Origin of the sequence: Acetobacter estunensis (assembly GCF_011516945.1) — a bacterium.
GTDB lineage: Bacteria > Pseudomonadota > Alphaproteobacteria > Acetobacterales > Acetobacteraceae > Acetobacter > Acetobacter estunensis.
Map to the genome: position 1 here is coordinate 1 of NZ_WOTH01000006.1, position 57530 is coordinate 57530.

At 61.4% G+C, this 57530-nt stretch carries 50 protein-coding genes, 2 tRNA genes and 1 riboswitch (1 of these 53 running past the window's edge); of the genes, 29 read left to right on the forward strand and 23 right to left on the reverse strand.

Translation table 11 applies throughout. The annotated features are described in order from the left end of the window. Positions 1–185 precede the first annotated feature (185 nt). Complete coding sequence (locus tag GOB87_RS17105; protein ID WP_408737106.1) at positions 186–602, forward strand: tyrosine-type recombinase/integrase; 417 nt, start codon at positions 186–188, stop codon at positions 600–602. On the opposite strand, the gene GOB87_RS04460 is transcribed toward GOB87_RS17105, so the two are convergent. After that, positions 553–627, reverse strand: a tRNA-Val gene (locus tag GOB87_RS04460). The two genes, GOB87_RS17105 and GOB87_RS04460, sit on opposite strands and share 50 nt — an antisense overlap. Before the next feature lie 80 nt (positions 628–707). On the opposite strand from GOB87_RS04460, the gene GOB87_RS04465 reads away from it, so the two are divergent. After that, the gene (locus GOB87_RS04465; protein WP_166313353.1) at positions 708–1622 is read left to right on the forward strand and encodes an N-formylglutamate amidohydrolase; all 915 of its coding nucleotides are present in this window, start codon (positions 708–710) and stop codon (positions 1620–1622) included. Here the strand turns inward: GOB87_RS04465 and GOB87_RS04470 are convergent, their stop codons facing one another. From GOB87_RS04470 to thiO, 5 genes are all read right to left on the reverse strand, one after another. Further along, a complete protein-coding gene (locus GOB87_RS04470) occupies positions 1623–2138 on the reverse strand; it encodes a hypothetical protein (protein WP_166313354.1) in 516 nt (171 codons plus the stop codon). Between the two features lie 115 nt (positions 2139–2253). After that, on the reverse strand, positions 2254–2871 hold the full coding sequence (locus tag GOB87_RS04475; protein ID WP_166313355.1) for a thiamine phosphate synthase: 618 nt from the start codon (positions 2869–2871) through the stop codon (positions 2254–2256). After that, entirely contained in the window at positions 2868–3638 is a 771-nt protein-coding gene (locus tag GOB87_RS04480; RefSeq protein WP_166313356.1) for a thiazole synthase, read from the reverse strand. The genes GOB87_RS04475 and GOB87_RS04480 overlap by 4 nt, the downstream gene beginning before the upstream one ends. Positions 3639–3645: 7 nt before the next feature. Beyond that, a complete protein-coding gene (thiS, locus tag GOB87_RS04485; protein ID WP_166313357.1) occupies positions 3646–3843 on the reverse strand; it encodes a sulfur carrier protein ThiS in 198 nt (65 codons plus the stop codon). 84 nt (positions 3844–3927) lie between these two features. Beyond that, positions 3928–4890 (reverse strand): glycine oxidase ThiO, encoded by a 963-nt coding sequence (gene thiO, locus GOB87_RS04490; RefSeq protein WP_166313358.1) that lies wholly within the window; start codon positions 4888–4890, stop codon positions 3928–3930. Between the two features lie 160 nt (positions 4891–5050). On the opposite strand from thiO, the gene GOB87_RS04495 reads away from it, so the two are divergent. Further along, entirely contained in the window at positions 5051–6190 is a 1140-nt protein-coding gene (locus tag GOB87_RS04495; protein ID WP_166313359.1) for a glycosyltransferase family 32 protein, read from the forward strand. Positions 6191–6205: 15 nt separating this feature from the next. Here GOB87_RS04495 and GOB87_RS04500 read toward each other — a convergent pair whose 3' ends face one another. The 3 genes from GOB87_RS04500 to GOB87_RS04510 all read right to left on the reverse strand — a co-directional run bounded on the left by GOB87_RS04500 (position 6206) and on the right by GOB87_RS04510 (position 11430). Beyond that, on the reverse strand, positions 6206–6955 hold the full coding sequence (locus GOB87_RS04500; protein WP_166313360.1) for an RluA family pseudouridine synthase: 750 nt from the start codon (positions 6953–6955) through the stop codon (positions 6206–6208). Between the two features lie 6 nt (positions 6956–6961). After that, a complete protein-coding gene (locus GOB87_RS04505; RefSeq protein WP_166313361.1) occupies positions 6962–9808 on the reverse strand; it encodes a DNA translocase FtsK in 2847 nt (948 codons plus the stop codon). Positions 9809–9990: 182 nt separating this feature from the next. Then, positions 9991–11430 carry a protein adenylyltransferase SelO gene (locus tag GOB87_RS04510; protein WP_166313362.1) on the reverse strand — a complete coding sequence of 480 codons (1440 nt, stop codon included), beginning with the start codon at positions 11428–11430 and terminating at the stop codon, positions 9991–9993. A gap of 99 nt (positions 11431–11529) precedes the next feature. Here GOB87_RS04510 and GOB87_RS04515 point away from each other — a divergent pair, with 99 nt between their 5' ends. From GOB87_RS04515 to GOB87_RS04570, 12 genes are all read left to right on the forward strand, one after another. Continuing rightward, positions 11530–11709, forward strand: coding sequence for a DUF3311 domain-containing protein (locus tag GOB87_RS04515; RefSeq protein ID WP_166313363.1), 180 nt, complete (start codon positions 11530–11532; stop codon positions 11707–11709). Further along, on the forward strand, positions 11706–13196 hold the full coding sequence (locus GOB87_RS04520) for a sodium:solute symporter family protein (protein WP_166313364.1): 1491 nt from the start codon (positions 11706–11708) through the stop codon (positions 13194–13196). The genes GOB87_RS04515 and GOB87_RS04520 overlap by 4 nt, the downstream gene beginning before the upstream one ends. 139 nt (positions 13197–13335) lie before the next feature. Further along, complete coding sequence (gene gltX, locus GOB87_RS04525; protein ID WP_166313365.1) at positions 13336–14739, forward strand: glutamate--tRNA ligase; 1404 nt, start codon at positions 13336–13338, stop codon at positions 14737–14739. Next, positions 14732–15700 (forward strand): aspartate carbamoyltransferase catalytic subunit, encoded by a 969-nt coding sequence (locus GOB87_RS04530; RefSeq protein ID WP_166313366.1) that lies wholly within the window; start codon positions 14732–14734, stop codon positions 15698–15700. Before gltX ends, GOB87_RS04530 begins: the two co-directional genes overlap by 8 nt. Further along, entirely contained in the window at positions 15697–16992 is a 1296-nt protein-coding gene (locus GOB87_RS04535) for a dihydroorotase (RefSeq protein ID WP_166313367.1), read from the forward strand. Before GOB87_RS04530 ends, GOB87_RS04535 begins: the two co-directional genes overlap by 4 nt. Then, on the forward strand, positions 16989–17627 hold the full coding sequence (plsY, locus tag GOB87_RS04540) for a glycerol-3-phosphate 1-O-acyltransferase PlsY (RefSeq protein ID WP_166313368.1): 639 nt from the start codon (positions 16989–16991) through the stop codon (positions 17625–17627). Before GOB87_RS04535 ends, plsY begins: the two co-directional genes overlap by 4 nt. A gap of 25 nt (positions 17628–17652) precedes the next feature. Then, positions 17653–18798 carry a DNA-processing protein DprA gene (gene dprA / locus GOB87_RS04545; protein WP_264805675.1) on the forward strand — a complete coding sequence of 382 codons (1146 nt, stop codon included), beginning with the start codon at positions 17653–17655 and terminating at the stop codon, positions 18796–18798. Positions 18799–18834: 36 nt separating this feature from the next. Then, entirely contained in the window at positions 18835–21555 is a 2721-nt protein-coding gene (gene topA / locus GOB87_RS04550) for a type I DNA topoisomerase (RefSeq protein WP_166313369.1), read from the forward strand. A 20-nt stretch (positions 21556–21575) separates the two neighbouring features. Continuing rightward, complete coding sequence (locus tag GOB87_RS04555; protein WP_166313370.1) at positions 21576–23255, forward strand: RNB domain-containing ribonuclease; 1680 nt, start codon at positions 21576–21578, stop codon at positions 23253–23255. A 228-nt stretch (positions 23256–23483) separates the two neighbouring features. Further along, complete coding sequence (locus GOB87_RS04560; RefSeq protein WP_242006156.1) at positions 23484–25187, forward strand: S41 family peptidase; 1704 nt, start codon at positions 23484–23486, stop codon at positions 25185–25187. Further along, positions 25184–25537 carry a DUF1491 family protein gene (locus GOB87_RS04565; protein WP_166313372.1) on the forward strand — a complete coding sequence of 118 codons (354 nt, stop codon included), beginning with the start codon at positions 25184–25186 and terminating at the stop codon, positions 25535–25537. Before GOB87_RS04560 ends, GOB87_RS04565 begins: the two co-directional genes overlap by 4 nt. A 254-nt stretch (positions 25538–25791) precedes the next feature. After that, complete coding sequence (locus GOB87_RS04570; protein WP_166313455.1) at positions 25792–26940, forward strand: OmpA family protein; 1149 nt, start codon at positions 25792–25794, stop codon at positions 26938–26940. A gap of 69 nt (positions 26941–27009) precedes the next feature. Here the strand turns inward: GOB87_RS04570 and cysK are convergent, their stop codons facing one another. Continuing rightward, the gene (gene cysK / locus GOB87_RS04575) at positions 27010–27999 is read right to left on the reverse strand and encodes a cysteine synthase A (RefSeq protein WP_166313373.1); all 990 of its coding nucleotides are present in this window, start codon (positions 27997–27999) and stop codon (positions 27010–27012) included. 189 nt (positions 28000–28188) lie between these two features. Between cysK and GOB87_RS04580 the strand changes: the two genes are divergently transcribed. Then, positions 28189–28638: an RrF2 family transcriptional regulator gene (locus GOB87_RS04580; RefSeq protein WP_166313374.1), complete on the forward strand. Its 450-nt coding sequence runs from the start codon at positions 28189–28191 to the stop codon at positions 28636–28638. 68 nt (positions 28639–28706) lie between these two features. Here GOB87_RS04580 and GOB87_RS04585 read toward each other — a convergent pair whose 3' ends face one another. Next, on the reverse strand, positions 28707–29255 hold the full coding sequence (locus GOB87_RS04585; protein WP_166313375.1) for an Ig-like domain-containing protein: 549 nt from the start codon (positions 29253–29255) through the stop codon (positions 28707–28709). 347 nt (positions 29256–29602) lie between these two features. On the opposite strand from GOB87_RS04585, the gene GOB87_RS04590 reads away from it, so the two are divergent. Beyond that, positions 29603–30133, forward strand: a complete 531-nt coding sequence (locus GOB87_RS04590; protein WP_166313376.1) for a hypothetical protein — start codon at positions 29603–29605, stop codon at positions 30131–30133. 78 nt (positions 30134–30211) lie between these two features. Then, positions 30212–32236 (forward strand): DNA topoisomerase IV subunit B, encoded by a 2025-nt coding sequence (gene parE, locus GOB87_RS04595; protein ID WP_166313377.1) that lies wholly within the window; start codon positions 30212–30214, stop codon positions 32234–32236. A gap of 5 nt (positions 32237–32241) precedes the next feature. On the opposite strand, the gene GOB87_RS04600 is transcribed toward parE, so the two are convergent. The 6 genes from GOB87_RS04600 to GOB87_RS04625 all read right to left on the reverse strand — a co-directional run bounded on the left by GOB87_RS04600 (position 32242) and on the right by GOB87_RS04625 (position 39025). Then, positions 32242–33660, reverse strand: a complete 1419-nt coding sequence (locus GOB87_RS04600; protein WP_166313378.1) for a tetratricopeptide repeat protein — start codon at positions 33658–33660, stop codon at positions 32242–32244. Positions 33661–33706: 46 nt separating this feature from the next. Further along, positions 33707–34318: a GTP cyclohydrolase I FolE gene (folE, locus tag GOB87_RS04605; RefSeq protein ID WP_166313379.1), complete on the reverse strand. Its 612-nt coding sequence runs from the start codon at positions 34316–34318 to the stop codon at positions 33707–33709. Between the two features lie 41 nt (positions 34319–34359). After that, positions 34360–34836, reverse strand: coding sequence for a Co2+/Mg2+ efflux protein ApaG (gene apaG / locus GOB87_RS04610; RefSeq protein WP_166313380.1), 477 nt, complete (start codon positions 34834–34836; stop codon positions 34360–34362). Positions 34837–34869: 33 nt separating this feature from the next. Next, positions 34870–36111, reverse strand: a complete 1242-nt coding sequence (metZ, locus tag GOB87_RS04615) for an O-succinylhomoserine sulfhydrylase (protein WP_166313381.1) — start codon at positions 36109–36111, stop codon at positions 34870–34872. Positions 36112–36219: 108 nt separating this feature from the next. Beyond that, positions 36220–36300, reverse strand: a riboswitch (SAM riboswitch). Between the two features lie 77 nt (positions 36301–36377). Next, complete coding sequence (locus GOB87_RS17040; protein WP_166313382.1) at positions 36378–38237, reverse strand: AsmA family protein; 1860 nt, start codon at positions 38235–38237, stop codon at positions 36378–36380. A 65-nt stretch (positions 38238–38302) separates the two neighbouring features. After that, complete coding sequence (locus tag GOB87_RS04625; protein ID WP_242006157.1) at positions 38303–39025, reverse strand: TetR/AcrR family transcriptional regulator; 723 nt, start codon at positions 39023–39025, stop codon at positions 38303–38305. A 147-nt stretch (positions 39026–39172) separates the two neighbouring features. On the opposite strand from GOB87_RS04625, the gene GOB87_RS04630 reads away from it, so the two are divergent. The 5 genes from GOB87_RS04630 to GOB87_RS04650 all read left to right on the forward strand — a co-directional run bounded on the left by GOB87_RS04630 (position 39173) and on the right by GOB87_RS04650 (position 45716). Next, positions 39173–40342: an efflux RND transporter periplasmic adaptor subunit gene (locus GOB87_RS04630; protein ID WP_166313383.1), complete on the forward strand. Its 1170-nt coding sequence runs from the start codon at positions 39173–39175 to the stop codon at positions 40340–40342. Positions 40343–40347: 5 nt separating this feature from the next. Beyond that, positions 40348–43506, forward strand: coding sequence for an efflux RND transporter permease subunit (locus GOB87_RS04635; RefSeq protein WP_166313384.1), 3159 nt, complete (start codon positions 40348–40350; stop codon positions 43504–43506). Next, positions 43506–45017, forward strand: coding sequence for an efflux transporter outer membrane subunit (locus tag GOB87_RS04640; protein ID WP_242006158.1), 1512 nt, complete (start codon positions 43506–43508; stop codon positions 45015–45017). Before GOB87_RS04635 ends, GOB87_RS04640 begins: the two co-directional genes overlap by 1 nt. A 72-nt stretch (positions 45018–45089) precedes the next feature. After that, a tRNA-Gly gene (locus tag GOB87_RS04645) sits at positions 45090–45163 on the forward strand. A gap of 133 nt (positions 45164–45296) precedes the next feature. Then, entirely contained in the window at positions 45297–45716 is a 420-nt protein-coding gene (locus tag GOB87_RS04650; protein WP_166313385.1) for an alcohol dehydrogenase, read from the forward strand. A gap of 77 nt (positions 45717–45793) precedes the next feature. On the opposite strand, the gene GOB87_RS04655 is transcribed toward GOB87_RS04650, so the two are convergent. After that, entirely contained in the window at positions 45794–46009 is a 216-nt protein-coding gene (locus GOB87_RS04655; RefSeq protein ID WP_166313386.1) for a DUF1653 domain-containing protein, read from the reverse strand. Between the two features lie 160 nt (positions 46010–46169). Here GOB87_RS04655 and GOB87_RS04660 point away from each other — a divergent pair, with 160 nt between their 5' ends. After that, positions 46170–46730, forward strand: a complete 561-nt coding sequence (locus GOB87_RS04660) for a hypothetical protein (protein WP_373320692.1) — start codon at positions 46170–46172, stop codon at positions 46728–46730. 16 nt (positions 46731–46746) lie between these two features. On the opposite strand, the gene GOB87_RS04665 is transcribed toward GOB87_RS04660, so the two are convergent. From GOB87_RS04665 to GOB87_RS04680, 4 genes are read right to left on the reverse strand one after another with little or no spacing between them, the layout of a single operon-like run. Then, positions 46747–47703 carry an alpha/beta hydrolase gene (locus GOB87_RS04665; protein WP_166313388.1) on the reverse strand — a complete coding sequence of 319 codons (957 nt, stop codon included), beginning with the start codon at positions 47701–47703 and terminating at the stop codon, positions 46747–46749. Between the two features lie 32 nt (positions 47704–47735). Next, positions 47736–48998, reverse strand: coding sequence for a UDP-N-acetylglucosamine 1-carboxyvinyltransferase (murA, locus tag GOB87_RS04670; RefSeq protein WP_166313389.1), 1263 nt, complete (start codon positions 48996–48998; stop codon positions 47736–47738). A gap of 3 nt (positions 48999–49001) precedes the next feature. Further along, entirely contained in the window at positions 49002–49556 is a 555-nt protein-coding gene (dcd, locus tag GOB87_RS04675) for a dCTP deaminase (RefSeq protein WP_166313390.1), read from the reverse strand. Then, positions 49556–49768, reverse strand: a complete 213-nt coding sequence (locus GOB87_RS04680; protein WP_166313391.1) for a hypothetical protein — start codon at positions 49766–49768, stop codon at positions 49556–49558. The genes dcd and GOB87_RS04680 overlap by 1 nt, the downstream gene beginning before the upstream one ends. Positions 49769–49997: 229 nt before the next feature. Here GOB87_RS04680 and GOB87_RS04685 point away from each other — a divergent pair, with 229 nt between their 5' ends. The 3 genes from GOB87_RS04685 to GOB87_RS04695 all read left to right on the forward strand — a co-directional run bounded on the left by GOB87_RS04685 (position 49998) and on the right by GOB87_RS04695 (position 53513). Continuing rightward, positions 49998–50180, forward strand: a complete 183-nt coding sequence (locus GOB87_RS04685; protein ID WP_166313392.1) for an entericidin A/B family lipoprotein — start codon at positions 49998–50000, stop codon at positions 50178–50180. A 65-nt stretch (positions 50181–50245) separates the two neighbouring features. Then, positions 50246–50623 (forward strand): hypothetical protein, encoded by a 378-nt coding sequence (locus GOB87_RS04690; protein WP_166313393.1) that lies wholly within the window; start codon positions 50246–50248, stop codon positions 50621–50623. Between the two features lie 289 nt (positions 50624–50912). Next, positions 50913–53513: a cation:proton antiporter gene (locus GOB87_RS04695; protein ID WP_166313394.1), complete on the forward strand. Its 2601-nt coding sequence runs from the start codon at positions 50913–50915 to the stop codon at positions 53511–53513. A 329-nt stretch (positions 53514–53842) separates the two neighbouring features. On the opposite strand, the gene GOB87_RS04700 is transcribed toward GOB87_RS04695, so the two are convergent. Beyond that, positions 53843–55498 carry a purine-cytosine permease family protein gene (locus GOB87_RS04700; protein ID WP_242006160.1) on the reverse strand — a complete coding sequence of 552 codons (1656 nt, stop codon included), beginning with the start codon at positions 55496–55498 and terminating at the stop codon, positions 53843–53845. 195 nt (positions 55499–55693) lie between these two features. Between GOB87_RS04700 and GOB87_RS04705 the strand changes: the two genes are divergently transcribed. Beyond that, positions 55694–56614 carry a LysR family transcriptional regulator gene (locus GOB87_RS04705; protein ID WP_166313395.1) on the forward strand — a complete coding sequence of 307 codons (921 nt, stop codon included), beginning with the start codon at positions 55694–55696 and terminating at the stop codon, positions 56612–56614. Between the two features lie 132 nt (positions 56615–56746). Then, on the forward strand, positions 56747–57530 hold the 5' portion of the coding sequence (gene speB, locus GOB87_RS04710) for an agmatinase (protein WP_166313396.1). Its footprint extends 284 nt past the window's final position; only the first 784 of its 1068 coding nucleotides appear in the window; it begins with the start codon at positions 56747–56749; the stop codon falls past the right edge of the window.

Below are 57530 nucleotides of genomic sequence, written 5' to 3' on the forward strand. Positions count from 1 at the left end.
TACGCCCGATGAGGCGTATCATAACGTGCCGACGCCATCTGGTCCGGGGTTAACCCCGGACCAGATGGCCAACAGCAACGCCGTCAGAAGGGCGGCATAACAACAACCGGGTATAGCTTATCAAGCCCGCAAAACTGTCCGAACGGACGGGACCACCTCACTACAAGAGTAAGCCGATTCTCAAGATCAACGGAGCATGGCGTGCTGCTCGGGACGCAGCAGGCTTATCGTCAGAAATCGTGCCCTACACAATTCGTCATACCATGGCGACTGAACTGATTACGCGTGGCGTACCAGAGATAGAAGTTGCCTCGCTCATGGGGCATGCCATGCCAAATCTTCGCACCACAGGACGTTATGTACATGTGCGGCCAGACTTCCTCGCAAACGCCAGAAGGTCTATTGAAGAGGTCGCAAGCGCCATCGACCGGGTAGCAGCCCGATCGATGGTAAATTTCAATATGCGTGCTAACAGCGTGCTAGACTCAACTGCAAAGGATGGCACTCCGATGCATAAGTCTCGGAAAACCGTTGGTTTTCTGCCGGAACAGATGGTGGGCGCAACAGGGATTGAACCTGTGACCCCTACCATGTCAAGGTAGTGCTCTACCGCTGAGCTATGCGCCCATCTGCTCGGTGAGGTGGCTTCTACAGCGGCTTTTTGGAGAGTGCAAGCCCATTTGATGCAGGATGTGTATCCTGTATCCATGAGCGAGACGATTCTTTCTGCGCAGGGCGTAGAGCCGGCATTTTCCATCGATGTCCAAAGTGTGGAAAGGGGAGGACGACCGGCGGTTTTTGTCGTGTCTCCTCCTACAGACCGCGATCTGCCCCTCATTGTGTCCTCTCCTCATTCCGGGCGGGATTATGAGGCGGCTTTTCTTGAGCGGTGTCGTCTTCCTCTGAATGTTCTGCGGACGAGTGAAGATTTTCACGTCGATACCTTGGTGGCGTCAGCGCCATCTCATGGTGCGACGCTGCTGCACGCCAACTTTCCTCGTGTGGTCTGCGATGTGAACCGGGCATGTATGGACATCGACCCGCGTATGATTAGTGATGCGTCGAAATCGGGATGTGCGCCGACGTCTCGTGGGTTGGCGGGGCTGGGAAGTGTGCCCGGTGTCGTGTCGGGAGGGCAGTTGCTCTATGCGACGCGACTATCGATGAAAGAGGTCACCGAGCGCTTGCAGCGTTTCTGGCGACCCTATCATGAGACGCTTTCCGAACTTATTGAAAGCAAAAGGCAGCGTCACGGCTTTTGTGTCCTGCTGGATGTTCACTCCATGCCTCCCGGTGTGGAGGGATCACGTGCCGATTGTGTGATCGGGGACCGCTACGGAACGTCCTGCGACCGGGAAATGTCACGTGCCATTGCCGCAGTCTTGCGGGAGCAGAAGTTTCAGGTCGCGCGCAATCATCCGTTTGCCGGGGGATACATCACCACGCATTACGGTCGTCCGCGAGAAGGTGTGCAGGCCGTGCAGTTGGAAATCTGCCGTACGCTCTACATGCACCCACGCAATGGTGGCGGATTCGGGCTCAATACCCGCATCGTGGATAGTGTGGATCGGGTTATTGCCGCAACGGCGCAGGAAGTGCGCCGTCGCCTCAGCGATGTCTGATCAGAGGGTGTGGACCATGATGCGGAAAGCGGTCGCGAAATGCACGTCAGCCGCTTCCGTTGCGGCCTCATTGAGACGGATGTCCACGCTGGGTTGGGTCGTCAGATAAATCTGGCAGGTGCCATTCGTCACGTCGCTGAGATGCCCTGTCACGCATACAGCATGATGGGTGACGACGGCATGCTGGAGAACGGCGGTTCCTGTGCCCTCGGTCGCGATGACGACGGCAAATGGCGTGGCTTCGAGAACGGACAAACTGACGGAAGATGGCTGGAGGGACATCCCCGCAATCGAGAGGTCTCCGCCAAAAGCCTCCCTGATCTGTTCCGCTTCCTGACGGGACTGGGGCATATCGGGGTTGAAGGCAATAGCGACCTTAACCACACCGGAAGGTGGCGGCACGATGAAATGCAGCGTTTCTCCGAGGATGGTGAGATCGTGAGCGTTGAATGCACCTTCCGCGCGCGCTGCCCGTAGGTCTCCCGTCACGGCATAACCGACATATAAGGCAGCCAACAGCCGTGCTGCTCTCAAAATGACATGGACTGCCGACACCGAACCCCGATCCGATCACCTGCATTGGATGATCGGTGATAGCGATTGAAGAAGATTTAAATCCGGAACAAAAAATTCAGGAATGGGTTGCGGCAAGCCACTTCCGGACCTGCCCTTCGGGATCGGCGTGGCGGATAAAGTCCGAAATGGCGGAAACGGAATCGGCCCCAGCCGCGAGACACGCGGGAGCACGCTCCAGCGTAATGCCGCCAATGGCCACCAGCGGCATGTCGGGACCAATGCGTTCGCGCCATTCGGTCAGACGCTGCGTTCCCTGCGGACCGAACGCCATTTCCTTGGTCGTCGTGGGCCAGATCGGTCCAAGCGCTACGTACCACGGAGCGAAGGAAAGGGCGCGTTCCAGTTCAGGCACATCATGAGTGCTGATTCCTACGCCAATCCCGGCCGCGCGCAGAGCCTTCATGTCCGCCGTATCGAGATCTTCCTGACCGAGATGAACATGTGTTGCGCCACATTCGAGCGCTTCGCGCCAGAAATCATTGATGACAAGCGTGATGTCGTGCGCGTTCGCAGCTTTCAACCCTTCGCGGATTTCTTCCAGCAACTCGGGACCAGCTTTGTCCTTGATGCGAAGCTGGATGAAGCGTGCGCCCGCCTTTCCAAGACGGTCAATCCAGGATGCGCGATCGACAACCGGGTAGATGCGCTGCGGCAAATGGCGGGAAGAGGTCATGCCAGCATGGGCCTTCCAAGAAGAGGTGTTGAAGGAGCCGCCATGTCGCGCGCTTCCATCGGATCGGCTTCGAAGGCGGCTTTTCCGGCCTCCACAGCCAGACGGAAAGCCCGTGCCATGAGTGCCGGATCACCGGCTTTGGCAACGGCGGTGTTGATGAGCACCGCGTCATAGCCCAGTTCCATGGCCTGTGCGGCATGAGAGGGCACACCGATACCCGCATCGACCACCAGCGGAACATCGGGAAAATGAGCGCGCAAAGCCCGCAGCCCGAAGACGTTGTTCAGGCCGCGCCCCGAGCCGATGGGTGCGCCCCATGGCATCAGCACTTCGCATCCCGCCGCCAGAAGCCTTTCGGCCACGACGAGATCTTCCGTGGTGTAGGGAAAAACCTTGAATCCGTCTTCCGAGAGAATGCGAGCCGCTTCCACCAGTCCGAACACATCTGGCTGAAGCGTGTCGGAATCCCCGATCACTTCGAGTTTGATCCAGTCCGTCTCGAAGACTTCGCGCGCCATATGCGCCGTCGTTACGGCTTCCTTGACGGTATGGCAGCCAGCCGTGTTGGGCAAAACGGGCACGTTCAGTTCGCGGATGAGGGACCAGAATGCCTGCCCGGCTTTCTGTCCGGCCGATTCGCGGCGAAGCGAGACCGTGATGACGCCCGCCTGCGCCTCCCGCACGGCGGAGGCCAAAATCTCGGGAGAGGGATACTGGGCGGTGCCCAGCATCAGGGGAGAGGTGAGTGGGGTGCCATAAAAGAGCATCGAAGGATCAGCCTCCCTGCCTTGGCGCCACGATTTCGATCTTCATGCCGTCCGTCAGTGCCAGATTCTCCCGTCCGGAGGCAGGGACGAATGCGCCATCCACGGCCGTTGCAATCCGAGCATCGGCCAGACCGAGTTCACCGATCAGCGTCGCGAGCGTGCGGGCGGCTACGACCTTGGGTTCGTCATTAACCACAATGTTCATGCTGACCTCATCGCCCTTTGAAGGATTGGGTTCGTTCCCGCCACACTTGGGGTGTTCATGGTCGGGACGCAAGCTGGAGACATGTCACGCGAAGACGATGTGTTCCACCTGCTGGGCCAGCCAGGGCGAGAGCAGATAGCCGTGTCGATACATGCCGTTAACGAAGATGTGGCGTCCTTCCTGTGTCACCAGCGGCATGTTGTCAGGATAGGAGGGCCGCAGTCCGGTTCCCATGTCGAGGATTTCGGCTTCCGCAAAGCCCGGATGAAGAACCCACGCGGCGTTCAGAAGTTCACTCATGGAACGCAGGGTCATGGGACCGTCGTTCTCGCTCTCGATCATCGTGGCGCCCACCATGAAAAGATGGTTCCGGCGCGGGACGATGTAGATGGGAATGCGTGGATGCAGCAGGCGGACAGGACGATGCAGCGTTACATCAGGGCAGCGGAGCAGGATCATCTCTCCCCGCACGCCACGGAGATGGCTGAGATTTGCGCGGGCGTTGAGGCCGGTGCAGTCCACGTCCCAATCGAAACTCTCATCCGGCGGGGCGAGAGTGTCGGTCAGCAGCGTGCCGCCAAGGGCAACGAGACGGCGGGCGAGGGCTGGGAGAGCTTCGCGCGGGTCCAGATGGCCTTCCGTGGGAAAGAAGAGGGCTTTGGCGAACCGCCCTTGAAGATCGGGTTCAAGTCGGGCGATCTCGTCTGGACCGATGGTCTCGAAATGGCTGGTGCGTCGCCCGAAACGGGCAATCTCCGCCGTATCGCGGGGAGGGGCCAGAACAAGGCTGCCATTGGCCTGTACATCATGCACGTTGGCCTGCCACCAGCCGAGCGAATCGACGGAGCGTTCCGTGACTTCGGCGGGGGCGGATTCGGCTTCGCACCATGGGGTGAGCATGCCGCCCGCCATCCATGACGCTCCCGATCCCACTTTCGGTCCCGATTCGATAAGCGTGACCTTCGCACCCCGGAGTGCGAGAGTGACGGCCGACACCAGCCCGGCGACACCTGCGCCGCGCACCAGAACTTTCGGGGGGCTGGCCATCTCTTTCTCCCATCCTTCTTGAACGTGGCGCACGATGGCGGCAGGCGGACGTTTTGTTAAGAGTTACGTTCCACTGGCTCTCCTGTCAGATGGCAGGTTGTCATGACGGCAGGATTTGGTAGAGAAAACGTGAAAACATAGCGACTTCGGAGAGAATGGAATGTCCGACACGGTGCAGTCACCGCAACTGAGCCCCTCCGATCTCGCAAATAACGAGCGCGCCATAGCTTATTACAATGAGCACGGCTGCGGCACGGTGGAAGCGGCGTTTCATCTCGCCAATATCCTGCACACCGACCGCTGTGTGGCGGAAGCGGCGCGCGTGTACCACATCGGCTATGAACTTCATTCGAAGTCGCCCGATCAGCATCCCGGCGCTCATATTCTCCTGCATGTCAGTCTGCTCTGCCAGCTCAAGGCGGGCCTACCGCTGAGCGATGAGGATATGGAAGCGCTCAAAGGACTGTCCATTCCTCTCTACAACTACATCGCGGGCATTCGCACCGCATGGAACACGGGTGATCTCGTCAAGGCGACCCGCATGATGGGCAACTGCTACGACGAGTTCCATACGGGTGAGGAGTGCGACCGGCTCTATCTGGAGGTGGTGAACCGCCTCTATCAGGAGCAGATGCACAATGGCGTGGCGGATGCCCGCGTGCCGAGCACGCTGATCCCGCGCAAGATTTACATGTACTGGGATAACGAGACCCCAGAAGAGGTTGAGCGCAATTTCGAATATCACCGCTCTCTCAAGGGGCTGGAGGTCAAGACCTTCAATCAGGCCGAGGCTGCCCAGTGGCTTTACGAGGTGTATGGCGTCGAGGCACGGAACCTTTTCATGGGGATGCGCCATCCGGCGGAAGCAGCAGATTTCCTGCGCGTGCATGTGATCCAGGCGCTGGGCGGCTGGTGGCTGGACGCCGATATCCGCATTCGTTCGGAAGAGGTGTTCTTCGGGCGCCTCTCACAGCATCATTCGCATGTGTTCCTGCTCACGCATGATTGCGTGGTGCATAACGATTTCTTCGGCTCCGTGGCCAACAGCCCGATCCTTGGGGATGTGCTGCTGTCGCTGTATCGCAACTGCTACCTGTTCCCCAGCCTCTACATTCCCTACAAGACCGGCCCCGGTCCTTTTGAGCGTGGCCTGAATCGCACCTTCCATGCGGATTTCAACCGCACCCGCGCGCTTCCTTCCATGATTACCTACGACAACCATGTGTTCTCGGAAGTGATCGAAGAACTGCATGTGGAATACAAATTCCAGGGCAAGTCCTGGCACGGCGTCAGCAACTGATGCCCCAACAAGTCATCAGGACGAAACCGGAAGGTTTCCGTCCTGAGGCTGTAGTGTTTCCCTGAAACCGCAGCGTGTCAGCGCCGTCAGCATGTGAGCGGGTGGAGAAGCCGTCGCTGCGATCGGAGCCCCCAGAGGCAGTTCGAGCCGACGGCTGAAAAGATGCAGCATGCTGACGTTGGGCGTTCGGGTTCCATAGACCGGGTCGCCCAGAATCGGTGTGCCGAGCGCTGCGCAATGCACTCGGGCTTGATGGGTACGGCCGGTGTGCAGACTCAGTTCCAGCCATGAGATATGTCCATCCGTTCCCAGCCGCCGCCAGCTTGTGCGGGCGGCCTGCCCGGAAGGGTGTAATTCCATTTTCCAGCCCGCTGCCGGGGAACTGACCTTGCGCAGTGGCTGGTCGATCTCGCCGCTCTCATCCGGCACGCCTTCCACCACAGCCCAGTAGGTCTTGCGCGCCTGCCCGGAGGCAAAGCACGTTTGCATCGTGAGTAGTGCCTGTTTGCGCAGGGCAATGGCGAGGCAGCCTGCGGTGTCCGTGTCCAGTCGGTGCGCCAGCCAGGGCCCGTCCCGACGGCGACTCATGAGCGGAAACCAGTCCTCCACGCTTGGACCGCCTCGCGGCCCCGGATGCACGGGCAGTCCGGCGGGTTTGTCGATGACAAGCGCCTGCGGGCTTGAAAACAGGATGGGGAAGGGGAGGGAGGCACCGGGGGGCACAGCCCTCTCTTTCGGCTGAGCGCGGGGGAAGCGGGGTTTCATGCCCGCCTATTCCTCTCCCGCACCGCGTCCGATGAGGATCTTGCGGCGTCCCACATGGTCGGCAGCGCTGACGATGCCGCTTTTCTCCATCTGTTCGATCAGCTTGGCGGCGCGGTTGTACCCAATGGAGAGGTTGCGCTGCACGAAAGAGGTTGAGGCTTTGCCCTCTCGGATGACGATGGCCACGGCCTTGTCGTAGAGGCTCGAATCCCCGTCGCCGCTTCCCGTGTCGAAGGCGGCACCGGGACCTTCTTCCTCACGCTCGGAAATGACGTCTTCGTCATAGATCGGCTCACCCTGCTCGCGCAGGAATTCGGTGACGGCTTCCACTTCCGCGTCCGCCACGAAGGGACCGTGGACACGGGTGATGCGCCCACCGCCCTGCATGAACAGCATGTCGCCCTGACCCAGAAGCTGCTCCGCGCCCTGTTCGCCAAGGATGGTGCGGCTGTCGAACTTGCTGATGACCTGAAAGGAGATACGTGTCGGGAAGTTGGCCTTGATGGTGCCGGTGATGACATCCACCGATGGGCGCTGGGTGGCCATGATGACATGAATGCCTGCGGCACGGGCTTTCTGGGCCAGACGCTGGACAGCGGCGTCGATTTCCTTGCCCGCCGTCATCATCAGATCGGCCATCTCATCGATGATGACGACGATATAGGGCAGTGGCTCCAGCGTGAGAGACTGCTCCTCGAAGATCGGATTGCCCGTCTCGGGGTCGTAGCCGGTCTGGACGCGGCGGGTGATTTCTTCCCCCCGCTCGCGCACCTGTGCGGCGCGTTCGTTGTAGCCGCCAATGTTACGCACCTGAAGATGGGCCATCGCGCGGTAGCGACGGTCCATCTCGCGCACGACCCATTTGAGGGCGGTCACGGCCTTGTTGGGTTCCGTCACCACCGGCGTCAGCAGGTGCGGGATGCCGTCATAGATCGACAATTCCAGCACCTTCGGGTCGATCATGATCAGGCGGCATTCATCGGGTGAATGACGGAAGAGCAGCGAGAGGATCATGGCGTTGATGCCAACCGACTTACCCGAGCCGGTGGTGCCAGCCACGAGCAGATGCGGCATGCGGGCCAGGTCGCTGAACACGGCCTCGCCCGCGATGTCCTTGCCGAGAGCCAGTTCAAGCTTGCCGGTGGTGTTGATCCATTCCGGGCGATTGAACAGTTCCGAAAGATAGACTGTCTGGCGCGTGGCGTTCGGCACTTCGATACCGATCACGTTGCGACCGGGCACAGTTGCGATGCGGACACTGAGCACAGAGAGCGAGCGCGCGATGTCATCGGCAAGCCCGATCACCCGTGCGGAACGGATACCGGGCGCAGGTTCCAGTTCATACAGTGTCACGACAGGACCGGGATGGAGGTCCACGATGCGTCCCTGCACGCCGAAATCGGCCAGAACCGTTTCAAGAAGACGGGCATTGGCTTCCAGCAGTTCGCGCGTGGGCATCTGCTCGGCGCGTGAAGGTGGTGGTGCGCGCAGAAGGGAGATGGGGGGCAGAACCCACCCCTGCCCATTGCCGGAGGCATCCGCTCGGACGCTGGCACTTCCCTTGCCGGAAGCGGCGCTTTCGTCCTTACCGGGGAAAAGCCGCGAGAGAAAGGATTTGCGACCGGTGTCGGCCACAGGTTCGCGAGGCGCGTGGGGCGGTACGACGTCCTGTGGAGGGTGGGGTGCAGGATCGCTCTGCGGTGCAAGATGAACCTGCGCGGCTGGCTCTGGTTCGGGTGTCGATTCCACTCGCGATGGCGCCCCAGAGGAAGCCGGTGCCGTGTCCATCGCGGTCATGGCGCGCACGGGCTGATCCGGTGCTGGTCCCGGCAGGGAAATAACGGGCTTGTCTTCTTCTTCCTGCCCGGAGTGCGAGGGGCGACGGCCCATTGGTCGATTTGCCGGCAGCGACTGGGGGGAAGGAGCGGACAGGGCCACTTCCTGTCCCGTGGGCTGCGGATTGGGGTGCGTGGGCGACATGTTCGCAGGTGCGGCAGGGGCTTCATAGCGACGGGTGGCTATGGGGGGCTGCGCAGACGCCGGAGCTTTCGCCCTGCGTGGAATCCATGAGCGCCGGATTGCAGCGACCGGGCTGGAGAATGCGTTGTCCGAAGCGGATTCATAATTTTGCGGCGTGGTCGCAGTGCTGCCATCGGATGGCAGGCCGCGCCGCTGACGCGCGATGATGATGCGGGCGAGACGTCCGGGCTGACGTCCGACGATGAGCAGGCCGCGTCCGGTCGTGCGGCCGATCACATGCCATTCCCGGCGATCGAGACCGAAGGCGAGAGCGCCGAGAAGCAGGGCCAGAATCAGCCCCAGAACCCAGATAATGACACCACCTGCCGGCCCGATGGCTGACATGCCGGCCGCGACAGCTTCCCGCGCGATACTGGCGCCGATGCCGCCACCGATCCCGGCGTCGGATGGCCATGCGGGCGGATGGATGGCCGTGACAAGGATGGGGATGGCCGCCAGCAGAGCCGCCGCGACGAGCAGCAGGCAGATCAGTGCCACAGCGCGCAGAACGAACACGCTCAACCCGCGATGGCGGAAAATGCGCCATCCCCACGCTACCAGCGCTATGACCAGCAGACCCGTCGCGATGCCGATCCCCTGAATCAGCACATCCGCGACCCATGCGCCAGGCGCCCCCAGAAGGTTGGTGGCGGTCCGTGACGTGGATACGTCAGGCGATGGATCGAGAGGGTTGTAGCTCCCGAAGGCGAGAAGGAAGGTGAGCGCGAGGATCCACAGAAGGATGCCCCCAAGCTCATCTCCCCGTCGCCGCAGAGTGGAGCGGGTGTCGGGAGAGGACAGGGTGTCGGGAAGGAAGCGGCTGAGACGCGCCAAGTAACTGGTCCTGACGTTACGGTTTCGTGTTCGGGGAGTGCGGCGCGGGCCGCGATGCGCGACCATACCCCGAACCGCCCGCTCCTTGAAGGTCAGGAACGGCCCCGAAGCCTGTCAATAATGGCGGAAAGCAAAGATTTCCTGTCTGGATCCGAGGCGGCGGAGGCGAAGTGATGACGGCATCAGGGCGAAGATGGGGCAGGCGAGCGGTTTCCAAGAGCGACGGCCATCTCGTCGATCTGGGCGAGTTTCGCCTCCAATGCGCCCCAGTCGTCGTGTTCGGCCAGTTGCGTCCATAGGGTTTCTACCGTGTCGATCAGCATGGTGCAGGGCGTATTTCCGGCAAAATAGGGATGAGCCAGCGTGACGCCTGCGGCAGGGGTGCGCGTTTCGAGGAGCGTCCGAACGGGGGCGAAATCCGAACGCTGGTAAATGGGCGCGCGGGGGCTGGCCGCCGCCCGCTCCGCGCTTGAGCCGCCGCCGAACCAGTCGAACGGCAGCGCATCGAAGGGGATGCCGCTTTCCTCCATGAACAATGTGACGGCCTGCCGCAGAGCGCGATCGGAGTGCTCATCGCATGGAGCAACGCCCAGCCGACGTATCCATGCCGCATCGAGTTCCGCTTCGTAACGGGCTGGAAAACGTGAAAGAATCTCCGTCAGCCCGGTGTGGGGTGCGAATTCGAGCAGACATTCCGCAAGTCGGGCGAGATTCCATCCCAGCGCCGCTGGCTGGCGGCCATAGGCGTAAAGACCCTGATGATCGAAATAGGCGGCGGTGAAGCCCGGCTCGAAGCGCGGCAGAAAACGCCACGGACCGTAATCGAAACTTTCCCCCGTGATGGCGATGTTGTCCGTGTTCAGAACGCCGTGGACGAAGCCCGCGGCCATCCATTGCGCTCCGGTGCGCGCCACCCGTTCGCACACCGCCTCGAACAGTACGAGCGCCCCACTGTCGCCTTCCGGCACGGTCAGTTCAGGGTAATAGGTTTCCAGAACATAGGTGATGAGGCTGCCGATGGCCGCTGTTTCCGCATGGGCGGCGAGGCGCTGAAATGTGCCGATGCGGATGTGGGAATGCCCGAGTCGCACCAGTACGGCTGAGCGGGTGGGCGAGGGTTCATCGTGCCGGTCCAGTTTTTCGCCCGTCTCGATCAGGCTGAAGGCACGGGAAGTGTCCACGCCCAGAGCTTCCAGCATGGACGCCGCGAGGATTTCCCGAACGCCGCCCTTGAGGGTCAGCCGCCCGTCACCGCCGCGTGACCATGGTGTGCGACCGCTGCCTTTGGTGCCGAGGTCGAGCAGCCGTCCGTTCGTGTCACGCAGTTGTGCGAACAGGAAGCCGCGCCCGTCTCCGAGATCGGGGTTGTACTGGCGGAACTGGTGGCCGTGATAGCGCAGGGCCAGTGGATGAGGGAGCGAGCCGGGAAGGGGAGAGAACCGCCCGAAATGCTCGATCCATTCCTCATCCGTCAGCGTGTCCAATCCCACGGACGCGGCGGCGCGCTGGTTGCGATAACGCAGGATGTGCTGCGGGAACCGGGCGGGCTCCACGACGTCGTAGAACAGATCACCCAGACGGGTGTGATCGGTGGCGGGGCTGTACTGTGGCGAAAATGACATCAGACTCATTCCTCCCGCTCATGTGTTGTTGACTTCGTTGTGGTCATTTCACACTCTGGAGCTGTCCGCCAAACCAAAATAATAAAAACTGGGCGCTACATGAAAATCTTCAACGTGTTGCTGCTGGCGCCGTTCGTCGGCCTGCTATGGGTGCCGTTCTATAATTTCCGCACGCCTGTCCTGCTGGGCTTCCCGTTCTTCTACTGGTACCAGTTCGCCTGGGTTCCTGTGACGTCGGTGTTGATCTGGCTGGCTTGGAAGAAGGGGGCGCAGTCATGAACGGCGTTCCTTCGGCCGATACGGTTGCGCTGATTGTCTTCGTTCTCTTTTTCGGCGTGACGATTGTCGCGGGCACGACGGTCACGCACTGGAAAAAGTGGTTTTCCAGCAGCGCCAAAAAGAGTGCGGACGCGCATCACGGCACCGAGGACTGGGGCCTTGGTGGCCGTGGCTTCGGTGCGTGGGTGACGTGGTTCCTCGTGGGCGGCGACTTCTACACGGCCTATACCGTCATCGCCGTGCCAGCGCTGGTCTATGCCGTGGGGGCTTATGGCTTCTTTGCGCTGCCTTACACCATCATCGTTTATCCGTTCATCTTTTTGGTGATGCCCAAGCTGTGGAAAATCGCCAATGAGGGCGGTCATGCGACGGCGGCGGACATCATCCGCGCGCGGTTCAGCAGCCGCACGCTTGAACTGGCGGTGGCGTTTTCGGGGCTGATCGCGGTCATGCCCTATATCGCGCTTCAGCTGATCGGCATTCGCACGGTGGTGCAGGCGCTCGGCCTGCCCGGCGATGCTCCGCTCATCATCGCGTTCTTCTCGCTCGCGGCCTACACATGGCTCGGCGGTCTGCATGCCCCGGCGCTCACGGCCTTTATCAAGGACGTGATGATCTACATCGCTGTCATCGCCGCTGTAACACTGATCCCGATGCATCTTGGCGGTTATGGCCATATGTTCGAGGTCATGGACAGCTTCGTGCCTCTGCCCGACGCCACGCATGTGCTGCCGTCCGGTCAGATGGTGCCATATGCCACGCTGGCTCTGTCCTCGGCACTGGCGGCGTTTCTTTATCCGCACACGTTGACGGGCATTCTTGCCGCCAAGTCCGCCGATACGGTGAAACAGAACGCGGTCTTCCTGCCGATCTACACGATCGTGCTGGGTCTGATCGCCATGCTGGGCATGATGGCGCATGTGGCGGGGATCGACACCAAAGTCAGCTCGATGGTCGTGCCGTATCTCTTTCTCAAGCTGTTCCCAGACTGGTTCGCGGGTTTCGCGTTCGCGGCGATCGCCATCGGCGCGCTGGTGCCCGCAGCGGTCATGGCCATCGGTGCGGCCAATCTGCTCACGCACAACATTCTGCCCAAGCGGCTGGAATCGGTGCGGACATCTCAGATCGCGGCCTTCGGTGTGAAGCTGGGTGCGCTTTTGTGCGTGCTGTTTCTCAACGCGAAATTCGCCATTGATCTTCAGTTGCTTGGGGGTGTCATCATTCTCCAGACCTTCCCGGCGTTGATCCTTGGGTTGCTCAAGGTGCGTTTCTCATCAGCGGCCATGCTGGCGGGATGGGTGGTTGGCAATATCGTGGGGCTGAGCATGTGCTGGGCGGATGGCCTCAAGCCGGTGCATGCGCTGGGTATGGGTGAACATTCCATGCTGGTGTCCACGGGGTTGATCGCGTTGGCCGTGAATATTGCCGTAGTGTGCGCCTGTTCGGTGTTCGCCTTCGGTCGTTCCCGGACTGTTGCGGCAGAGTAAACCACTCTCATAGCGTCCGAGTGTGCTTGAGCGTCCGCCCTTAACTTTGGGGGCGGACGTTTTCGTGTGTCAGGACCGAAATCCTGCCTCATCTTCTTCCCCATGGCAGCCCTTCGGGCTCCGTGATATGGAGCCGTCCATGACCGTTCGTACGCGCTTTGCCCCTTCTCCGACCGGCTTGCTGCATATCGGCAACGCCCGGGCCGCCCTCTTCAATTTTCTCTATGCGCGCCATTGTGGCGGACAATTTGTCCTGCGCATCGAGGACACGGACAAGGAACGCTCCACGCAAAAAGCGGTGGACGTAATCTTTGACGGCCTGAAATGGATGGGCCTCACATGGGACGGAGAGCCCGTTTTCCAGTCCGCGCGGGAAGAGCGCCATCGTGAGGTCGCCCTTCAGCTTCTGGCCGAGGGCAAGGCTTACAAGTGCTTCTGCACTCCTGAAGAGCTGAAAGAGATGCGCGAGGCGGCGCAGGCTGAAGGCCGCCCGCCGCGCTATAACGGCATGTGGCGTGATCGCGACCCGTCCGAAGCGCCCGCTGGCGCTCCTTATGCCATTCGCATCAAGGCCCCGCGTGAGGGTGAGGCGGTGATTGAGGATCTGGTGCAGGGTGAAGTCCGTGTAGCCAACGCGGAGTTGGATGACATGATCATCCTGCGCTCCGACGGCACGCCGACCTATCAGCACGCCGTGGTGGTGGACGATCACGACATGGAGATCACGCATGTGATCCGTGGCGACGATCATCTGACCAACACCTTCCGTCAACTCATGATCTACCGTGCCATGGGCTGGGAAGCTCCGCGTTTCGCGCATCTGCCGCTCATTCATGGTCCCGATGGCGCGAAGCTCTCCAAGCGCCATGGCGCGCAGTCCGTCGTGGAGTTCCGCGAAATGGGCTACCTGCCGGAAGCGCTGTGCAACTATCTGCTGCGTCTTGGTTGGGGCCATGGCGATGCCGAGATTCTCTCGCGTGATGAGCAGATCCGTCTGTTCGATCTCTCGGGCGTCGGGCGTTCGGCCTCGCGGATGGATTACACCAAGCTTGAGCACGTCAATGCCGTCTATCTGCGTGAGGCGGACGATGACCGTCTGACCAACGATGTGATGGAGCGCCTGAGCGGGCGTGAAGGCGTGGATACGGGCGAGATCACCCGCGCTCGCGTCCGTGCGCTGATGCCGGGTCTGAAAGAGCGTGCCCGTACGCTGGTGGAACTGGCTGACAACGCCGCGTTCCTTGGGCGGCAGGTGCCGCTGTCCTTCGATGCCAAGGCTGAAAAACAGCTCACACCTGAGAATCGCGTCATGCTGGGTGAACTGGCGCGCGATCTTGCTGTGGTCGATCCGTTCGACGCCGAGCATGTGGATGCGGCGCTGCGCGTATTCGCGGAAAAGCATGAACTGAAGCTCGGTAAAGTGGCGCAGCCTCTTCGCGCGGTCCTGTGCGGTACAACGACATCGCCCGGTATCGATGCGACCGTGGCGGCTTTGGGACGTGATGAGGTTCTGGCGCGGATAGGAGCCGTTCAGAATGGCTGAAGGGCCGTCCGGGGGTTCCCGTTTCTTCGGTCCCTCGGACCGCCATCTTCTCGGGATTCAGGGCATGCACCCCTCCCGGATCGAGCCGATCCTCGATCTCGCGGAGAGCTATGTCCTGATGAACCGCTCGCGCAAGACGCCGCGCGACCTTCTGCGTGGGCGGACCATCATCAATCTGTTCTTTGAAGACAGCACGCGCACGCGCACGTCTTTTGAACTTGCGGGCAAGCGGCTTGGCGCGGACGTGGTGAACATGTCGGTCGCCCAATCCTCCGTGAACAAGGGCGAGACCCTGCTCGACACGGCCGCCACACTGAACGCCATGCGGACCGATCTTCTGGTGGTGCGCCACGCCCAGTCCGGTGCGCCCGCGTTGTTGGCGCAGAAGGTGGATGCGTCCGTCATCAATGCGGGTGACGGTACGCACGAGCATCCCACGCAGGCGCTGCTCGATGCGCTCACCATCCGTCGTCATCTCGGGCGGATCGAGGGACTGACAGTCGCGATCTGCGGTGACGTGGCCCATTCGCGCGTGGCCCGCTCCAATATTCATCTTCTGACCTCCATGGCCTGCCGCGTGCGCGTGGTCGGACCGCCGACGCTGGTGCCGCGCTCCCTCGCAAGCCTTGGGGTGGAGGTGCATCATCGCATGGAGGACGGTCTGCACGATGTCGATGTGGTGATGATGCTGCGTCTGCAACGCGAGCGCATGTCGGGCGGTCTTGTGCCCAGCGCACGTGAATATTTCCGTTTCTACGGCCTTGATCGCCGCCGTCTTGAACTGGCGAAACCCGGCGCATTGGTGATGCATCCGGGGCCGATGAATCGCGGTGTGGAGATCGATAGCCAGATTGCGGATTCCGACCAGAGCGTGATCCGTGAGCAGGTCGAGATGGGCGTGGCCGTCCGCATGGCGGTGCTGGACCTTCTTTCGCGCAGCAAACGGAGCAGCCGATCATGAGCGCGGACATTCTTTTCGAGAACGTGCGCCTGATCGATCCGGCGACCACGCTGGACCAGCCGGGTCGTTTGCTGGTGCGTGACGGCGTTATCGCGGGGCATGATCTGCCCGAAGCCGAAGGTGTGCCAGAGGGTGTCCGCGTTGTGGACGGACAGGGCTCTGTGCTGTGCCCCGGCCTTGTGGACATGCGTGTTGAGATCGGTGAACCGGGGCACGAATATCGTGAGACCGTGAAGTCCGCTTCCCGTGCGGCCTTTGCCGGTGGCGTGACGACGGTGGCCGTTCTCCCCACCGGTTCCCCCGCCATCGACGATCCCGCCATGGTGCGGATGCTGCGCTGGCGCGGTGAAGAGCCGGAGCATGTCTCGATTCTGCCCTATGGCGCGCTGACCAAGGGCTGTCAGGGCGGTGAACTGGCGGAGATTGGCCTGTTGGCGGAAGCGGGCGCCGTGGCGTTCACGGACGGCTCACGGGCGATTGCCACGGCCCGGTTGATGAAACAGGCTTTGACCTATGCCTTCGCGTTTGACGCGATGGTCGTGCAGCATCCCGAAGAGCCGACGCTGGCTGGGTCCGGTTGTGCTACAGAAGGGCAGCTTGCGCTGCGTCTGGGCCTGCCTGCCATTCCGACGGCGGCGGAAGCGATCATGATCGCGCGCGATGTCCGTATTGCCGAGATGACGGGTGGGCGGCTGCATTTCGGCCATGTCTCGACGGGTGAGGGCGTGGAACTGATCCGACAGGCCAAGGCGCGCGGTCTGCGTATCACCTGCGACACGGCACCGCAGTATTTCGACCTGAACGAGACCGCGATCGGAGATTTTCGCACCTACGCCAAGTTCTCTCCGCCGCTACGCCGTGAGGAAGACCGCTTGGCGATCTGTGCGGCGCTGGCGGATGGCACCATCGACGCCATCGCGTCCGATCATGCGCCGCGTGATGCTGACGACAAGCGCCTGCCGTTCGCGCAGGCTTCGGCGGGGGGCACGGGGCTGGCTACGCTGCTGGGCGTTACGCTCACACGCTATCACGATGGCACGCTGTCACTACTTGAAGCTCTGGCCTATCTCACCTGCCGCCCGGCCGCGTTGCTGGGCGTGAAAGGGGTGGGGACGCTGGCACAGGGGGCAGCCGCGGATCTTTGCCTGTTCAATCCCGATCGCGCGTGGCGTGTGGTGGCGGGCGAACTGCCCGGCCATGCGCAGAACACCCCGTTCGATGGTCGCGCGCTGGAAGGCAAGGTGCTCAGGACGTGGAAACGTGGGCGGCGCGTGTTCGGAGGCGTGGCGTGAATCTGATCGAATCGCCCGTCACGCTGCTGATCGGCGTTGCTTTCCTGTCCTATCTTCTTGGCAGCGTGCCGTTCGGGTTGGTGCTGACAGCTCTTTCCGGCCAAGGCGATATTCGTCAGATCGGGTCTGGCAATATTGGCGCGACCAATGTTTTGCGCACAGGCAACAAGAAACTCGCTGCGCTGACGCTGTTTCTAGACGGATTCAAAGGTGCATTCGCGGTGCTGGTGGCGTGGGTGATGACGCCGCCGGAACTGGGTGACCGTGCCATGGCGGTTGCGGCGATTTTTGCGGTGGTGGGCCACTGTTATCCGGTGTGGCTGGGGTTTCGCGGCGGCAAAGGTGTGGCGACGGGGTTGGGTGTGGTGCTGGCGATGTCCCCCGTGGTGGGGCTGGCCTGCTGCCTGATCTGGTTGGTCGGTGCGAAGATCACGCGCATTTCGTCCGCCGGGGCGTTGCTGGCGTTCGCGTGCATGCCGCTGATGCTGTTCTTTCTGTATGGGCACTCCTTCACTCAGTCCCAGAAACCTCTGGCGGGCCTGTTCATCGCGTTGGTCGTCATTCTGCGTCATGGCGCCAATATCGCGCGGCTTCTGAAGGGCACCGAGCCACGGATTGGGCAGTCCGGTAAATGATTGCCGCGCGCAAGACAGGTCTCGCGTGAATCCTGATCTGCCAGCGCTGCTGCGTCTGGCCCGCACAGAGAATGTCGGGCCGGTGACGTGGCGGCGGCTGATGGCCGAGCATGGCTGTCCGCAGCGCGCGCTGGATGCCGTGCCGGAACGGGCCCGGCGTGGTGGTCGGAAAGGGCCGCTGAAAATAGCGGACGAGGCCGAGATTCTGCGCGAGATCGAAGCAACGCAGGCTCTCGGTGGCCGGATACTCACGCTGCATGACCCGGATTACCCCGCGCTTCTGGCGGAAGTGCCGGATTCGCCGCCCATTATTTCCGTGCTTGGCGATGTGGCGTGCCTGAATGCCGAGCGCAGCATCGGCATGGTGGGCGCGCGAAACGCTTCGGCTGCCGGGATGCGTCTGGCCGAAAGTCTGGCGACCGAATTGTCTCATGCCGGAATTACAGTTGTCTCGGGACTGGCCCGTGGAATTGACGGTGCCGCGCACAAGGGGGCGCTGCATGGTGATTTTCCTCAGTGGGGCAGTACGGTGGCGGCCATCGCGGGCGGTCTGGACGTGGTGTATCCGCCTGAGCACGCGTCCCTGCAGGAACTGATTGCCCAAAAGGGTGCCATCGTCACGGAAGCGCCTTTGGGCACCCAGCCGCAGGCGCGGCATTTCCCCCGTCGCAACCGGCTGATCGCGGGACTGACGCTTGGCACGGTGGTGGTTGAAGCCGCGCTGCGTTCGGGCAGCCTCATCACGGCGGAACTGGCGGATCGCTACAGTCGGGCTGTGTTTGCTGTGCCGGGATCGCCGCTCGATCCGAGATGCCGGGGCAGCAATGACCTGTTGCGCAAGCACGCGCATCTGGTGGAGGACCTCAGCGATATCGTGCCCTATCTTCGGCGTGAAACGATGGGTGGGCATCTGTTCGGAAAAGGTTTTTCCGAGGAGCAGGCGGCATGGCGGGGACCGCCCGGCTTGGCGGCGCCGGACGTGGAAATCGTGCGGACACGAATGAAGGAGCTGTTGTCCTTCACACCCGTGCCGGTTGACGATCTGGTTCGGCGCTGCCAGTTCTCGGTCTCGGCGGTTCTTGCGGTGTTGACCGAGCTGGAGCTTGCCGGCCGGGTGGAGATGCTGCCCGGAGGAGCCGTTGTCCAGTTGCTGCCTGCCGAAATGGAGTGATCGTACGCTTCGGATCGACGCGGGCCCGGAGAGAACATGACTGACGTCGTCGTGGTTGAGTCGCCTGCCAAGGCAAAAACGATCAACAAGTACCTTGGTGATGGCTACACCGTGCTGGCCTCCTTCGGGCATGTGCGTGACCTGCCCCCCAAGGATGGTTCCGTGCTGCCCGACGAGGGCTTCGCCATGAAGTGGCAGTCCGACGAGCGCGGACAGAAGCAGGTGGCGGCCATAATAAAGGCGCTCAAGGGCGCGCACACGCTCTACCTCGCCACTGACCCGGATCGTGAGGGCGAGGCGATCTCGTGGCATGTCCGCGCCATGCTGGAAGAGAAGAAAGCGCTCAAAGGCGTCGAAGTCCGGCGTGTGACCTTCAATGAGATCACCAAGGGCGCGATCCGCGAGGCAATGGCGCATCCGCGCGATCTCGATATGCCGCTGATCGAGGCGTATCTCGCCCGTCGTGCGCTGGACTATCTGGTGGGGTTCACGCTCTCGCCGGTGCTGTGGCGCAAGCTGCCCGGCTCGAAGAGCGCGGGGCGCGTGCAGTCGGTGGCGCTGCGCCTGATCTGTGAGCGGGAAGCCGAGATTGAGGTTTTCAAGCCGCGTGAATACTGGACTGTCATCGCAACGTTCCTGACGCCAAGCAACGCGCCTTTTACCGCACGTCTGACGCATCTGGACGGCAAGAAGCTCGACCAGTTCGACCTGAACAACGAGGAACGGGCATACGCCGCACGCGACGCCGTGCTCGGTGGCACGTTCGCGGTCAAGTCGGTCGAGCGCAAGAAGGTCAAGCGCAATCCTCCGCCGCCGTTCACGACGTCCACCATGCAGCAGGAAGCCTCGCGCAAGCTGGGCATGGGCGCGCAGAACACGATGCGCACGGCGCAGCAGCTTTACGAAGGTATCGATCTGGGAGGCGAGACGGTCGGTCTCATCACCTATATGCGAACCGATGGCGTCACGATGGCGGGAGAGGCGATTACCGATATCCGCCGTCACATCGGCAAGGATTTCGGTACGAATTACGTGCCGCCACAGCCGCGAATCTACACCACCAAAGCCAAGAACGCGCAGGAAGCGCATGAAGCGATCCGGCCTACGGATGTCAGCCGCACGCCCGCATCTGTTGCGCGCCATCTGACGGACGATCAGCGTCGGCTTTATGAACTGGTGTGGAAGCGCGCAGTGGCCAGCCAGATGCAGTCGGCGGAGTTGGATCAGGTGGCGGTCGATGTCGCCGATCAGCCGGGGTGCACCGTGTTGCGGGCCAATGGGTCGATCATCGCATTCGACGGCTTTCTCAAGCTCTATTCCGAGGGGCGTGACGAAACCGACAAGGCGGCGGACGATGAGAGCCGCATGTTGCCGCCGATGAACGAGCGCGACCCGCTCAAGCGTGAGAAGGTGGACACGGAACAGCATTTCACCCAGCCGCCGCCGCGTTATTCGGAAGCCTCACTCGTCAAGAAAATGGAAGAGATCGGCATCGGTCGTCCTTCCACCTATGCCTCCATTCTCGGTGTGCTGCGGGATCGCAATTACGTGCGGCTCGAGAGCCGGCGTTTCGTTCCCGAGGATCGCGGACGGCTGGTGACGGCGTTCCTCGTCTCGTTCTTCGAGCGTTATGTGGACACGCAGTTTACGGCTGGCCTTGAAGAGCAGCTCGATGACATCTCGGGTGGCCGGGCCGACTGGCGCGCGGTGATGAGCGCGTTCTGGCAGGCATTCTCGGCTGCTGTCGCGCAGACAAAGGATCTGACGATCACGGAGGTGATCGACGCGCTGGATCAGGATCTCGGTTCGCACTTCTTCCCGCCGACCGATGACGGCTCCGATCCGCGTCGGTGTACGTCCTGCGGCACGGGCCGGCTCGGGCTGAAGCTCGGCCGGTTCGGCGCCTTCATTGGCTGCTCAAATTATCCAGAGTGCCAGTACACCCGCAAACTGGCCGTCGAAGGCGGTGAGGGCGATGGCGCGGATGGCCTCAAGGACGGCATGAAGCTGTTGGGCCAGCATCCGGTGACGGGCGAAGACATCACGCTCAAGCGTGGGCCGTGGGGGCTTTATGTCCAGCAGGGGGAACCCAACCCTGAGGACAAGAAAGCCAAGCCGAAGCGAGCCTCGCTGCCGCGTGGTCTCACCGCTGAGAGTTTGACGCTGGATCAGGCCGTGGGGCTGCTCAGCCTGCCGCGCATCGTGGGCATCCACCCCGAGTTCAAGGAGCCGATCGAGGCCGGTCTCGGGCGTTTCGGGCCGTATGTGAAGATGGGAGCAATCTATGGCTCCCTCGACAAGGACGACGACGTTCTGACCGTGGGCCTGAACCGCGCGGTCGATGCTCTGGCCAAGAAGATGGCCTCCATCCGCACGCTTGGGGCGCATCCCAAGGATGGCGAACCGGTGATGGTGCGCAAAGGGCGGTTCGGACCGTATGTGCAGCACGGTCAGGTGGTGGCCAACCTGCCGCGCGGCGAGAGCATGGACGATGTGACACTCGACGGCGCGCTCGCGCTGCTGGCCGAGAAGGGCAAGCCGCTCAAGGCAAAGGGTAAGGCTGCCGCCAAGAAAAAGACGACGACGAAAAAAGCGTCTTCCAAGAAGGCTGCGGCGGAAGGGGATGAGGAGAAGCCCGCGAAGAAAGCCGCACCGCGTAAGGCTCCTACAAAGAAAGCTGCCGCATCCACGACTGCCAAGAAGCCCGCGACCCGCAAGTCTCCGGCGAAGAAGAAGGCCGCTCCCGAGGTTGAATGACGGGATTGGACAGGAAGCGCATGTCTCTGGACCGGGACGCGCTTCTTTGTCTTTTGCGTCAGGCTGAGGAACCCCTCACGCCTCCAGAAATCCTGCGCCGTCTGGGACTTGCGCCTTCCGCCAAGGGCGCATTGAAGGCGCTGCTGCGGGAGATGACGCTGGAGGGTGTGTTCTGCGATCCCGCACTGGCCGGGCGGTTGCGGGGTATGCGTGATCTTCCGCGCGTGGCGGAGTTGGTGGTGACGGGGCAGGACCGCTACGGTGGATTGATCGCGTGGTTTGCAAAAGGTCCACCCTTGGCAGGTGCGATCCCGCCAGTCGTCTTTTTGCGTGTGGATGCTGTGCAGTTTTTGCGCCCACGCCTGGCAAGCCGAGTGCTGGCCCGCCTTACTCCCTTGGGGCCGGGGCGCTTTGCAGGACGTGTTCTGCGCCTTCTGGAGGCAGATGCGGGTCAAACCGTCGGCGTCCTGCGCACGGTGGATGGTTGTTGCGCCGCAGAAGTGGTGGATTTGACCGATCCATCTGCAATGGAGCGCGCGCCCGATGGGCGCGTTCTGGGCACTCAGGACCAGCCCGCAACGCTTATGCTCGCATGCCAGCTTGAAGCCGGACTTCCCGAAGTTTTTCCCGATGAGGTGTTGCGGGAAGCCGCAGCCTGCCAGCCGATGGACGAGGCGACGGCCAGAAAACAGGGTCGTCTGGATGTGCGCGATCTGCCGCTGCTGACCATCGATGGCGTGCACGCTCGTGATTTTGACGATGCGATCTGGGCCGGAGAGGTGGAGACGGGATTGCGCCTCGTCGTCGCCATTGCCGATGTGGCGCATTATGTCACCAAAGGTTCGGCTCTCGATCACGAGGCACGGCGTCGCGGGCATTCGGTTTATCTGCCGGACCGGGTGGTGCCGATGTTGCCGCCACGACTGTCCGAAAATCTGTGTTCCCTGCGTCCGAATGAAGACCGGCCTTGTGTTCTCTTCGATCTACGCCTTTCCGCAGATGGAGAGCTGGAAAGCGCTGAACTGCGCCGTGGATTCATGCGCAGTCACGCGCGTCTGACCTATGAGCGGATGCAGGCCGTGCTCGACGGACAGGAGGAACCTCCGGAACGCATTCCGTCTGCCATGATCGGGGCATTACGTACGGTCGATCGGGCTCTTGCCGCAGCAGAGGCGCGGCGCGGCGCAACCCGTTGTGAGGACACGCAAGCGGTTGTGCAATTCCGTTGGGATAACGGGCAACCCATCCCTTACTGCGATGTGCCTTTGACCAGTCACCGGATGATCGAACGGTTCATGGTGATGGCCAATCATGCGGCGGCTCGGCTTATGCGCGATGCGTCTCATGCGGGGCTGTTCCGTGTCCACCCCAAAGGAATGGGAGTGAACCCCAGCCGCCTGCCTGCGTTTGCATCTCCATGCCCGGCTCCCCATCACGCACTGGCGCTGGATGTGTACACGCATGTCACCAGTCCCATCCGCCGGTATGCCGATCTCCTGTGTCATCGCAGCCTGCTCGATGGTGTGGAAGAGCCCGAAGAGGATCGCGCAGCGCTTGCCGTCCATCTGGCGGCAACGGAGGGGCGGGCAGCTTGCGTGGCAGCCGTGGCATCCGCGCGACTGCTGACATGGTGTGGCGAGGTTGCAGAACGTGGCGGCCATGTTACGAATGCGACCCCGTCCGGCAGCAGGTCGCGTTGACGGATGAGAGAACAACCGGTCTGCTGTTTTCCGAAAGTGGATCAACGGGGAATCGGGTGAGGGAGAGTGGGCGTGTTCGGCCGCAATAGCGTCTTCTCCCGAGAAGCTGACAGTACGACGTCGCCCGTTTTTCGGAGACGTCCGAGACGGCTTGATCCGTCTGCAAGGAATTGTCCGCTCCCCCGTCACACGTTGAGGATGGTGGAACGCCTTCGGCGGCAGAGTTTCATGTCTGCCTGCATCCGCTTACGGCGTGGTTATGCCCGATTGACCTCATCGGTTCTTCTTCTGGTGGTCTGGTTGCTGGTGACGGCTGCCTGCGCGCAAGCTGCTGTTCCGGTCGCCACGGAGAGCATTGCCCCCGCAACGCAGGGCTCCGCATCTGTCGCGACTGACCCGCATGCGGCGGTAGGTATGGGGCCGGACACGACACTTTTGCACTCTGTGTTCATGACGGCCATGGAGTTTCTCTCCCCCCGTACGCTTCAATCCCACACAGCCCGGCAGTTTTCGCTTTGGGGACTGGGGGGGATCGGTGCGCTGGACCCATCGCTGCATGTGGCGGAAGGACCGGATGGTCTTGTGCTTATGCAGGGGCAGGATGTCCTCATCCGTCGCCCTGTGCCGCTGGAGACGGATGTTGGGGCATGGGCGGATGTCGTGACCGATTTGCTTGCTGCGGCATGGCAACATTCGGACACTCTCAGGACGGCCGGACAAACAGGGCTTACGCAGAGTGTCTTCGATGAAATCTTCAATCATCTTGACCCCTATTCCCGGTATGTAGCGCCAGCACCAGCCGAAACGGATCGAACGCGGCGCAGCGGCGCCCAGGCTGGCCTCGGACTGGCGGTGACCGAGAGCACCGTAGAAACACCGTCTCATTCGAGGGGACGGACCCGAAGCGGGCGTGCGTTCGTGGTTAGTGCCGTCAACACCAACGGACCGGCATGGCCCGCAGGCGTGGATGTGGGGGACCATATCCTGGCGGTGAACGGACGCAGTGTGACAGGGCGCAGTGCGACGGAAGTGCGTGACATGCTGGAGGGAGAAGAAGGCAGCCGCGTGTCCGTGCGCTTCTTCTCTCCTGTGTCTCACAGAATGCGGACATTGACGTTTCAACGTGCCCGCGTGCCGCCCGAGACGGTTTTCGCGTTCAGTTCCGGCGCCATGGTCATCCTTCGCCTGACGTCCTTTTCGTCCGAAACGGCGGAGGAAATGAGCCAATATCTCGATCAGGCGACGCAGGATCGGCATTTGCGTGGCGTGGTGCTGGATCTGCGCGGCAATCGGGGGGGGGTGCTGCAACAGGCGGTTACGGCTGCGGCTCTTCTTCTCGACAATGGCGTGGCTGCCATCACGAAGGGGCGAGATCCGCAAGCCAATCATGTCTGGGCTGTACAAGGCGGTGACATGCTCAATCATCTGCCTGTCGTGGTGCTGGTGGACGGGCGGACCGCAAGTGCCGCCGAGATTCTGGCGGCAGCTCTGGCCGATCACCGGCGTGCGGTGGTGGTGGGGAGTTCCACTCTGGGCAAGGGGCTGGTGCAGACTGTGGCGCAGTTGCCCGATCGCGGAGAACTGTTCGTGACGTGGAGCCGGGTGATCGCGCCTTTGGGGTGGCCTTTGCAGGGATTGGGCGTGATGCCGCAATTGTGTACGAGTCGGGGGGCGCTGGACTCAGAGCGGCAGCTCAAGGCGCTGGAAGCAGGCAAGACAGCCGATTCTTCCGCTGTTCTCGCGTCCCGCAATGTGCGCTATCCGGTGGGGGTGTCGCGTATTCTGGACATCCGCAAGGCGTGTCCTGCGGCCCTTGGCAGCGATCTCGATCTCGAACTGGCGCGTTCCCTTATCGAAAATCACACGGCCTATTCTGCGGCGCTGGCCATGATGCCCGAAGACACCGGATTGGAAGAAGCTGCCGCAGAATGAGAGAGCATGACGAGCCACGTCTGAAGACAGCGCTGTGGGTGTCCGCTGTGTTACGTCAGGCGAACATGAGCGGGCGGGGAGCCGTGCGTCTGCGCAAGGGAGACGAGGACGCGGGCGGGGTGCTTGCGATCCTTGTGGACCGTGCGCGACAAGCCGTGGTGTTGACGCGCACGATCACGGGAGAGGGGCGCCGCGCATGGATAAGAGGCACGGGAATCGCCCCTGTTTCTGAAGAAGAAGCCGCAGCCTATGTGGACCGACAAGTGCGGCGCGATCCGGACTTGTGGGTGCTGGAGTTCGAGACGGATGATCTTGAACCGCCTTTTGAGGCGCAGGTGCTACAGGATTGACAATACATGTTGCGGAAAGGTTACACCTTGCGTGGCTTTGCTTTGGCGGAGCGGAACTGTCTGACCTTTCAAGGGCTGATTGTCACGTAACGGAGCGGCGTGCAGGTGTGAGTGCAGGGCGGATACATCTCTTTGCGAGTTGCACGAACAACGGGTTTCAGCAAAACAGGGCGGGACGAATGGGTATGGGTGCCGGTCGCGTCGCTTACGATCCGCGGGAAACGGATCGGCGAAGCGGACATGAGGAGAAGGTGATGAAGCTGCGTAAAGGGTTTCTTGCAGGATATGTCCTGTCGGCGCCGCTCGTCCTCGGTCTTCTTGCTTCCGCGGCCCATGCACAGCCTGTGCAGGGATGGTACATCGCAGGCGAAGGCGGTGCGACGTTCAATCAGGACCAGCAGGTTCGTATGAGTCGTTCTCTGCCCTATGGTCGTGACCGCTGGAAAACCGGCGCGGTCGGACTGGGTTCTGTGGGGTATGGTCTCGGCAACGGTTTTCGTGTCGAGATGGAAGGCAATTACCGCAATTCGGATTATCGCGATCTGGGCACGGCCACGATGAAAACCAAGGGCGACGGGCGACGTCAGACCTATGGTTTCATGGCCAATGCGCTGTTCGATCTCGATATCGGTAAGCCTTGGCTGTTTCCCTATTTCGGTGCTGGCATTGGCTATGGGTGGAGTCATATGGACGCGAGTTTCCGCTCCATGTCACCGGGACGGAACATTCAGGAGAGCATGCGCGGCACCTTTGGCGGCTTCACCTATCAGGGCATGTTCGGACTGTCGTTCCCGGTGCCGTGGGTTGTGGGGCTGTCCGCCACGGCGGAATATCGTTTCTGGACCATGCTTGCGCCGCAATCCTACAATGCCGTTGCGTATGGCAATGTCGGAGGAAGCACCAATCTGCCCAAGGAAGAAGGTCTGGCGGGTGGACATCACGACACCAAGACCGACTTCAACCATTCGCTGATGCTGGGCCTGCGTTACGAGTTCAATCCGGCTCCTCCCCCGCCACCGCCTCAAACGGAGCCGCTGGTGCCGGTGCCTGCCAGCGCCCGCACCTATCTCGTTTTCTTTGACTGGGATCATAGTGATCTGACCGATCGTGCGCGTGCGATCGTGGCCGTAGCCGCGCAGGCCACGTCCCATACGGCGCTCACGCGGATCGAGGTGTCAGGCTACACCGACACCTCCGCCGCTCATCCCGGCAAGCGGGGCGAGCGCTACAACATGGAACTGTCGCTGCGGCGTGCGAACGTGGTGAAGGCGGAATTGGTGCGCGACGGCGTGGCGGGGTCGCTGATTCAGGTTCAGGGCTTCGGACAGACGCATCCTCTGGTGCCGACGGGTGACAACACGAGGGAGCCACAGAACCGGCGTGTGGAAATCATACTGCGCTGAGAAGCGTTACGGTTTCGTTGATGAGGTGTGAGGCCCGACCGCAGTAATGCCGGTCGGGCCTTTCTTTTCTTACAGACCGTTGAACAGCGGCGTGGAGAGATAGCGCTCTGCAAATGACGGAGCGATGCTCACGATTGTCTTGCCGGCATTTTCGGGGCGTTTCGCTAACTGCGTGGCGGCATGCAGTGCAGCGCCCGAGGAAATGCCGATAGGGATGCCATCCATGCGGGCACAGCGGCGCGCGGCGGCAATGGCTTCACGTTCCGAAACGGCGATCACGCCGTCCAGCGCCTGCACGTCCAGCGTGGCGGGGCAGAACCCCGGCCCAATGCCCTGAATGCCGTGCGGTCCCGGCTCGTCGCCGTTGAGAACGGCGCTTTCGACCGGCTCGACCCCAAAGACTTCCACTCCTTTCTTCCGGCGTTTGAGCGCATGCGCCACACCCGACGCCGTGCCGCCAGTCCCGACCCCGGCGACGACGATGTCCACGCTGCCTGCCGTGTCCTGCCAGATTTCCTCGGCCGTGGTTTCCTCATGCACCAGAGGATTGGCCGGATTGTCGAACTGGCCCGGCATCCATGCGTCGGGCGTGGTGTCCAGAATCTCGCGCGCCCGGGCAATGGCGCCAGCCATACCGAGCCGCGAAGGAGTGAGTTCCACCTGTGCGTCCATCAGGCGCAGCATTTTGCGCCGTTCGATGGAAGCGCCTTCGGGCATCGTCACGATCAGGCGGTATCCCCGGGAGGCCGCCACAAAGGCGAGGGAGATACCTGTGTTGCCGGAGGTTGGCTCCACCAGAACGCTGCGTCCCGGCGTGATGATGCCTTCGCGTTCAGCCGCCAGAACCATGGCGGCACCGATACGATCCTTCACCGAGCCGAGCGGATTGAAAAACTCCAGCTTGAGCAGAACGCGGGCCGTAAGACCATCTTCCGCCGTCATGCGGGGAAGGGCGACAAGGGGTGTTCCTCCCACCACATCGACGATGGAGTCGAATACGCGTCCGCGTGGAGGGGCGAGAGAGAACGTCATGTCGGGGGAAAGGTCATGTGCGGCCATGCGGGAGCCTTCCTGTTTCTGGGTGGAAAAGGAAAATGGGGATTTCCCCCTCAAAGACAGGGACGATAGCACGGCGGATTGACGTGGATAATGTCTGGGAGGGGATTTTTCACTTTCTTGGCTGGCATATGTCGCAAGACATCATTTTGTCGGGTATCATCGTGAAAAAGACCGAGGGGGAGAGGCGGCATGCTGCTGCGACGTGATCGCGCGATGACCGGGATATTGATCATGCTGGATGTGGCATTTCATGCCGGTCGAAGCGGGACCGTGAATGCGGCAGATATCGCCACCCGGGCCGGGCTTGCGCGTCGTGGGATCGAGCCGCTGCTTCAAACTCTTTCGCGGTCCACCTTGCTGGAAAGTGTGCGCGGACCACGTGGCGGCTATCGGCTGGGCAGGCCCCGTCGGGACATCAGTCTTGCGGATATCGTTTCCACGATCATTGCTCCCGACAGTGAGGGGGAGGAAGGATCGACCGGTGATCTGTTCACCAAGGTTCTGGATCCTTTCTGGCGTGAGGAAGATCAGAAGATCGTGGAGCGCTTCAAAGATCTGACGCTGGATGATCTGGTGCGCAAGGCGGAAGCCGCAGGGCTGCGCCGCCCGATGGCCGAACCGATTATGTTTTCGATCTAAGAATACAAAACGGGAGGGCCTTAGGCCCTCCCGTTTGTCGTGACCATAAAATGTCCCGTCGCTGCGCTTTAGCGGCGACGGCGAGCGGCGCTCGTGACCCGGCGACGGGTGGTGGTCTTCGCCTTGGTTTCGACCTTCTTGGTCTCCGGCGCTGTGACGGCCGGCTTGGGAACGGCGACACCTGTGGCGTCCACCGTAGCGTTCACGACGAGGGTATCACGCTTCTGACCGGGGCCACGGATCAGGATGGTCGTGAAGGTGTCGTTGCCCGCATAGCCGAGTGTCGGCGTATAGGCGATCTGTGTGTGTCCATCGAGGGTGTACAGAAAAGCCTTGCCATGTTCCGGCTCGGGCGACACGCCGAAGGAAGCGTAAGCTCCTCCATCGGGCGGTGTGACCGAGAGCACGCAGCGTCCATCGTCACTGCGGACGGTCATGGTGCTGACCAGCGCACCATTCGGTCCCGCGACCGGAGGCGTGGTCTGACAAACGGCCGAATTGCGGACGTTGCGGTAAGGATCGGGCGTGCCGTGAACACCGACCGGAGCGGGACCATGAGTACATCCGGCCAGAAAGCCGGCGGCCATGACGGGCATGGCCAGAATTCGCAATCGCACGTCGGAGACTCCGCCTTGGTTGCCGAATATCGTTTCCTGCACGCTGTCTGGCGGCGACTCCGCCATCCAACGCTATCGCGACACGCTCTAGAGCATCCGCGCAGTGGTTGAAAGCCACCGTCCACACATGCAAGAGGCGCGTATTTCCGTGAGCACGCGGAAAGCAGGCACGAAAACGGCTTTCGGGCTGCATGACTGGCATGCTGGCCCCTTGTGTGTGGCCATTTCTCCGATAAAACAGCCATCTGACAGAATTACCTGATATCACACTTTCACAAAGACACTCGCCACCGGCGCGCCACGTGTGCATATCTCGGCCGCGCTCATTCTCTGGAGAGACTTCGATCATGGCCTCTGCCTTTCTTCGTCTTGCCGTTGCCGGAACGGTTTTTCTTGGCCTTTCGTTCGGTTCCGTAGCCTCGGCCGCCAGTTGCGGCCGCTCCCCGGCGCGCGAAGCCTTCGATGTGCAGGGACTCAAGAGCGAACTGATGGTGACGGCGCTCTCATGCAAGGTGCAGGACCGTTACAACGCTTTCGTGGGCAAGTTCCGCAGTGCGCTTCTGGCGGGAGAGTCCGAACTGAACAGCTATTTCCGCAAGACGTATGGAAAAAGCGCCCAGCGTGAGCATGACGATTACATCACCCAACTGGCCAATGTTCAGTCCGAGCGGGGATTGCAGTCGGGCACGATCTTCTGTGAGCAGCGTCTGGGCATGTTCGATGAAGTCGCGGCGCTCGATAATGCGCACGATCTGTCCAACTACGCGCAGGCCAAGGACATCATGCAGCCAGCGGTTTATGAGACCTGTGCGGCTCCCGCCGTCGAGAAAAGCACGCGGACACGTCGCACAACCCGCCGCGCGGTGCGCAAGATCTGATCGGGATTTCGTCGCTCCGGTCACGATCTGTGTGCGGGCGTTCTTGACGAATCAGACGTGAAGAGGGACAGACCCGGCATGAGCGATCTCTTCTCGAGTGCCGGTTCTTTCTCGCCCAAGAAGACCGAGCCGTCCGCTTCTCCTTCCCAGCCGCTGGCTTCGCCCGGTGGGAATTATGATGCCAGCGCCATTGAGGTGCTGGAAGGGCTGGAGCCTGTACGGCGCCGTCCGGGCATGTATATCGGTGGCACCGATGAAACGTCCCTACATCATCTTGTCGCCGAAGTTCTGGACAATTCGATGGATGAGGCCGTCGCAGGCCATGCGACGACCATCGACGTCACGCTTGAGCGCGATAACTGGCTGACCATTCGTGATAATGGACGCGGGATTCCCGTCGATGCGCACCCGCGTTTTCCCGATCGTTCGGCGCTAGAGGTCATTCTCACGACGCTTCATGCGGGCGGCAAGTTCTCCGGAAAGTCCTACGCCACATCGGGTGGTCTGCATGGCGTGGGGTCATCCGTGGTCAACGCATTGACCTCCGGCTTTGAGGTGGAGGTGGCGCGAGACCGGGTCTTGTGGCGTCAGACCTATGCACGCGGAATCCCGCAGACACCGTTGGAAAAGGTAGGAGCCGCACCCAATCGGCGAGGCACCCAGATTCGTTTTCGGCCGGACCCCGAGATCTTCGGTTCCCACGCTTTTCAACCGGCTCGCCTGTACCGTCTGTGTCGCTCCAAGGCGTTCCTGTTTCGTGGGGTGACGATCCGTTGGGCCTGCGATCCTGCGCTGATCAAGGCGGGAGACACGACGCCCGTCGAGGCTGTCCTTCATTTTCCGGGCGGTCTGGCGGACAGTCTCTCGGACGAGCTTGGTCCCAATGCGCCGCTTCTGGCACCGCTATGGGCCGGTGAGGCGGCGTTGCCGGATGACGGCGGTCGGGTGGAATGGGCTATTGCCTTCCTCGAATCCGGGACGTCCAGTTTCCTCTCATTCTGCAACACCATTCCCACGCCGCAGGGAGGAACGCACGAGGCAGGGTGCCGCACGGCTCTCGTAAAGGGTTTCCGTGTGTGGGGTGAGCAGCGCTCCAACAAGCGGGCGAGCATCGTCACGGCAGAGGACATTCTTGGCGTTGTCGCAGCACAGCTTTCCGTATTCATTCGTGACCCGCAGTTTCAGGGGCAGACCAAGGAAAAGCTGACCAGCGCGGGAGCGTCAAAACTGGTCGAGACCGCGTTGCGGGATCGTTTCGATCACTGGCTCTCGGCCAACCCGACGCAGGCTGATTCTCTACTGGCCTTCGTGGTCGAGCGAGCAGAAGACCGTCTGCGTCGTCGTGAGCAGAAAGAGACACCGCGCAAGAGCGCGACCCGGCGCCTGCGTTTGCCGGGCAAGCTGACGGATTGCACGCGCGAGAGGGCAGAGGAAACCGAGATATTTCTGGTGGAGGGCGATTCCGCTGGCGGCTCTGCCAAGCAGGCACGCAACCGCGAGACACAGGCGGTGCTGCCGCTGCGGGGCAAGATTCTGAACGTGGCCAGCGCGTCGGCAGAAAAGCTGCGGGGCAATCAGGAACTGAGCGATCTGGTCGAGGCTCTGGGGTGCGGAGTGGGAGATCGCTTCGAACTCACCAAGCTGCGCTACGGTCGCGTCATCATCATGACGGACGCCGATGTGGACGGTGCCCATATCGCGTCGTTGCTCATGACCTTTTTCTATCGTGAACTGCCTGAGTTGATCCGGGCCGGACGGCTCTACCTCGCGCAACCACCGCTCTATCGTCTCACGCAGGGAGCGAAGACGATCTATGCGATGGATGATGCCGATCGTGAGCGAAAGATACGCTCAGGATTCAAGGCCAACGCCAAGGTTGAGGTTTCGCGCTTCAAGGGGCTGGGTGAAATGCCGCCCAAGGATCTGAAGGAAACGACCATGGACCCGTCACGACGCACGCTTTTGCGTGTCGTGGCGCGGCCTGAAGACCGGATGGAAACGCGCGAGCGCGTGGAGAGTCTGATGGGGCGTAAACCCGAACTGCGGTTCGCGTTCATTCAGGAGCGCGCCCAGTCTCAGTCTGTGGACACGCTGGATATCTGACTTAGTCAGCTTGGGGGTGTGTGGTTTTGCGCGAATAGCTGCAAATCATGCGTCATACGTGCCAACGGTCCCGACCAGTCCAGCGGTCGATCCTGCTGATAGATTTTTACCGTGTCGTACCAAGGTGAGTCGGTTCGTCCGGAGAGCCAGCGCCAGCACTGGTCGTAGCGCGACAGGAGCCAGACGGGTTTACCGAGTCCCGCCGCCACATGGGCAGTGGAGGTGTCCACGGCGATCACGAGATCGAGGTTCGCGATCAGGGCCGCCGTGTCTTCAAAATCATGCAGATCGGCTGTGTGGTCGATAAGCCGCATGCCGATGGGTGGTGTTTTGGCCTGAAATGCCTGCTCACCGATCTGCAGGCTGTAAAACACGGCTTCCGGGGCGCTTCGGACCAGAGGCGCGAGCGTGGCGAGTGTGGTGGAGCGCCTGCGGTCTGCGATTTCTGCTTCACGAATTTCCCTGTGCGGCGCGCCGGCCCACACGAGACCGATGCGCAGGGGGCGTTGACCGGGCGTGTCCTGTGTCAGCCGCTCTGCCCAGAAACGCACCTTCTCTGGATCGGGATGAAGAAAACCCTGCGGCGAAGGCAATGTGTCCAATGTGATTCCCAGAGCGCGAGGGAGAGACAGGATCGGGCATTGCAGATCGTGCGGAGGAATTGGGTCATTTTCCGTCACGAATGTGAGAGCGGGAAAGGAATGTGACAGCAGGGTATGCAGTTCCGGGCGCATGCGCACGATCACATGGCCACCGCGTTCGGCCACCAGAGGAAGGAACCGGGCAAACTGGAGCATGTCTCCAAAGCCGCCCTCGGTGTGAATGAGAAGCGTCTTGTCGGGAAAAGCTTCCCCATTCCACAACGGCCCCTCGATCCCGTGCCACTTTGTGGTCCGGGTTTTCCAGCGCCATTCGTATTCTTCGAACCCGTCTTTGTAATTTCCGCTGGCAAGCAGCGAGATAGCATGGTTCGTGTGGCTTTCGGCGTTCTCGGGCGCGAGACTGACGGCAGCGTTGTGAAACTTCAGGGCCAACTCATGTTGCCCACGACAATCCAGCGCGACACCGAGGTTGCTCAGGGCCAACGCCTGTCCCGGATTAAGGCGCAGACAGTTGGAATAGGCGGTGATCGCCTCGTCATGGCGTTGGAGTGACTGAAGCGCGTTGCCGAGATTGGACCACGCATCCGCCAGCTTCGGATCCAGCGTCACGGCACGGATCAGCTTTTGCAGGGCCGGTTCGAAGGCGCCGAGAGAGCAGAGGAGGCCACCGTAATTACTGAGTGTCCGCGCATCGTCGGGATTGGCTGAGAGACGTGCTTGATACTCCGCCTCGGCTTCGGGAAATCGCCCGGCAAGCTGAAGCGCTTCCCCGGTTTCAGGCGGATGTTCTGAGACGGAGGAATCGGCGGTCGTGCGTGTCATGTTCTGAGGGTGGCACGACCGGTTTAAGAAGCGGTGAGCGTGGCGTTCAGGTGAACTGATCGCCCAGTGCGGGACGGTTGAGCATTGAGAGAAGTTCGCGTCGTGTGTCCGAGTTCTCGCGAAAAACGCCAAGCATCCGGCTTGTCACCATCGACACACCGGGGCGATGCACGCCGCGTGTGGTCATGCACTGGTGTCCGGCCTCGATGATGACGGCGGTGCCGTAAGGCTCCAGCACGGAATTGATCGTGTTGGCGATCTGGGCCGTCAGGCGCTCCTGAATCTGAAAGCGCCGGGAGTAGGCGTCCACCACGCGGGCCAGTTTGGAGATGCCCACCACGCGGCGGCGCGGCAGATAGGCCACATGCGCGCGTCCGATGATGGGCACCATGTGGTGTTCGCAGTGGCTCTCGATGCGGATATCGCGCAGGAGAACGATCTCGTCGTAATCCTCCACTTCCGAGAAGGTGCGCGCGAGTAGCTCTTCGGGGTTGATCTGATAACCCTCGAAGAACTCATCATAGGAACGCACCACACGAGAGGGCGTGTCCAGAAGGCCCTCGCGTTGGGGATCCTCACCGGCCCAACTGAGGAGAACGCGAACGGCTTCCTCGGCCTCCTCACGGGAGGGGCGGGACGGCGGGACGGATGTGGTCATGAAAGCTCTCTGGCTGATCGGAACTGGAATCCGGGGCGCGCTCAGTGCACGAGACCGGCGTGATAAGGGCAGTCGAGGCTGAACGGCGGAATGCGGATGTCGAAATGGCGTCCCGTCGTCGCGTCCTCCATGCGGTAGCTGCCGCGCATGATGCCGCTGGGTGTGTCGAGGGAGGCGCCGGAGGTGTATTCGAAGGCGTTCCCCGGTTCGATCAGGGGCTGCTCGCCCACCACACCTTCACCGCGGATGCGTTCGATCTGCCCTTGGGCGTCGATGATTTCCCACATGCGCTCAAGAAGCTGAACGGGATGGTCGCCCAGATTCTCGATGCGGATGCGGTAGCCCCAGCAATAGGACTGTTCGTCCGGCTGGGACTGGTCATCCAGCCAGAACGGCCGGACGACGACATGGATGTTCTCCGTGGTGTCCTCATAGGCCGGCAGTGCCGCGATCGCTTCGTTCAGCGCCTCTTCAGGATCGGTGAAGAGTTTCGGCGGCATTGGTGGCCGTGAGGACATGTCGGATCGTTTCCTTTTCCGTAAACGGATGTGTCAGTGTGCTGGCGCGAAACTGCGCGCCGTGAGAGCGGCCGCGCCACGCGCCAGATCGTCCACCAGATCGGCGGAATCTTCCAGTCCCACGGACAGCCGGATCGCACCATCGGAAATGCCCAGACGGGCGCGTTCCTCAGGGCCGATCTTCATATGAGTGGTGGTGGCAGGATGTGTGGCGAGTGAACGCGCGTCGCCAAGATTGTTGGAGATCAGGATCACGCGCAGCGCATCAAGAAACGCGAACGCGCCCGCCTGGCCGCCCGCGACCTCAAACGCAACCAGCGAGCCGAAGCCGCTCATCTGCTTTTTGGCCAGTTCATGCTGGGGATGATCTGCCCGGCCCGGATAGCGGACGCTGACGATACCGGGAGCCTGCGCCAGCCAGTCGGCCACGATGGCGGCGTTGCGGGTCATGGCGTCCACGCGCAGGTTCAGCGTTTCCAGCCCTTTGAGCATCACCCACGCATTGAAGGGGGAGAGCGCGTTGCCGGTGTTGCGTGTGAACGGCAGCACGGTCTCGTCAATCCATTCCTTGCGGCCAAGGATGGCCCCGCCAAGCACGCGGCCCTGACCGTCGATGTGCTTGGTGCAGGAATACACCACCACATCCGCACCCAGTTCGAGGGGCTTCTGATAGACGGGAGACGCAAAGGCGTTGTCCACCACGACGATGGCGCCGGCCTTATGTGCAAGATCGCTGATGGCGCGCAGGTCGAGCACATCGAGCATGGGGTTGGACGGGCTTTCCAGCAGCACTGCGGCTGTGGGCTTGCTCAGGGCTTCAGCCCATGCGTTCAGATCGCCACCGTCTACGAACACTGTCTCCACACCGTAGCGGGGGAGCAGGTTGGCGATGATCCAGTGGCATGAGCCGAACAGCGCGCGGGACGCGACGACACGGTCTCCCGCTTTTACCTGCGCGAGCAGGGCGGATGAGACGGCTCCCATGCCCGTGGCCGTGGCAACGCAGGCTTCCGCGCCCTCGATTTCGGCCAGACGACGCTGAAGGGCGTCCACCGTGGGGTTGCCGAAGCGGGAATATTGGTAATGCGTGGCTTCGCCGGTGAAGGTGGCGGCAGCCTGCTCGGCGCTGTCATAGGCAAAGCCGGAGGTGAGGAAAATGGCCTCACTCGTCTCGCCGTAAGGCGTGCGCTCGACCCCGCCATGGATCAGGCGGGTGGCGGAACGCCATGAACGGGAGATGTCGGACGTATTGGACGGGACGGTCGTGTCAGTCATGGATGATCTCGGTTCCGTTCTGCCCGCAGGAAGCACGCGACCCGGATGTGACGGATCGAAGCGCGCCCCCGTGCGAGGGTAATCGACCGTGGAAACCTGGCGGATGTGCCGATCCGTGCCAGAGCCTCTTTAGCGCGTTTCTTTTAACCTCGCCGCAAGCCGGCCATACAAATCACGAGGTCCGTCCCTTTCGGGCGGCGGAAAGGGCGTTATCGCGGAAGAGCGGGGGCGGCGTCAACTGCGCGACGGTCGGGGCGGGTGCGTGCTCAGGGCACGGGGCGCAGACAGACACGCCCTGTGGGGAAACTGGCGAGTGCGGGAGGCAGCGTTGTGATCGTGTTGGCCGATTTGAGCAGCGCCCGTCCGCCGTCTGACCAGCCCGCCAACCCAATGGCGGGACGGTCGAACGGACCGCTGACCCGGATGGGAATATCGAGTGCGAGTGCCGCTGCTGCCCGACTCTGAAACGCAAGATCGAAGCGACGGGCAACAAGGTCAAAGCGGGCCGCGCCCACAATGGAGCCGATACCCGTGCGGATACGCAGGGGCATCACCGTGCCGTTGCCTTGATGCAGGGTGAGGGCGCCGAGCAGACAGGTAACGGGTGTCGTGCCGCCCTTGCGGCGAAACAGCAGGCCAATATCGGTGGAGGCGACGCCGATGACTTCCTGCGCGATGGCGCCTTCGTTCATTCCGGCAACCGCCTGAAGATCCGCGATTCGGGCGGCCTGATTGAGCGTGCGCACGCCTTGCGCGGTGACCGCGGCGCGCAGGGAGAGGCTCCCTTTGACGGGGATGGGCGCAAAACCGGCCTGCTGGCGGAAACGGTCGATGTCCGCACGGGTGACATCCACATTGGCTTGAATGTCCGATCCGCGCGCGGCCGTGCGGATGGTGCCCGAAGCCGCGATGTGACCACCCAGCCAGCCGAAGGTGAGGGAGGGAACGTCCACCAGTCCGGGTTTTTGCACGAGTGCGATGGCCGCATCGGTGAAGGTGAGGGCATTGTAGCGCACATTCTTGGCGGAGAGCCGCACATTCAGCAGAGGATCGGGTTTGGCGGGCGCAAGAAGAGGAATGTCCGTGTCCGAACGAGACGGTTGCGTCGGCTTCGTGGGCGAAATGAGAGCGTTGAGATCGAGCCGGGAAAAATCCATCGTACCGCTGATGCGGTCGGGCGCATCTTTGCTGCCTTCCGAGAAGGTCACATCGGCATCCGTGATCGGACTGTCACCCAGATGACCGTGCGTATGGCTCAGCTTCCAGTCATCGCCCGTGTGGTTGAAGTGGCCGTCCAGAGCGAGGGCGAGTGGAAAGGTATCAGGCTTTTCTCCCGCAAACGCCATCAGAGGCGCCGAGGTGGGTGTGTTCAGTCTGAGTGCGCCGTCCACTCCATCGAAATTGAGCAAATCCGTGGCCATGCCGTTGAGATCGAGCGTCAGATCGCCTGATGTTGCGTGCAGGTCGAGTGTGGCGGGGCGATTGCTTTGTCGCAGCGTCGTTATAGGCCCGAGTTGCGCGGTCAGGACGATGGGGGTGGCGTTGTAAGAACCGGATACGTTCATTTGCAGCGGCGCGTGATCGTTGGGTGATGCGAGCGTCACGTTGTCCAGTCCGATGCGATAGGAGTGTCCTTTCGCAGAACGGTAGATGACCTCGCTCTCATGAATGGTGGCCTGACGCAGGCCGGGAAATCCGCTCATGCCCGAGGATTTGGAAGCCGTGTCAGGGTGAGATGAGGGCGGGCCGAAACGCCAGTTGGGCGTGCGGTCAGGCGTGCGCTCGAACAGGCCCGAGAAGCGCGTGATGACGAGGTCGCGTGTTTCGATCGGGCCATGCAGCAACGAGGTCAGGCGGATCTGTGCGTGCAGATGACCGAGCGTGATCATCTCGGGGCGGCTGCCGTGGGGGATGTTGCCGATGGAGACGTCGTCCATATCCACCGTCAGCCATTGCCCGGGGGCGACGTGGAGCGCGCCGATATGCACCGGACGCCCTGTCGTTGCAGCAAGTTTGCGTGTCGCAAACGCCCTCAGGTCCACCTGCCGCAGGGTGAGCGTGGCCGTTGTCGCGGCGGCAAGGCCGAGGCCGAGAGTAATGAGAGCGATACGGGTGGATCGGCGCACGGCGACTACCTGCCTGTTAAAGGGATATGCTTCTTGCCGTCAGAGGGTAGAATGCGAAACCCCTGTCACACAGATGGCCGAGTGTTCCATTCGGCGTGGAGTGCGTTCAGGAAGAGTTGGGCACCGGAGGTGATATAGGCGCGTGAGTCGTCTTCATCGATGTTTTTGATGACCAGTGCGTCGAGCATGAGTTCGCCCACGGTCATGCCGAACAACTGGCGCGCACGCTGTTCGATGTCGGTTTCAGGGTGTCCCTGCGCGAAGCAGTAGTCACGCAACCAGCATTTGAAGACATTCGTCTCCCCGCCGCCCTTGAGCGACAGCATGATGTGACGGATATCTTCGGACTCGGAGGCGCTGGCAATGATGGCGCGGATCAGTTCAATGGCTTCGGGGCGGATCAGTCGGGCGGCGATGTCCTGTAAAAGCCCGATCAATTCGTCCTCGGGTGTGGCCGCATCGACACGCACACAGGGAGAAAAGCAGAACAGGCGGGCTCCGATAAGAGCGTGAAAGAGTTCCTGCTTGGAAGGGAAAAGCTGATAGAGCGTACGCTTGGACATACCCGAACATTGAGCCACCTTGTCCATGGAAGCGGCTTGGTAACCATATGTCTGCAACACTTTGTCAGCCGCGCCGAGAATCTTCTCGCGACGTTCGCATTCCGCCATCTCGGGCGGACGCCCCGGCCCGCGTGCGGCGGCGCAGCAGTCGGTTTCATGAGGGATACGCGCGTTCATGTCGTCTTTCGTGTGCGCCATCGGAATGGCCTTGTCCAGATGAGACAATGCGACGCTGCCATCTTGACCGTAGTTTTGGAAACTATGTAGTTTTAATTTCATCATGCAGCCGGATTCGTGGCGAGGTTCTCAGACGTGTCAGAGAATCCGACGCGGGTTCGGCTTTTCTCTCCTTTGGTTGCCCGGGATGTGCTCGTGAAAAGACCTGTCTGTCTTCGCGCTTCGGCCACATGTGTTTCGATCGCGAGCCTGTTTTTGCTGGGAGCCTGCGGGCGTAAAGCGCCTGCGCCGGTCGCTGTGCCTCCACAGAAGGTGGAGGTGCTGACCCTGCAACCGCAATCGGTGCAGGTTCACACCCAGTTGCCTGGTCGTATCTCGGCCTTCGAGATCGCCATGGTGCGCCCGCAGGTCAACGGCGTGATCCTCAAGCGCTATTTCGTCGAAGGCTCGGATGTGAAGGCGGGGCAGCAGCTCTACCAGATCGATCCAAGTGCTTATCAGGCTGTCTATGACAGTGCGACCGGACAGCTTGCGCAGGCGAAAGCCAATGCCGTGACGGCGCGGGCCAAGCTGGAACGTTATGGGCCGCTCATGAAGGCGCATGCCGTCAGCAAGCAGGAATATGATGACGCGCTGGCGTCTTCCCGGGCGGCGGACGCCCAGATTCTCGTCGCGAAAGGGCAGGTAGAGGCCGCCGCCGTCAATCTGCGCTACACGCGCGTTAATTCTCCCATCGACGGGCGTATCGGTCGCTCTCTTCTGACGGTTGGCGCGCTGGCAACGGTGGGGCAGACGTCCAATCTGGCGGTCGTCACAAAGCTGGACCCGATTTACGTGGACGTGAACCTGCCGGCGATTTCGCTGCTGCGCATCCGCCGTGAGGTGGCCTCGGGGCGTATTCACACGAATCCCGATCATTCCGTGCCGGTGACGCTCCAGATGGAGGACGGCTCGACCTACGAATCTCCCGGCAAGATGCAATTCAGCGAAGTGAACGTGGATCAGGACACCTCCACGGTCGTCGTGCGCGCCCTCTTCCCCAATTCTGATCGACTGTTGCTGCCGGGCATGTATGTGCATGCCACGCTCGATGAGGGCACGGACCCGGCGGCCATTCTGGTCCCCCAGCAGGCTGTGACCCGCAACAGTCACGGGGATCCGCAGGTCGTGGTGCTGGATGCGGACGACAAGGTGGCGCAGCGTCCCATCACGACAGGGGCGACACAGGGGACGGACTGGGTGGTGACATCCGGGTTGAAGGCCGGTGATCGGGTCGTGGTCGTGGGACTGCAAAAGATTCATCCGGGCCAGAAAGTGTCGCCCGTGCCTTTCTCTGATGCGGCTCCGGCCAGCGGAGCGAAGTAAGGCCCATGTCTCTCTCGCGCTTTTTCATCGACAGGCCGGTTTTCGCATGGGTGATCGGCCTGATCATCATGCTCGTCGGCGGCGTGGCCATCTTCCGGATGCCCATTGCCCAGTATCCGTCCATCGCGCCGCCGCAGGTCGCCATTTCGGTGACCTATCCGGGGGCGTCGGCCGAGACGGTCAACAACACGGTGGTCCGTCCGATCCTCCAGCAGATGTTCGGACTCGATCACCTCGAGTACATCTCGGCGCAGTCTTATGCGTCCGGGCAGATGGAGATCGATCTCACTTTCGCGCAAGGGACCGATCCCGACATCGCGCAGGTGCAGGTGCAGAACAAGCTCCAGCTTGCCGAGCCGCGTCTGCCCACCGAAGTGACGGCGCAGGGCATCACGGTGGCCAAAGCCGTGAAAAACTTCATGATGGTCGTGGCCTTCATCTCGACCGATGGCTCCATGACGGCGCAGGACATTGCGGATTACGTGGCGTCCAATGTGTCCGATCCACTCTCGCGTGTCTCCGGTGTGGGCGACCACACGCTGTTCGGCTCCGAATACGCCATGCGTATCTGGCTCAGCCCGCAGAAACTGTACAGCTACGGGCTGACGGTTGGGGATGTACAGACCGCCATCGAGGCGCAGAATCTTCAGGTGTCATCGGGTGAACTCGGTGGTCTGCCAGCCAAGGCTGGAGCGCGTCTGGATGCGACCATCATCGGCCCCACGCGTCTGACCTCGCCCGAGGAATTCGGCAATATCCTCCTGAAAGTCATGCCCGATGGTGCGCAGGTGCGTGTGCGCGATGTGGGCAAGATCGAGTTCGGGGCGCAGAGCTATAACTTCAGCTCGCTCTATAATGGTCAGCCCGCTGCGGGCATGGCGCTCAAACTGACACCGGGCGCCAACCAGTTGACCACGGAAGCGGCGGTGCGCGCGGAAATTGCGCAACTTGAGAAGTTCTACCCGCCGGGACTCAAGACGGTCTATCCGCTCGACACCAAGCCGTTCATCGTGCTGTCGATCGAGGAAGTGGTCATCACGCTGGCAGAGGCGATCGGTCTCGTCTTTCTCGTGATGCTGATCTTCCTGCAGAATTTTCGTGCAACGCTCATTCCGACCATCGCCGTGCCGGTGGTTCTGCTGGGCACGTTCGGCATCCTTTCCGCGCTTGGGTTCTCCATCAACACTCTGACCATGCTGGCCATGGTGCTGGCCGTGGGCCTTCTGGTCGATGACGCCATCGTGGTGGTGGAAAACGTCGAACGTGTGATGACGGAAAAGGGACTGTCTCCGCATGAAGCGGCGCGCGTCTCGATGGACGAGATCTCTGGCGCGCTGGTGGGGATCGTGCTGGTGCTGACCGCCGTGTTCCTGCCTATGGCGGCGTTCTCAGGCTCCACGGGCGTGATTTATCGCCAGTTCTCCATCACCATTGTCGCAGCCATGTGGCTGTCGGTGCTGGTGGCCATGGTTATGACGCCCGCGTTGTGCGCGACGATGCTCAAGCCGGGACAGCACGAAAAGACCAAGGGGCTGCCCGGATGGTTCAACCGGCAGTTCACGCGCCTGACGAAAGGCTACCTGCATGGCGTGCAGTTCGTCATTGGCCACAGGCTCGTGTCATTGGTGGCGTTCGCCGCGCTGACAGGATGCGTGGTGTTCCTGTTCATGCGACTGCCGGGTGGATTTCTGCCCGATGAGGATCAGGGGCTGATCTTCGGTCAGGTGACATTGCCGCCCGGCTCGACGCAGGAGCAGACGGCCAAGGTCACGAAGAAGGTCTCCGACTACATTCTCAAGACCGAAGGCGACAACGTCGAGTCCGTCTATGTGATGAACGGGTTCAACTTCGCCGGTCAGGGACAGAGCGCAGGCGCGTTCTTCGTCAAGCTCAAGGACTGGGAGGTGCGTCCGAAGGCGAGTCAGGCGTCAACCGCCATTGCCAATCGCGTCATGATGCATTTCTGGGGAGATCCGGAGGCGCAGATTTTCGCCATCAATCCGCCTGCCGTGCTCGAACTGGGCAATGCCACGGGTTTCGATCTCGAACTGGAAGATCGCGGGCATGTCGGTCACGAGAAGCTGCTTGCCGCGCGCAATATGGTTCTCGGGCTGGCCGCCAAGGACAAGCGCCTGATGGCGGTGCGTCCGAACGGCATGGAAGACGCGCCGCAATATCATCTCGATATCGACCGTGAAAAGGCCAACGCGCTGGGCGTGTCGGTGGCGGACATCAACACGCTCGTCGAAGGGGCGCTTGGCTCGATCTATGTGAACCAGTTCATGCGCGACGACCGTGTGAAGCAGGTGTACATTCAGGGCGAGCCATCGGCGCGTATGCTGCCGATCAATCTCAACGCATGGTATCTGCGCAATACCAGCGGCACGATGGTGCCCTTCAACGCCATTGCGAGCGGCCACTGGATTACGGGTCCGCAGAAGGTGGAGGATTACAACGGCCTCAACGCCTTCGAGATCCTTGGACAGCCATCTGACGGCTACAGTTCGGGCGATTCCATCACGGCGATCGAGGGCATTCTGGCAAAATTGCCGGAGGGCATCGGGTATGAGTGGACAGGCCTGTCCTTCGAACAGATGGCATCCGGTTCTTCAACCGGACCGCTCTATGCGCTAGCAGCAACGGTCATTCTGCTCTGCCTTGCCGCTCTTTATGAAAGCTGGGCCATTCCCATCGCGGTGATTCTCGTTATTCCGTTGGGCGTCCTCGGCGCTATTGCCGCGACCCTGTGGCGGGACATGGACAACGACGTGTATTTCCAGGTCGGGTTGCTCACCACCGTGGGGCTGGCGGTGAAAAACGCCATCCTGATCGTGGAGTTCGCCAAGGCCAATTTCGAGGGCGGACAATCGCTGGAAGAGGCGGTTCTCAATGCTGGTCGTGAGCGTTTGCGACCGATCCTCATGACGTCCATCGCTTTCGTGCTGGGTGTCTTCCCGCTCGCCATTGCCAGCGGCGCCGGATCGGCGGCGCGTGAGGCCATCGGCACGGCCGTTGTGGGCGGCATGCTCACGGCCACTTTTCTGGCCGTCTATTTCGTGCCGCTGTTCTTCGTGCTGGTGCTGCGCCTGTTCCGCGTGACGCGGATGTCGGAGCGTGGAGATGGTGGCGGACATCCACCCGTTGCGGCCCCGGAGGCGAGTTGATGAACGTGGTCATGAAGAAGCACCGTCGTCCGGGATGCGGGGCGATGGTGGCCCTTGCGGGCGTCCTGCTGGCGGGTTGCACGATGGAGCCCACCTATCATCGTCCGGCACCGCCGCTGGCAAAGACCTTTCCCAAGGGGCCCGACATGGGCGCCAAGGATACGGGCACCAAGACAGACGCTGCGCTGCAGACGCCCGCTTCCGATATCGGCTGGCAGGATTTTTTCACGGATGCCCGCCTGAAGGCGCTGATCGGGATCGCGATGCGGGAGAACCGTGATCTGCGCTCGGCCGTCGCCAGTATCGCGCAGGCGGCTGGCCAGTACGATGTACAACATGCCTCTCTGTTCCCTGCAATCGGGGCGACGGGAGCGGCGATGTACATGCAGCCGTCGCAGACCGCCGGTTTTAGCTTTGCGCCGGGTGTTGGTGAGAACATCTCGACTTTCCGTTATTACACCGCCGGTATCGGTTTTTCGTCCTATGAGATCGATGTGTTCGGTCGCATTCGCAGTCTTTCGCATGCGTCTGCGGAAGCCGCTCTCAAGCAGGTGGCCACCGAGCGCGCGTTGCGGATCAGCATTGTCTCACAGGTGGCGAATGCCTATCTGGCGTGGCTGGGTGATCGGGAAGTGTTGCAGATCGCCAATGAGGCTGTCGCCAATCTTGAAGAGAATCTGCGCCTGATCCGTCTGCGTTACGACCATGGAGAAGAAAATCTCCTGACCGTGCAGCAGGCGCAGACTCAGGTTGATCAGGCCGCTCAACTGCGGGCGCAACAGATGCGACTGGTGGCGCAGGATGAAAACGCGATCACGCTGCTGATTGGCGCGCCCATTCCCGACACTCTCCCGCCACCGAGTCCGTTGGGCGAACAGACGCTTATGGCCGATGTGCCGGAAGGCCTTCCCTCCGATCTTCTGTATCGCAGGCCCGATATCATTGCGGCAGAACACGACCTGTTATCTGCCAATGCCAATATCGGTGCGGCGCGGGCGGCATTCTTTCCGAAATTCACACTTACGGCGACCGATGGCCTGAGCAGTCTGATGTGGCATCGGTTGTTTACCGCGCCTGCGACCACATGGGGGCTTCAGCCCAACATCACGATCCCGATTTTCACATGGGGACAAAACCGCGGGAATCTTGAAGTCGCGAAAGCCGAGCGTGATGTGAGGGTGGCGGCTTACGAAAAGGCCATCCAGACTGCTTTCAAGGAAGTGTCCGATACCTTGGTGGCGCGCCCGACCTATATGGAAGAAGCGCATCGCATGGACGATCTGGTTCATGCTTCCTCGGAGTCCTACCGGCTTTCGCGGATGCGCTATGAGGCGGGAACGGATTCCTATCTCAATCAGCTTGTTGCGCAGAGGACGCTGCTTCAGGCGGAGCAGTCTCGTGTTGCAGTGCTGGTGGCGCGCTATGAAAATCTTGTCACTTTCTATCGGGCACTCGGGGGTGGATGGAGCGAGACAACCCTCCGCTCGCCTCGTGTTCCCGCAAAACTTTGAAGTTGAGGACGCGCAAAAGGCGAGAGGGGGCCGATTGTCAGCTTGAGCCGGGCGGCTTATAAGCGAAGCTACGCGGGTGTAGTTCAATGGTAGAACGGCAGCTTCCCAAGCTGCATACGAGGGTTCGATTCCCTTCACCCGCTCCAGCGCCTTATTACGAAGTCCTCTCTAAATTGTGACCTCCTGTTCATCCCCTGTGGAATGGCTCCATGCCCTGCAGTGCGTTGCGTGGCGGGATTGCTTGGCGCAACATGCGGGCAAAGCAATCAGGAGCTTTCGATGATCCGTTTTTCCCTTCGCGCCCTTGCCGTTGCCACAGCGATTGCTGGTGCGTCGTCCTTCTCGTTCACGGCCGCCAATGCGGCTGAGCCGCCGGCCCCGACGGCTGGCAACCCACCCTCGGCCGTGGCTTCGGCAAGTGATGTGGCGGCTGTCTCCCCCGCCAATCTGGCCGGTCTGCTGAATTACTGCATCATGACGGACCACATTTCGCATGAAGATGGCGATGCACTGCAGACGGCGGTCAACGAGAAGACCAATGCCGTGCCCACGGACCAGCGTGGCAACATGGACTACGCTGTCGGCTCAACGGGGCAGTTCGAAATCAACGGGCAGCGCTCCACCATCACGTCGCTTGAGTCCGACGCGCAGGGCCGTGTCTGTGGCGCCGTGCTGACACGCGCGAAGACGATTCAGTAAGTTCGGATTTCAATCCGTGTGAAAAAGACCCCGGAGCAGCCGTTCCGGGGTCTTTTTTGTCTGGCCGGAAACTGCGGCTATTCGGCCACAGGGGCAAATCGCTGTTGGCCTTCGACGCTTTCCAGCCACATGGAAAGTGGGCGCACCCATAGCGTCTGATGGGTTTCGCTGCGATAAACGACCAACCATTCTTCCGTCTCGCTGTGACGGGCCAGATGCAGGACCGTATACAGCCCGCCCTTGTAATGCCGGTACAGACCCGGTGGCAGGGCAGGGGGAGCATCGGATGTCATGGTGGTCCTTTCGCTGGATGGCGCGTTCTTTTCGCGCATCGGCCAATGAATGCACAGGAGTTTTCCGGTTTTGTCTCTGTCCCCGTTCATTTCCCGCTCTGCCGTCCTGCCATCCGCCGCGGTATCGCGTGTTGCCTGTGCCATCATGGGAATGCTCGGACTGGTGACATTCACGCTGCCACCCGCGCAGGCCGCGACAGCGACCACACATCATCGCACCACGCATCGGCATGCGGCGGCGACGGCTTCGGCGTCCGGTAATCCGGTGATTCTGACCGCCCAACCGGGCACGGAACTCGACAAGCAGGCGCGTCTGCTCAATGCCGAGGATATTGCAACGTCGCGTCGTCATAAGGAGGAGCCGCTGGTCCTGATCGGCTCGGCTGCTCTTTCCACGCGCAAAGGGGAATCCGCTGCCCTGTTTGTGGAATTGCAGTCGGCAGCACTATGCGGTTCGGCCGGTTGTTCAGCCGATGTCTACCTTCGCCAGAAGGGAGAGTGGGTGAAGATCCTTGATTCCGTGAGTGGCGAGATTTCCGTGCTGCCCACCAGTCATCGGGGCATGCATGACCTGATGATCGATGGCACGGACAAATGGGTCTGGGACGGCTCAACCTATCAAGACACGATTGGGGCCGCGCCGATTGGTAATCTCCGCGGAGAGATTGAGCAGTTTCAGGAGCAGAAGACGGCTCATAAAAGTTCGACCAAAGGTCACTGAGCGGCAGCGGCGTTCGTCAGGGATACATGGCCTGCCGCATCGCCTCGATGCGGCGGTTCATTGAGCGCTTGGTGATGGCCGCTCCGGCCTGAAGTTCGAAGGCGTGAAACGCGCCGGGGAAGACGTCCAGTTCCACCGGAACACGCGCCCGGATCAGCCGCAGCGCGTAATCGAGGTCTTCATCGAGGAACAGATCGAGCGTGCCCACGCCGATATAGGCAGGCGGAAGATCGGCCAGGCTGTTGGCGCGTGAAGGAGCGGCAAAAGGCGAGAGAGCCGTGCCTCCCGGCTCCTGCCCAAGATAACAGCGCCACCCGAAATGGTTTTTCTCCCGTGTCCAGAGAAACTCGCCGGTCACGGGATTTGGGGAGGTGGCTGTGACCGTGCGGTCGTCCAGCATGGGGTATTGCAGGTTCTGGAATGCCAGTGTTGGGCCGCCGCGCTGACGGACCAGAAGGGTCAGCCCCGCCGCCAATCCACCGCCAGCACTTTCCCCGGCCACGCCAATGCGGGCGGGATCGATGCCAAGCGTCTCGGCGTTGTCCGCAGTCCATTTCAGGGCGGCATAGCAGTCATCCAGCGGCGCGGGAAAAGCGGCTTCAGGGGCGAGCCGGTAATCGACCGAGATCACCACGCAATCGAGTTCGTGTGCCCAGCGACGCAGCAAAGGCAACATGGCCTCCGGTGTGCCCATGACAAAACCGCCGCCGTGAATGTGAAGGATGGCCGGTCGTGGAGAAGGCGCGGGGGCGCTGGGGCGAGACACCAGCACGCGCACATCCGGGTCATCGGCCAGTCCCGGAGCCTGCTGCACTTCGGTCGTGACGGAAAGGGTGTCCCGTTGCATGGGCGGCGGAACCCGGCGGGCACGCGCGGCCTCGAGCGTGTCGTCGTTCAGGATTTCCGGCGGGTCGAGCCGGTCCAGCAGCGGCAGGAGGTCTGGGTCCACGAGAGAGCGTGTGCCGGTGGTCATGGAAATCCTCCTGCCATGCTGTTGCGTGCGCGTTAGTCCTTCACACGTTCGATGTTCGCGCCACAGGCCGCAAGCTTCTTTTCGACCGCTTCATAACCACGGTCGAGGTGATAGACGCGGCTGAGGATCGTCTCACCCCGGGCGGCAAGGCCCGCGAGGATGAGCGAGAAGGAGGCGCGCAGATCGGTCGCCATGACGGGGGCGCCGGACAGAGTGTGCACACCACGGATGATCGCCGACGAGCCATGGACGTTGATGCGCGCGCCCATGCGGTTGAGTTCCGGCACATGCATGAAGCGGTTCTCGAAGATCGTCTCGGTGATCATCGACGCGCCTTCGGCCACGGCTAGAAGCGCCATGAACTGTGCCTGCATGTCGGTTGGGAAACCCGGATACGGCTCGGTCATGATGTCGATGCCGCGCAGCGCGCCCGTGCGGCGCACACGCATGCCGTAGGATTCCTGCGTGACTTCCACGCCGGTTTCCTCCAGCGCGCGCACCACGGCGCCCAGATCGTCCACGCGCCCGCCGAGGAGTTTCAGGTCGCCCCCCGTGATACCGGCGGCGCAGGCATAGGTGCCGCATTCGATACGGTCTGGCATGATGCGGTGTTCTGCACCGTGCAGCGCTTCCACGCCATCGATGACGAGGGTGCCGGTGCCCGAGCCTGTAATGCGCGCGCCCATGCTGTTGAGACACGCCACCAGATCACCGATTTCCGGTTCGCGGGCCGCGTTGACGATCTCGGTGCGCCCCTTGGCCAATGTCGCGGCCATGAGTAGATTTTCAGTGGCGCCTACGGACGCGAAAGGCAGGACAATGCGGTCGCCTATCAGCCCCTTGGGGGCTGTAGCGTTGATGTAGCCGCCTTCCAGTCGAATTTTTGCTCCCAGAGCTTCCAGTCCCTTGAGGTGCATGTCCACCGGGCGCGTGCCGATGGCGCAGCCTCCGGGCAGCGAGACGCGAGCTTCTCCGCATCGGGCGAGCAGGGGGCCGAGGACGAGGATGGACGCGCGCATCTTGGAGACGATGTCGTAGGGCGCCTCCGTACTGGTGATGGAGCCGCCAATGGCATAGGCGCTGCCGTCGCCGTTGAGGTCTTCCACATTCACGCCGAGCTTGAGGAGCAGGGCGCGCATTGTGACAATGTCAGCAATGCGTGGGACGTTGGTCAGGATCAGGCGGTCATTGGTGAGCAGGCCCGCCACCATGAGCTTCAGGCCCGCGTTCTTCGCGCCGCCAATGGTGATCTCGCCGTGAAGGGGCTTTCCACCCCGGATGATGAAACGGTCCATGCGTCAGAGCCTCGGTGTCGTCACGCCGTGCTGGCGCATATATTTGCCCGCGCGGTCGGCGTAGCTGGTTTCGCAGGGCGATGCGCCCTGAAAGAAGAGGAACTGACAGATACCTTCATTTGCGTAAATGCGCGCGGGCAAAGGAGTGGTGTTGCTGATCTCGATCGTCACCTGTCCCTCCCATTCCGGCTCCAGCGGCGTCACGTTCACGATGATGCCGCAGCGGGCATAGGTGGACTTGCCAAGGCAGACGACCAGCGTATCGCGCGGAATGCGGAAATATTCGATGGTGTGTGCCAGCACGAAGCTGTTGGGTGGAATGACGCAGACATCGCCCTTGCGCGACACGAAGCTGTCGGGACTGAAGCATTTGGGGTCCACGATCGCGCCGTTGACGTCAGTGAAGATGCGGAAATCATCCGCCACACGGGCGTCGTAGCCATAAGAAGACAGGCCGTAGGAGATCACGCCGTCGCGCTTCTGGCACTCCACGAACGGTTCGATCATGCCGTCTTTGAGAGCTCTCTCACGGATCCATGTGTCAGGCATGATGGGCATCAGGGTGTCTCCGGGGCGTGAGAGGCTGGCGTGGGGGAAGGTGCTGTGTCGGCTTGACGTGCGCGGGCCTGTTCCTTGCGGCGCTTCAGATTGGCGCGCAGAGCGGCGGCCTCATCCGCTCGTCTCTGTTGCAGCGCGGCTTCGGCCGCGGGCGTCAGGGAAGGCGAATGGGTGCGGTCTTGGGCTGTGCGGTCGTCACCGGCGGGCGGCATTCCAGATTCCCGTGTGAGAGGGCGGCGTTGGGAGAGCCGCTCCGAAACGTGTCATCAGTGGAGGCGGTTCTTATAACACCCGCGGCAGGACTGCCAGCATGCTCGGCGCAATTGCTTCCTGAGCGCGCGGCCAGAAGGGTGTCAGACGTGAAACTCTGAACAGATACATGCGTTTGGACTGCGTATCGAGTTTGTAAAAGGTAAAAGTGACATGGAGAACGGTTCAGGTATGCGTGGCATTAAACGGGTTGCAGGAGCGATGCTGGCGTCCGCCATGATGCTGGGTCTGACGGGCTGCAACACTGTTGCCGGAGCCGGACGGGATGTGAGTTCCGTCGGCCATAACGTGTCGCGTGGCGCAACGGCGACGCAGCAGGGTATTTCGAATGCCACAGGGAGTTCGACGCACTGAGAGGCTTAACGCTTCCGCTCCGTCATTTTTTGAATGAAGGAATGGACGGTGTGGGAGAAGGTGGAATGCGTGGGTGGATCAAGAACTTGACGCCAGCTGTGGCGGTCTTGGGAGGCTTCTTTGTCCAGACGACCTCCGCACGGGCGGCTCCGCCGTTTTCGGTGCACACTGTTGCCGCTCAGGATGCAGAGGAAGCGGAAGTCGATCGTCTGAATGCCGCCCAGATCGGCACCGCCTATAAGGGGCCGGTGTATTATCCGGGGCAGCCCGTTCCGCCGGCTCATCCCGTGCAACTGCAAAATCAGGGGGAGGCGGCTTCGGTCGTCAGTGCGCCTGCGCAGTCACCCGCAGCTGCTCCGAAACCGGTCGGCGGCGGCAATTCCTATCACGGGGCGTTGTATTATCCTTCTCAGGCTTATCCTGCCCTCCCTTCCGCCCGGTAAGCCATCGGATATGCAGTGAATGCCATTTTTGCGGGGCGTCGGTGCTGTCTGTTTTGTCGCATGGGAGTGACGTTCGGCCATTGGGGAGGTGAGGAGAGCGGTCACCCATTTCTGACTTTTGAAAATGGCATGAAAGCGCGGTTTTCCAGCTTTCCGGGCTGGTTTCCCAAAGGGGGAAATGCCACAAGACTGCCTGAATGAATCCATATCTTCAGAATGATATGCTCAAAAGCGGGCGTTGCGGTTTCGTAATGGCGAATCGCGGTGGGAGACGGAAAGGGACGACCGAATGGAAGTGACGGGTCTGGCAGCAGTACTGCTTGCGACAGCGCTGCTGCTGGTGATCGTCAGCGCCGTCCAGCCGGTGGCCCGTCGGCTGGAGGTCTCGGAAACGGTCCTTCTGGCGCTTGTCGGCATCGTGATTGGCGGCGGCGCGGATCTTGTCATCCGCAGCACCTACACGGATCGGCTGGCCGGTGTGGCTGGCAGTGCAATCAACGGCGTGGCGGAAACGCTGCTCGATTTTCCTGTCAGCAGTGAAGTCTTCCTGTTGGTGTTCCTGCCTGTCCTTGTCTTTCAAGGAGCGCTGGTCATTGACGTGCGCCGTCTGGCGGATGAGGCGGCAACCGTGCTTCTGCTGGCGGTCGTGGCGGTCATTGTCTCGACTGCCACCATCGGGCTGGCGCTGCTGCCCTTTGCCCAGATGCCGCTGATCGTGTGTCTGCTTCTCGGCTCCATCGTGGCGACCACCGATCCATCCGCCGTGGCGGGCATCTTCCGCGATATCGGGGCGTCAGCCCGTCTGACCCGTCTGGTGGAGGGCGAGGCCCTCCTGAACGACGCCGCCGCCATTTCCATTTTCGCGGTGCTGCTGGATGCGGTGACATCGCACCAGACCATCCATGTCGGCAGCGTGGCGTTGTCCTTCGTCATTTCCTTTGTGGGTGCGATTCTGGTGGGCATCGCAGGCGCGCGGCTGATGCTCTACATGATCGCCGTGCTGGGAAATGCTCCAGCTGCCGAAACCACGCTGACAGTGGCGCTGCCCTATATTGTGTACATCCTCTGTGATGAGGTGATCGGCATTTCCGGTGTCGTGGCGACAGCGGCGGCCGGTCTGACGCTGTCTCTCTATGGCCCCTCCACGTTTCGGCCGCAGACATGGCGCTTCCTCAATGAACTGTGGCAGCAACTGGTGTTCTGGGCCGGGTCGCTGGTGTTCGTACTGGCGTCGATGCTGATTCCGCGTTTGCTGGTGGGCATGACGCGCTGGGACATTGTGCTGATCCTGATCGCCAGCGTGGCCGGGCTTGTGGCGCGTGGCATGGTCGTGTTCGGCCTGTTGCCCGTCCTCGCTATGACACGGCTCGCGCCTCCCGTGCCCACGCCCTTCAAGGTGACAATGGTGTGGGGTGGTTTGCGTGGTGCGATCACCCTCGCTTTGGCTCTGGCCGTGACAGAGAACCAGCACGTTTCCACCCCGGTCGCGCACTTCATCGGCATCATCGCGACGGGCTTTGTGCTCATCACGCTGCTGGTCAACGGCACGACGCTGCGCTCGGTGGTTCTGTTTTTCCGCCTCGATCAGCTCTCGCCCATGGATCAGGCCCAGCGTCATCAGATTCTCAGTATCGCGCTTGAGAAGGTGGCGGGAAAGGCGAAGGAAGCGGGTGAGGAACTCGGCTTTTCGGCGGATGCGACGCGCTCGGTGGTGGATGCGCTGGAAGTGCGCAGTCATGAGGAGCAGTCGGTCAACACCTTCGACACCGATCTGGGGGACCGCCAGCGCATCACGCTTGCACTCATCACGATTGCCAATCAGGAGCGCTCGATCCTGCTGGATCTGTTCCGGATTCAGGGACTGTCGCGCGCGGTGATGGAAAACCTTCTGCGCACGGCGGATGCGATGGTGGACGGCGCGCGGTTGGAAGGGCGGTTCGGTTACACGAAGGCTTTGCGTCGCCGCCTTCAGCCCTCCCTGAAGTTCCGTATCGCGCAGGAAATCCACAATCGCTTCCATTACGACCGTCCGCTGATGAGTTGCATGGCGGAGCGGTTCGAAATGCTGATGGTGGCGCATCTCGTGTCCATCTCGCTCAACCGCTTTTTGCAGGAACGGATGGAGCCGATGCTCGGTTCCCGCGTGAGTGAGATCGTGGTCGAGATTCTGGCCCGGCAGCGCAAGATGCTCAATGAGGCGCTGTCCACCCTGCGTCTGCATTATCCGGGCTATGCCGAAGCCCTTGAGAACCGGATTTTCCGCCAGATCGTGTTGCGGCTGGAGAATCAGGAGTTCGACACGTTGCACTCGGAATCTCTCATCAGCGATGAGCTATTCCGGGAACTGCATCGCGATGTGGAGCGTCGTCGTCAGCGGCTGGATCGACCAATGACGTTCAATCTGCGCAACAATGTCGAAGCGCGCCTTCGCCACGCGGCGGTTTTTGAAGGGTTGCCGACAGCGGCGCTGCACGATCTCGCGATGACCACCTCATTGCGTTTCCCTTCGCCGGGGCAGGTCATTCTCAAACGCGGGCACAAGGTTCATTCGGTCTTTTTCGTGAGCGCCGGTCTGGCGGAGATGCATCTGCCCGAACAGGACATCCGCTATGGGGCGGGCGATCTGATCGGCGCGACCGAGGCAATGGAAAATCGTCCCATGCCGGGGAGCGTGCGTGCTCTACGTTTCAGCCATATGCTGGTGATCTCGGCGGCGCGCTTTGCCCGATTGATCGAGGACTATCCGGTTGTCCGCGCAAACCTGCAGAAGCTGCGGTTTCAGGCGGAGGAAAAGGAACCCGATCCGGAGAATATGGACGGGATCAATGAGGAGTCTGCTGATGCCTCCATCATGCTCGACAGCAACCTGTCACAGGTTGGAAGGGAGTAAGCTCCCTGTGTGGTGAGGGATGGGGTGCGTCGTTTAGGTGGAAATGCCGCGTCACTGGATTTCAGATTTTCTGAAAATTTGTGAGCAGAGGGAAGATAATGCGTCTTCCCTCATGTCCATGTGCCGATGAGAGACAAGAGGCTGCGGGGGAAGTGGGCGGCGTGTTTCCACCTCGCAGATGGGTAACGTGCCACGAATTTGCGGTTGGTCGGAACGTGTGACTGGTAGGCACATGTCCCACCGAATCACGCGAATTGTCTCAGGTAAAAAGGATCAAATTACCTGTGGCGCTCTCCACAAGGGAAAGCGCCACAGATTTCGTGTCCGGTTTACCCGACAGGTAGAGCCATCTCTTCGGGAAGAGCCTCGTGTAAGGGCAGAGTGCGCAGGTCGGCCTCACTTTGGACGATGGCAGCTTTCTCGGCTTGCAGATCGATGGAGCGGCTCATCAGCGCATAGGCGGCTCCCGCCACGATCAGCCCGACCAGCCAGCCGATATCCACACCCCCAAGGGCTTTGGCGATCGGACCTGTGTAAAGACCGGGCAGCACAAAGAACGGCACAGTGGCGAGAAAGCCGAGCACATAGGCTGCAATCCCGCGCCACTCCCAGTTTCCATAAATGCCACCGGGAATGAACAGGTTGGTGATGGCGTAATGCCCGCGACGGACGAGAAAGTAATCCACGAGATTCACGGCGGTCCACGGTACCAGCAGGTAGAGCATGATGGTGAGGGTGGCAAAGAGAAGATCGATGGCATTGTCCGGGCAAAGCAGCGAAATCCACGTCCATGCCACGGCAAGGATGACAAGAGTGACGATGCGCGCGCTGCGTGTGGGGCGCAGCGGGAAAAAGGCATCCACGCCCGTCAACACGGTCAGCATGCAGCTATAGGCGTTCAGGCCCATCGTCGCGATCATCGCACTGATGGAGCCGAGCGCCATCAGGGCGCCAAAACCGGGCAGGATGGCGTTTCCGGCATCATGCAGGGCCACCAGACCGTCAGACGCGCCCATGCGGGTGGCCAGCCATGCGCCAAGGATGATGAGCCAGATGGCGGAGCTGGAAGCGCCGAACATCACCGCCATAATGATGGAGGCAGGTCGTGTGTTACGAGGGAGATAACGCGAATAGTCCGAAACATAGGGCGCGTAAGTGATGTTGTAGCTTGCACTGGCGGCGATCTGGCCCACGAACGCCACCCATGAAAATCCGCCCAGAGTGGGTGTCGTGCCGCCTGCGTGGCCGGTGAGAATGGCGATGGTGAGAATGGTGTAGAGCGGCAGGCAGGCGATGAAGCAGAGCTTGAAGATCCGGTGCAGCCAGTCATGACCGTAAATGGCGAGGAGCGTGGCGGTCACGGTCAGGACGAGACCCACGACGGTTGCGTTCCATCCGAAAATGCCGTGCAGCCCGCCTGAGACGAGCACGACATCCACCACATTGAATCCAAGGAACGTGACGAGTGTGCCCAAAAGCACCAGCGTCACGCCACGATAGCCGAACTGGGCGCGGGACTGGATCATCTGGGGCAGACCGAGTTCCGCGCCCTGCGAGGCATGGAACGCCATGAACAGCGTGCCGAACAAAATGCCGATGACCGCCGCCAGTGCGGTGTAGCCCAGTGACAGGCCCATGCTGGGACCGACAAAACCGATGGCAATGGTGAAGAACTGGAAGTTGCCGAGAAACCAGAAGGGCCCCTGATCGGCGACACGACCATGCCGCTCGCTTTCAGGGACATAATCGATGGAGCGGGCTTCGATGCTACTCAGCCCGAGGGAGGCGCTGCGGTCACGCTCTGCGCTGGCGGTGGTCATACTAAGGGTCTCCGCGGTTGGCGCGTCATGAAAAAGGAACGGATCACCCGTATTGGGTGACGACGGATCGACCCGGATCGATGTTTCGGGGCGTGCGGCGGTGCCCAAGCTGCGCTGTGTCATATGAAAGGCGAGAGGGCGGCCCATGGTCATCTTCCGTGTCATGACATGTCCGTGGAGAAAGCATCATGATGCCTCACCATATTGCGATGTCGCAACGACAAATCGGGCAGACTGGCGCTGATGTGTCATAATCCGAGAACGTGTTCCTTGTGTCGTGCGACGGTAGGGGCTTCGCGTTGACAGGAAGAATGTCGAATCTATGATCCTTGCATTGATCTCAATCGATGTTGAAGGCCAATGCTGGGTGCGCTGAGTGATCTTGATCTACGGCTGATCCGCGTTTTTTTGGCCATTGTGGACGCCGGTGGCATCTCCATGGCGCAAGGCGCGCTCAATGTGGGGCAATCCACAATCAGCACCCAGCTTGCCACGCTGGAAACACGGCTGGGGTTCCGGCTGTGCGAACGGGGGCGCAGCGGTTTTCGGCTCACCGCCAAGGGGGAGCGGTTCGAGACGCTGGCGCGGGATCTGATCGGTGCGGTGGAAGAGTTCGGGATGCAGGCCCGCAACATGGACCGCAAGCTGGTGGGCAATCTGCGTATCGGCATGATCGGGCACACGCCGTTTAGCGAAAACAGCCGCATCAGCCATGCCATCGCCCGTTTCCGAAAGCGCGACCAGGCCGTGCGGATGATCGTGACCGTGTGCTCACCCGGTGCGATGGAAGAGCAGTTGATGAATGGCGAATTGGACATCGCCATCGGCTATTTTTGGAACCGGAGCGCCAATCTGCATTTCACACCGCTGTTTCTGGAGCGGCAGGTGGCCTATTGCGGCAGTAAGCACCCACTGTTTGGGCGGGCAGACAGCGTGACGATGGACGAAGCATGGGAGTGTGAGTGGGCCTGGCGCAGTTACCCTCTGCCAGATTCATTGTTTTCCGCGCCCCCACGTCAGGTGACGGCGATTGCGGACAATATGGAGGCACTGGCGATGCTGGTGCTCTCAGGGCATCACCTTGCGTTCCTGCCTCAGCATTTTGCGCAGACCTATGTCCGGCAGGGATTGATGGCGCCTTTGGCGCCTCGGCAGTTGCATTATGAAGTGACGTTTTCGGTGGTGACGCGCCAGCGACGGCATGTCAGCGAGATCGCGCGTGCCTTTCTGGACGATCTCGCCATAGTGCATCTGGAGACCCCACCTGTGGTTTCCGCCTGATACGTTGATCGGGATCGAACTGAACTTCCATACGTGCGGATTTTTCCCGATGTGTTGCTGTGGTGGAATGAATAAGAATGAGGGCGTTTCCCAACGCTCATCCGCTCACCTCTCATCTGGAGATACGGTGCCATGAACGAGACGAAACTTGCCGAACTGCGCAGGAAGTATGGCGGAGCGTCCGGCAGCCAGATCTTCGACCCCGAGTTCCGCGCCGTAGCGGAAGGACAGTTCTCCGCCGGTCGCGGGCGCTCCAAGCCCTATTCCGGCGTGCAGACCTTTCTTGGGCTGCCCTATATGCCCAACGCTGCGTCCTCGCCGGATTTCGACGGGCTGGATGTGGCCGTGGTGGGTGTACCGATGGATCTGGGCGTGACCAACCGCTCCGGTTCGCGCTTCGGGCCGCGCGCTGTTCGCGATATCGAGCGGATCGGCCCGTATGAGCACGTGCTGCACCGCCAGCCTGCCGCGCTGTGCAAGGCGGCGGATATTGGCGATGTGCCATTCCGCAGTCGCTTCAGTCTGGAACAGTCCCACGAGGATATTCAGGCGTTTTACAAGCCGCTTGTGCAGGCGGGTGTCATTCCGCTGTCCGTCGGTGGCGATCACTCCATCAGCTATTCCATTCTCAAGGCTGTGGGTGCGGAGCGTCCGGTCGGCATGGTGCATTTCGATGCTCATTGCGACACGAGTGGGGATTACGAAGGCGCGAAATTCCATCACGGCGGTCCGTTCCGTCATGCCGTGCTGGAAGGTGTGCTGGATCCGGCGCGATGCGTGCAGATCGGCATACGCGGGTCTTCGGAATATCTGTGGGAGTTTTCCAAAGATTCCGGCATGACCGTGATCCATGGCGAAGAGGTGCCGCATCTCGGGCCAAAGGCGATCATTGAGACGGTGCGTCGCGTGGTGGGCG

What these genes read in the sequence shown, in the direction of transcription:
- GOB87_RS04465 (WP_166313353.1), top strand. Translation starts at nt 708, where the DNA reads ATGAGCGAGACGATTCTTTCTGCGCAGGGCGTAGAGCCGGCATTTTCC.
- GOB87_RS04475 (WP_166313355.1), bottom strand. Translation starts at nt 2,871, where the DNA reads ATGACCTCTTCCCGCCATTTGCCGCAGCGCATCTACCCGGTTGTCGAT.
- GOB87_RS04480 (WP_166313356.1), bottom strand. Translation starts at nt 3,638, where the DNA reads ATGCTCTTTTATGGCACCCCACTCACCTCTCCCCTGATGCTGGGCACC.
- thiS (WP_166313357.1), bottom strand. Translation starts at nt 3,843, where the DNA reads ATGAACATTGTGGTTAATGACGAACCCAAGGTCGTAGCCGCCCGCACG.
- thiO (WP_166313358.1), bottom strand. Translation starts at nt 4,890, where the DNA reads ATGGCCAGCCCCCCGAAAGTTCTGGTGCGCGGCGCAGGTGTCGCCGGG.
- GOB87_RS04495 (WP_166313359.1), top strand. Translation starts at nt 5,051, where the DNA reads ATGTCCGACACGGTGCAGTCACCGCAACTGAGCCCCTCCGATCTCGCA.
- GOB87_RS04500 (WP_166313360.1), bottom strand. Translation starts at nt 6,955, where the DNA reads ATGAAACCCCGCTTCCCCCGCGCTCAGCCGAAAGAGAGGGCTGTGCCC.
- GOB87_RS04510 (WP_166313362.1), bottom strand. Translation starts at nt 11,430, where the DNA reads ATGTCATTTTCGCCACAGTACAGCCCCGCCACCGATCACACCCGTCTG.
- GOB87_RS04515 (WP_166313363.1), top strand. Translation starts at nt 11,530, where the DNA reads ATGAAAATCTTCAACGTGTTGCTGCTGGCGCCGTTCGTCGGCCTGCTA.
- GOB87_RS04520 (WP_166313364.1), top strand. Translation starts at nt 11,706, where the DNA reads ATGAACGGCGTTCCTTCGGCCGATACGGTTGCGCTGATTGTCTTCGTT.
- gltX (WP_166313365.1), top strand. Translation starts at nt 13,336, where the DNA reads ATGACCGTTCGTACGCGCTTTGCCCCTTCTCCGACCGGCTTGCTGCAT.
- GOB87_RS04530 (WP_166313366.1), top strand. Translation starts at nt 14,732, where the DNA reads ATGGCTGAAGGGCCGTCCGGGGGTTCCCGTTTCTTCGGTCCCTCGGAC.
- GOB87_RS04535 (WP_166313367.1), top strand. Translation starts at nt 15,697, where the DNA reads ATGAGCGCGGACATTCTTTTCGAGAACGTGCGCCTGATCGATCCGGCG.
- topA (WP_166313369.1), top strand. Translation starts at nt 18,835, where the DNA reads ATGACTGACGTCGTCGTGGTTGAGTCGCCTGCCAAGGCAAAAACGATC.
- GOB87_RS04555 (WP_166313370.1), top strand. Translation starts at nt 21,576, where the DNA reads ATGTCTCTGGACCGGGACGCGCTTCTTTGTCTTTTGCGTCAGGCTGAG.
- GOB87_RS04560 (WP_242006156.1), top strand. Translation starts at nt 23,484, where the DNA reads ATGTCTGCCTGCATCCGCTTACGGCGTGGTTATGCCCGATTGACCTCA.
- GOB87_RS04565 (WP_166313372.1), top strand. Translation starts at nt 25,184, where the DNA reads ATGAGAGAGCATGACGAGCCACGTCTGAAGACAGCGCTGTGGGTGTCC.
- GOB87_RS04570 (WP_166313455.1), top strand. Translation starts at nt 25,792, where the DNA reads ATGAAGCTGCGTAAAGGGTTTCTTGCAGGATATGTCCTGTCGGCGCCG.
- cysK (WP_166313373.1), bottom strand. Translation starts at nt 27,999, where the DNA reads ATGGCCGCACATGACCTTTCCCCCGACATGACGTTCTCTCTCGCCCCT.
- GOB87_RS04580 (WP_166313374.1), top strand. Translation starts at nt 28,189, where the DNA reads ATGCTGCTGCGACGTGATCGCGCGATGACCGGGATATTGATCATGCTG.
- GOB87_RS04590 (WP_166313376.1), top strand. Translation starts at nt 29,603, where the DNA reads ATGGCCTCTGCCTTTCTTCGTCTTGCCGTTGCCGGAACGGTTTTTCTT.
- parE (WP_166313377.1), top strand. Translation starts at nt 30,212, where the DNA reads ATGAGCGATCTCTTCTCGAGTGCCGGTTCTTTCTCGCCCAAGAAGACC.
- GOB87_RS04600 (WP_166313378.1), bottom strand. Translation starts at nt 33,660, where the DNA reads ATGACACGCACGACCGCCGATTCCTCCGTCTCAGAACATCCGCCTGAA.
- folE (WP_166313379.1), bottom strand. Translation starts at nt 34,318, where the DNA reads ATGACCACATCCGTCCCGCCGTCCCGCCCCTCCCGTGAGGAGGCCGAG.
- apaG (WP_166313380.1), bottom strand. Translation starts at nt 34,836, where the DNA reads ATGTCCTCACGGCCACCAATGCCGCCGAAACTCTTCACCGATCCTGAA.
- metZ (WP_166313381.1), bottom strand. Translation starts at nt 36,111, where the DNA reads ATGACTGACACGACCGTCCCGTCCAATACGTCCGACATCTCCCGTTCA.
- GOB87_RS04635 (WP_166313384.1), top strand. Translation starts at nt 40,348, where the DNA reads ATGTCTCTCTCGCGCTTTTTCATCGACAGGCCGGTTTTCGCATGGGTG.
- GOB87_RS04640 (WP_242006158.1), top strand. Translation starts at nt 43,506, where the DNA reads ATGAACGTGGTCATGAAGAAGCACCGTCGTCCGGGATGCGGGGCGATG.
- GOB87_RS04650 (WP_166313385.1), top strand. Translation starts at nt 45,297, where the DNA reads ATGATCCGTTTTTCCCTTCGCGCCCTTGCCGTTGCCACAGCGATTGCT.
- GOB87_RS04655 (WP_166313386.1), bottom strand. Translation starts at nt 46,009, where the DNA reads ATGACATCCGATGCTCCCCCTGCCCTGCCACCGGGTCTGTACCGGCAT.
- GOB87_RS04665 (WP_166313388.1), bottom strand. Translation starts at nt 47,703, where the DNA reads ATGACCACCGGCACACGCTCTCTCGTGGACCCAGACCTCCTGCCGCTG.
- murA (WP_166313389.1), bottom strand. Translation starts at nt 48,998, where the DNA reads ATGGACCGTTTCATCATCCGGGGTGGAAAGCCCCTTCACGGCGAGATC.
- dcd (WP_166313390.1), bottom strand. Translation starts at nt 49,556, where the DNA reads ATGCCCATCATGCCTGACACATGGATCCGTGAGAGAGCTCTCAAAGAC.
- GOB87_RS04680 (WP_166313391.1), bottom strand. Translation starts at nt 49,768, where the DNA reads ATGCCGCCCGCCGGTGACGACCGCACAGCCCAAGACCGCACCCATTCG.
- GOB87_RS04685 (WP_166313392.1), top strand. Translation starts at nt 49,998, where the DNA reads ATGCGTGGCATTAAACGGGTTGCAGGAGCGATGCTGGCGTCCGCCATG.
- GOB87_RS04690 (WP_166313393.1), top strand. Translation starts at nt 50,246, where the DNA reads ATGCGTGGGTGGATCAAGAACTTGACGCCAGCTGTGGCGGTCTTGGGA.
- GOB87_RS04695 (WP_166313394.1), top strand. Translation starts at nt 50,913, where the DNA reads ATGGAAGTGACGGGTCTGGCAGCAGTACTGCTTGCGACAGCGCTGCTG.
- GOB87_RS04700 (WP_242006160.1), bottom strand. Translation starts at nt 55,498, where the DNA reads ATGACACGGAAGATGACCATGGGCCGCCCTCTCGCCTTTCATATGACA.
- GOB87_RS04705 (WP_166313395.1), top strand. Translation starts at nt 55,694, where the DNA reads ATGCTGGGTGCGCTGAGTGATCTTGATCTACGGCTGATCCGCGTTTTT.